General features: G+C 65.0%; 49 protein-coding genes and 4 pseudogenes (1 of these 53 cut by a window edge). 19 read left to right on the top strand and 34 right to left on the bottom strand.

What is annotated here, in order from left to right:
* Positions 1-91: 91 nt before the first annotated feature.
* The 3 genes and pseudogenes from FHU13_RS19020 to FHU13_RS19010 all read right to left on the bottom strand — a co-directional run.
* Positions 92-359 (bottom strand): annotated as a pseudogene (locus FHU13_RS19020) (IS630 family transposase); the annotation flags it as partial.
* A 71-nt stretch (positions 360-430) separates the two neighbouring features.
* Positions 431-1,231, bottom strand: coding sequence for a DUF4339 domain-containing protein (locus tag FHU13_RS19015; protein ID WP_183437404.1), 801 nt, complete (start codon positions 1,229-1,231; stop codon positions 431-433).
* 31 nt (positions 1,232-1,262) lie between these two features.
* A complete protein-coding gene (locus FHU13_RS19010; protein WP_183437403.1) occupies positions 1,263-2,405 on the bottom strand; it encodes a hypothetical protein in 1,143 nt (380 codons plus the stop codon).
* Positions 2,406-2,617: 212 nt separating this feature from the next.
* On the opposite strand from FHU13_RS19010, the gene FHU13_RS19005 reads away from it, so the two are divergent.
* Positions 2,618-2,896: a helix-turn-helix domain-containing protein gene (locus FHU13_RS19005; protein WP_183437402.1), complete on the top strand. Its 279-nt coding sequence runs from the start codon at positions 2,618-2,620 to the stop codon at positions 2,894-2,896.
* Between the two features lie 29 nt (positions 2,897-2,925).
* Here the strand turns inward: FHU13_RS19005 and FHU13_RS19000 are convergent, their stop codons facing one another.
* From FHU13_RS19000 to FHU13_RS18965, 8 genes are all read right to left on the bottom strand, one after another.
* The gene (locus FHU13_RS19000; protein WP_183437401.1) at positions 2,926-3,309 is read right to left on the bottom strand and encodes a hypothetical protein; all 384 of its coding nucleotides are present in this window, start codon (positions 3,307-3,309) and stop codon (positions 2,926-2,928) included.
* 2 nt (positions 3,310-3,311) lie between these two features.
* Positions 3,312-3,656: a DUF3768 domain-containing protein gene (locus FHU13_RS18995; protein ID WP_312889616.1), complete on the bottom strand. Its 345-nt coding sequence runs from the start codon at positions 3,654-3,656 to the stop codon at positions 3,312-3,314.
* 4 nt (positions 3,657-3,660) lie between these two features.
* The gene (locus FHU13_RS18990; RefSeq protein WP_246714743.1) at positions 3,661-4,353 is read right to left on the bottom strand and encodes a hypothetical protein; all 693 of its coding nucleotides are present in this window, start codon (positions 4,351-4,353) and stop codon (positions 3,661-3,663) included.
* A 398-nt stretch (positions 4,354-4,751) separates the two neighbouring features.
* Positions 4,752-6,446, bottom strand: a complete 1,695-nt coding sequence (locus tag FHU13_RS18985) for a DUF927 domain-containing protein (protein ID WP_183437400.1) — start codon at positions 6,444-6,446, stop codon at positions 4,752-4,754.
* 197 nt (positions 6,447-6,643) lie between these two features.
* Positions 6,644-7,462: a hypothetical protein gene (locus FHU13_RS18980; protein WP_183437399.1), complete on the bottom strand. Its 819-nt coding sequence runs from the start codon at positions 7,460-7,462 to the stop codon at positions 6,644-6,646.
* Positions 7,463-7,465: 3 nt separating this feature from the next.
* Positions 7,466-7,678 carry an AlpA family transcriptional regulator gene (locus tag FHU13_RS27895; protein WP_183437398.1) on the bottom strand — a complete coding sequence of 71 codons (213 nt, stop codon included), beginning with the start codon at positions 7,676-7,678 and terminating at the stop codon, positions 7,466-7,468.
* Between the two features lie 182 nt (positions 7,679-7,860).
* Entirely contained in the window at positions 7,861-8,622 is a 762-nt protein-coding gene (locus FHU13_RS18970) for a hypothetical protein (RefSeq protein ID WP_183437397.1), read from the bottom strand.
* Positions 8,552-9,808, bottom strand: coding sequence for a tyrosine-type recombinase/integrase (locus FHU13_RS18965; RefSeq protein ID WP_183437396.1), 1,257 nt, complete (start codon positions 9,806-9,808; stop codon positions 8,552-8,554). The genes FHU13_RS18970 and FHU13_RS18965 overlap by 71 nt, the downstream gene beginning before the upstream one ends.
* A 356-nt stretch (positions 9,809-10,164) precedes the next feature.
* On the opposite strand from FHU13_RS18965, the gene FHU13_RS18960 reads away from it, so the two are divergent.
* Positions 10,165-10,362, top strand: a complete 198-nt coding sequence (locus tag FHU13_RS18960; protein WP_246714742.1) for a hypothetical protein — start codon at positions 10,165-10,167, stop codon at positions 10,360-10,362.
* 38 nt (positions 10,363-10,400) lie between these two features.
* Here FHU13_RS18960 and FHU13_RS18955 read toward each other — a convergent pair whose 3' ends face one another.
* Genes FHU13_RS18955 through FHU13_RS18945 form a run of 3 tightly spaced genes read right to left on the bottom strand, consistent with a single transcriptional unit; the run spans position 10,401 to position 11,348 of the window.
* Entirely contained in the window at positions 10,401-10,820 is a 420-nt protein-coding gene (locus FHU13_RS18955; protein WP_183437395.1) for a hypothetical protein, read from the bottom strand.
* Between the two features lie 2 nt (positions 10,821-10,822).
* The gene (locus FHU13_RS18950) at positions 10,823-11,077 is read right to left on the bottom strand and encodes a hypothetical protein (protein ID WP_183437394.1); all 255 of its coding nucleotides are present in this window, start codon (positions 11,075-11,077) and stop codon (positions 10,823-10,825) included.
* 10 nt (positions 11,078-11,087) lie between these two features.
* Complete coding sequence (locus FHU13_RS18945) at positions 11,088-11,348, bottom strand: DUF6894 family protein (RefSeq protein ID WP_183437393.1); 261 nt, start codon at positions 11,346-11,348, stop codon at positions 11,088-11,090.
* A 193-nt stretch (positions 11,349-11,541) separates the two neighbouring features.
* Here FHU13_RS18945 and FHU13_RS27890 point away from each other — a divergent pair, with 193 nt between their 5' ends.
* On the top strand, positions 11,542-11,988 hold the full coding sequence (locus FHU13_RS27890; RefSeq protein ID WP_246714741.1) for a LexA family protein: 447 nt from the start codon (positions 11,542-11,544) through the stop codon (positions 11,986-11,988).
* Here the strand turns inward: FHU13_RS27890 and FHU13_RS27885 are convergent.
* Positions 11,988-12,569 (bottom strand): annotated as a pseudogene (locus FHU13_RS27885) (Hint domain-containing protein); the annotation flags it as partial. The gene FHU13_RS27890 and the pseudogene FHU13_RS27885 overlap by 1 nt on opposite strands.
* A gap of 1,147 nt (positions 12,570-13,716) precedes the next feature.
* Entirely contained in the window at positions 13,717-14,691 is a 975-nt protein-coding gene (locus FHU13_RS18930) for a Hint domain-containing protein (protein WP_183437391.1), read from the bottom strand.
* 509 nt (positions 14,692-15,200) lie between these two features.
* Here FHU13_RS18930 and FHU13_RS27880 point away from each other — a divergent pair.
* Both FHU13_RS27880 and FHU13_RS27875 read left to right on the top strand, forming a co-directional pair.
* Positions 15,201-15,740: a glycosyltransferase gene (locus FHU13_RS27880; protein WP_312889615.1), complete on the top strand. Its 540-nt coding sequence runs from the start codon at positions 15,201-15,203 to the stop codon at positions 15,738-15,740.
* Between the two features lie 76 nt (positions 15,741-15,816).
* Positions 15,817-16,614 carry a glycosyltransferase gene (locus FHU13_RS27875; RefSeq protein WP_246714739.1) on the top strand — a complete coding sequence of 266 codons (798 nt, stop codon included), beginning with the start codon at positions 15,817-15,819 and terminating at the stop codon, positions 16,612-16,614.
* Positions 16,615-16,864: 250 nt separating this feature from the next.
* Here FHU13_RS27875 and FHU13_RS18920 read toward each other — a convergent pair whose 3' ends face one another.
* From FHU13_RS18920 to FHU13_RS28260, 7 genes are all read right to left on the bottom strand, one after another.
* A complete protein-coding gene (locus FHU13_RS18920; protein ID WP_183437390.1) occupies positions 16,865-17,134 on the bottom strand; it encodes a hypothetical protein in 270 nt (89 codons plus the stop codon).
* A 112-nt stretch (positions 17,135-17,246) separates the two neighbouring features.
* Positions 17,247-17,762 (bottom strand): hypothetical protein, encoded by a 516-nt coding sequence (locus FHU13_RS18915; protein WP_183437389.1) that lies wholly within the window; start codon positions 17,760-17,762, stop codon positions 17,247-17,249.
* 9 nt (positions 17,763-17,771) lie between these two features.
* Positions 17,772-17,981: an abortive infection family protein gene (locus FHU13_RS27870; protein WP_246714738.1), complete on the bottom strand. Its 210-nt coding sequence runs from the start codon at positions 17,979-17,981 to the stop codon at positions 17,772-17,774.
* Between the two features lie 366 nt (positions 17,982-18,347).
* Positions 18,348-18,974: a 2-dehydro-3-deoxy-6-phosphogalactonate aldolase gene (locus FHU13_RS18905; protein ID WP_183437388.1), complete on the bottom strand. Its 627-nt coding sequence runs from the start codon at positions 18,972-18,974 to the stop codon at positions 18,348-18,350.
* The gene (locus FHU13_RS18900) at positions 18,971-19,879 is read right to left on the bottom strand and encodes a 2-dehydro-3-deoxygalactonokinase (protein WP_183437387.1); all 909 of its coding nucleotides are present in this window, start codon (positions 19,877-19,879) and stop codon (positions 18,971-18,973) included. Before FHU13_RS18900 ends, FHU13_RS18905 begins: the two co-directional genes overlap by 4 nt.
* A 4-nt stretch (positions 19,880-19,883) precedes the next feature.
* The gene (locus FHU13_RS18895; protein WP_246714737.1) at positions 19,884-20,762 is read right to left on the bottom strand and encodes an SMP-30/gluconolactonase/LRE family protein; all 879 of its coding nucleotides are present in this window, start codon (positions 20,760-20,762) and stop codon (positions 19,884-19,886) included.
* 35 nt (positions 20,763-20,797) lie between these two features.
* Complete coding sequence (locus FHU13_RS28260; RefSeq protein ID WP_281411625.1) at positions 20,798-20,929, bottom strand: hypothetical protein; 132 nt, start codon at positions 20,927-20,929, stop codon at positions 20,798-20,800.
* A gap of 157 nt (positions 20,930-21,086) precedes the next feature.
* On the opposite strand from FHU13_RS28260, the pseudogene FHU13_RS28420 reads away from it, so the two are divergent.
* A pseudogene (locus tag FHU13_RS28420) lies at positions 21,087-21,557 on the top strand (HAMP domain-containing protein); the annotation flags it as partial.
* A gap of 38 nt (positions 21,558-21,595) precedes the next feature.
* Positions 21,596-21,844, top strand: a pseudogene (locus FHU13_RS18885) (hypothetical protein); the annotation flags it as partial.
* A gap of 31 nt (positions 21,845-21,875) precedes the next feature.
* Here the strand turns inward: FHU13_RS18885 and FHU13_RS18880 are convergent.
* Complete coding sequence (locus FHU13_RS18880) at positions 21,876-22,151, bottom strand: hypothetical protein (RefSeq protein WP_183437384.1); 276 nt, start codon at positions 22,149-22,151, stop codon at positions 21,876-21,878.
* Between the two features lie 258 nt (positions 22,152-22,409).
* On the bottom strand, positions 22,410-23,615 hold the full coding sequence (locus tag FHU13_RS18875) for a LuxR C-terminal-related transcriptional regulator (RefSeq protein WP_312889614.1): 1,206 nt from the start codon (positions 23,613-23,615) through the stop codon (positions 22,410-22,412).
* 421 nt (positions 23,616-24,036) lie between these two features.
* Between FHU13_RS18875 and FHU13_RS18870 the strand changes: the two genes are divergently transcribed.
* The 12 genes from FHU13_RS18870 (at position 24,037) to FHU13_RS18815 (ending at position 38,903) form a co-directional block, all read left to right on the top strand.
* The gene (locus FHU13_RS18870) at positions 24,037-25,395 is read left to right on the top strand and encodes an NAD(P)-binding domain-containing protein (protein ID WP_183437419.1); all 1,359 of its coding nucleotides are present in this window, start codon (positions 24,037-24,039) and stop codon (positions 25,393-25,395) included.
* Between the two features lie 60 nt (positions 25,396-25,455).
* Positions 25,456-27,843: a DUF1989 domain-containing protein gene (locus FHU13_RS18865; RefSeq protein WP_183437383.1), complete on the top strand. Its 2,388-nt coding sequence runs from the start codon at positions 25,456-25,458 to the stop codon at positions 27,841-27,843.
* A 348-nt stretch (positions 27,844-28,191) separates the two neighbouring features.
* On the top strand, positions 28,192-29,940 hold the full coding sequence (locus tag FHU13_RS18860; RefSeq protein WP_183437382.1) for an APC family permease: 1,749 nt from the start codon (positions 28,192-28,194) through the stop codon (positions 29,938-29,940).
* 323 nt (positions 29,941-30,263) lie between these two features.
* Positions 30,264-31,397 (top strand): aminomethyltransferase family protein, encoded by a 1,134-nt coding sequence (locus FHU13_RS18855; protein ID WP_183437381.1) that lies wholly within the window; start codon positions 30,264-30,266, stop codon positions 31,395-31,397.
* A gap of 96 nt (positions 31,398-31,493) precedes the next feature.
* Positions 31,494-32,075, top strand: coding sequence for a dimethylamine monooxygenase subunit DmmA family protein (locus FHU13_RS18850; protein WP_183437380.1), 582 nt, complete (start codon positions 31,494-31,496; stop codon positions 32,073-32,075).
* Positions 32,072-33,019 (top strand): PDR/VanB family oxidoreductase, encoded by a 948-nt coding sequence (locus tag FHU13_RS18845; protein WP_183437379.1) that lies wholly within the window; start codon positions 32,072-32,074, stop codon positions 33,017-33,019. The genes FHU13_RS18850 and FHU13_RS18845 overlap by 4 nt, the downstream gene beginning before the upstream one ends.
* Positions 33,020-33,029: 10 nt before the next feature.
* Positions 33,030-34,100 carry a DUF3445 domain-containing protein gene (locus tag FHU13_RS18840; RefSeq protein WP_183437378.1) on the top strand — a complete coding sequence of 357 codons (1,071 nt, stop codon included), beginning with the start codon at positions 33,030-33,032 and terminating at the stop codon, positions 34,098-34,100.
* Between the two features lie 229 nt (positions 34,101-34,329).
* Complete coding sequence (locus FHU13_RS18835; RefSeq protein ID WP_246714736.1) at positions 34,330-35,289, top strand: TorF family putative porin; 960 nt, start codon at positions 34,330-34,332, stop codon at positions 35,287-35,289.
* A 484-nt stretch (positions 35,290-35,773) separates the two neighbouring features.
* A complete protein-coding gene (locus FHU13_RS18830; RefSeq protein WP_210287724.1) occupies positions 35,774-36,832 on the top strand; it encodes a glycoside hydrolase family 43 protein in 1,059 nt (352 codons plus the stop codon).
* A gap of 63 nt (positions 36,833-36,895) precedes the next feature.
* On the top strand, positions 36,896-37,219 hold the full coding sequence (locus FHU13_RS18825; protein ID WP_246714735.1) for a Hint domain-containing protein: 324 nt from the start codon (positions 36,896-36,898) through the stop codon (positions 37,217-37,219).
* 36 nt (positions 37,220-37,255) lie between these two features.
* Positions 37,256-38,149, top strand: coding sequence for a hypothetical protein (locus tag FHU13_RS18820; RefSeq protein ID WP_183437377.1), 894 nt, complete (start codon positions 37,256-37,258; stop codon positions 38,147-38,149).
* A gap of 520 nt (positions 38,150-38,669) precedes the next feature.
* Positions 38,670-38,903, top strand: coding sequence for a hypothetical protein (locus tag FHU13_RS18815; RefSeq protein ID WP_183437376.1), 234 nt, complete (start codon positions 38,670-38,672; stop codon positions 38,901-38,903).
* 202 nt (positions 38,904-39,105) lie between these two features.
* Here the strand turns inward: FHU13_RS18815 and FHU13_RS18810 are convergent, their stop codons facing one another.
* The 9 genes from FHU13_RS18810 to kdpA form a co-directional block, all read right to left on the bottom strand.
* Entirely contained in the window at positions 39,106-39,525 is a 420-nt protein-coding gene (locus FHU13_RS18810; RefSeq protein ID WP_183437375.1) for a TerB family tellurite resistance protein, read from the bottom strand.
* Positions 39,526-39,834: 309 nt separating this feature from the next.
* Entirely contained in the window at positions 39,835-40,332 is a 498-nt protein-coding gene (locus FHU13_RS18805) for a PTS sugar transporter subunit IIA (RefSeq protein ID WP_183437374.1), read from the bottom strand.
* Positions 40,332-41,060, bottom strand: a complete 729-nt coding sequence (locus FHU13_RS18800) for a response regulator (protein WP_183437373.1) — start codon at positions 41,058-41,060, stop codon at positions 40,332-40,334. The genes FHU13_RS18805 and FHU13_RS18800 overlap by 1 nt, the downstream gene beginning before the upstream one ends.
* A gap of 24 nt (positions 41,061-41,084) precedes the next feature.
* Positions 41,085-43,811: a sensor histidine kinase KdpD gene (locus tag FHU13_RS18795; protein ID WP_183437372.1), complete on the bottom strand. Its 2,727-nt coding sequence runs from the start codon at positions 43,809-43,811 to the stop codon at positions 41,085-41,087.
* A complete protein-coding gene (locus FHU13_RS18790) occupies positions 43,801-44,751 on the bottom strand; it encodes a hypothetical protein (protein WP_183437371.1) in 951 nt (316 codons plus the stop codon). The genes FHU13_RS18795 and FHU13_RS18790 overlap by 11 nt, the downstream gene beginning before the upstream one ends.
* 19 nt (positions 44,752-44,770) lie before the next feature.
* Positions 44,771-45,376, bottom strand: coding sequence for a K(+)-transporting ATPase subunit C (locus FHU13_RS18785; protein ID WP_183437370.1), 606 nt, complete (start codon positions 45,374-45,376; stop codon positions 44,771-44,773).
* Between the two features lie 13 nt (positions 45,377-45,389).
* Positions 45,390-47,477, bottom strand: a complete 2,088-nt coding sequence (gene kdpB / locus FHU13_RS18780) for a potassium-transporting ATPase subunit KdpB (protein WP_183437369.1) — start codon at positions 47,475-47,477, stop codon at positions 45,390-45,392.
* A 60-nt stretch (positions 47,478-47,537) separates the two neighbouring features.
* Positions 47,538-47,738 carry a hypothetical protein gene (locus FHU13_RS18775; protein WP_183437368.1) on the bottom strand — a complete coding sequence of 67 codons (201 nt, stop codon included), beginning with the start codon at positions 47,736-47,738 and terminating at the stop codon, positions 47,538-47,540.
* Between the two features lie 2 nt (positions 47,739-47,740).
* On the bottom strand, positions 47,741-49,334 hold the 3' portion of the coding sequence (kdpA, locus tag FHU13_RS18770) for a potassium-transporting ATPase subunit KdpA (protein WP_183437367.1). 122 nt of this gene lie beyond the right edge of the window; only the last 1,594 of its 1,716 coding nucleotides appear in the window; the start codon falls outside the window, past its right edge; the stop codon is at positions 47,741-47,743.

Below are 49,334 nucleotides of genomic sequence, written 5' to 3'. Positions count from 1 at the left end.
CCAACGGCGCTGTCGGAAGGCCGGATACGTTTATGCAGACTGCACAGACCAGCGGATCCGAGCCACTTGCGGACGGGGCGGGCCATACGTTTTTGCGGGTAATGCCGTGCCGAGCGAAGAAGCGGGAGAGGCTGCTCGTGCTGGTCTGCACGCCGTGCTCGGCCAGGGCGTCGCGCAACTCGTCGAGGCAAGATCGCCGGCCGCGCCTCGTAAGTCGTCAGGATCAACTCGGCCTGCGCCTCGATCAGGTGCGAGGTGTGATCGCCCCCAGACGGCTTGGGTGCGAGTTGCTCTTCCTCGCAGAACTGCTCCGACCAGCGACTGGCACTGGACACGCAGACACCGAACCGGGCTGCCGCCAGATCTCAGGGCGCAGCGGCTAAGTAGGCCGTATCGAGAATTATGCTAACGGATTATCGCAAAACAGTGCCTACCGGATCTGCATGTTGGTCAGGATCTGGTCGTCGCGGCGATCGACTGTATAAACCACCGTGTAGGATTGCGCGTTCGTGGCGATGATCTGTGCGGCGCACGTGCGCAGGTCACCTGAAGCACCGAGCTCGCGCGCGTTCGTCACGCCGCTCGACGCAATGCCCGCAGCCTTCACCGTATCAAGTCCGTCGAAGAGCTGCCGCACCTGCCGGATCTGGTATCGGCTATCGCAGGCCGGGACGCCCGTGCCGAGGTACGTCTCGCCGTTGAGTAACGAGCCCGCTTCGCCGCCAACAACCAACGAGGCCGCGAATGAGGCAAGCCATGCCCAGACGTAGTACCGCGGCCCTCTCAGAGCACGGGCGCGCTGGTAGAGATAGACTGGAACCAGCCAGACCCAGGCGCCGAGTCGGATCGAACGGTCGCTGACCCCGCTGCGGAGGACCCTTCGCTCATCGAGAACGCTGACGGCGAGGTTGACCAGGAAGATCGCCAGCGGCCAACCCCACAACGAGATGCTCGTCCTTCCCACCGCCTGCTCCAGGATCGCCGACCCGAGCGGGATTGCCACGAGCACCCAAACGAGCGAATCGTCCACCGCACCGGCGGGCAGCGGCGGCGGTTCGGTCGCCGCGGGAGCCAGTGCCGTGTCCCCAAGCGGCACGAAATCACGCCCGATGCCCGAGCTCCAGACCAGGGTGTCTCGGGTGATCGTGCCCGCGGCGAGAAGCTGGTGCATCTCAGCCTCCTCGACCGGCCCGGCCCGCGTACCAGTGCGTTCATAGTACCAATCAGCCACTCGGGTGGTCCCTTCTATCGCGGCGGGCAGCTCAGCAGCCCTGTTCGAGGATGATTTCGCGCAACTCGGTCGAGAGTTGGTTGTGCGGGATCGCTTCCAGCGGCTCGCAGCGGGCGGCCGAGGCCCGCATGCGCTCGGTCGAGGTGAACGCCTTACGAGCCGCCGCACAGGCCTCGCCTCGCATCCCGGCGGTCAACTTCAGTGCGATATCGGCCACCGAGATGCCGGCCTTCTGCAAGGCGCTGGTCTCCTCGCCGACAACACGGTCGGCCTCGCGGCATTCCGGCCGCTTCGCCCGTTCGGCGGCCTGCACCGAGGCTTGCCGCTCGGCTTCGAGTTGGTCGATTTCCCGGGTGAGCTTGCGCGACTGCTCTGCGGCAACGTAGCGGGCCTGTGCGTCGGCGTGAGCCTTGGCCAGCGTCGCATGTTGCTCACGGATCTGCCGGGCTTGGCGCTCGCGCTCGACCGCCACTTCCCGCTCGGCCACCTCGCGCCGGGCTGCAGCTTCGGCCTGGAGCGCGTCGGAGCGGGCGTGCGCGGCAGCGAGGTCAGCCTGCCGCTCGCGCTCCTGCTCCGCCCGGGCCTGCTGCTGACTGGCGAGCTCCCGCGCCCGCTCCTCGCGCTCGCGCGCCGCAAGCTCGGCCTGCTGTTGCCGCGCAACCTCGGCATGGGACGCGACCCTGGCGTTGATCGCTTCTTCTCGCGCTTGCAACTCGGCCGCGCGTGCCTGGGCCGCCTCGGTATTTGCGCGGTGACGCTCGGCCATCTCGGCCCGTTGCGCTTCGTAACGCTGCGTACCGGCATTCGGAACCGACGGGGCGGAGAGCGGCGCAGGCTCGCGCGCTCCCACCAGGACCTTGGCAAGCTGCGGCCAGCAGGCGGCAACTGTCGGACTGTCGAGGCGGGCCAGCGTGTCACGGCTTGCCGCATAGGCTGCCCCCGGCAGCTCCAGGCGGGCATAGGCATTCAGGTCACGGCTGACGAGTGCCAGGGCCGCGCGGGCATCGAAGCTCGTCACCTGTCCGGTTAGCTTGCGACCGACGCGCTCGGCAATCCGTGCCAGCGCCGGGCTCGCCAGCGGCGGCGGGCAGATCCCTGCCGCCTCGCCAGCCTCGACTTGAGTCGCTGCCGCAGGTCCATTCTGCGCCTGTGCAGGCCCGGCCGCACCGGACATGACGACACTGCCGAGAACGGCGGCGATGCTTTGGTGCGTCCTGGTTGGCATTCTTCCGGGAGCAGGCCGTGGTTCAGGTCGAAATGTGCGGTTCCGTCCTAGAATCCCCCTCATCGTGCTCGCGCCTTTCGTCATCGGCCTCATCCGGCCTTGGATAATTTGGGACTGTCAGTCCGTCGATTGTCAAGCCGCGGATCGGGCCTGCTCGCGCGATGGATGCGCGGGCGATCATCGGCTGGAACCTGCGGCGGCTGCGGGTCGAACGCGATCTGTCGCAAGAGCGTCTTGCCCTCGCGGCCGGCATCGACCGGGCCTATGTCGGGCGGGTCGAGCGCGGCTCGGAGAACGTGACCATCTCGACGCTCGAAGCGATGGCAGAAGTGTTGGCCGTGCCCATCGCCGTCCTGCTCACCGCGCCTGAACCGGGAGCTCCTCGGCCCAAGCCGCTGCGGTCGGGCCGTAGGGCCAAGCGCGAGCCACCGCCGCCATGAGGTGCGAGCGCCGCGTGTGATCCCGGCGCTCATATTTCAAGGTGCGGGGTCACCCGCACCAAGAGGTTCCAGGCAGCGACGACCACCTTCTGCGTCTCGTGATCGAGGACAGACGACCGCAGTTCGCGCACGATCAGCACGTTGAGGAGCATCGACGCGAGGTCGGGCGCGGCGGCCATCAGCCGAGCGTCGGCGAGCCTCTGGATGCCGACCGCGAGATGCAGCGGGCACTCGCCCGACGTGAACGGCCGATCCTGGCGGACGAGGTACGGAAAGCTGCCCGGTCGATCCTTGGCCGCCGGCTCGATACCGAGCAGGCGAACTTTGGCGGGTGCGTCCGCTTCGGCCTCGCGACGCACGAGCCAAGGGCCGGGCGTTGGCATCTGCGCGGCGGTGAGCTGGCGCCCACCCACGGTTAGTACTCCTCGGCGAGCATGACGGTCAGCACCCGCACGGTGACCGCCGAGTCAGTCGGATCGGGCGAGGCGACGGTGAGCGCCCGGTCATATGCGTCGATCTTCCAGAGGCAGCGAGCCTTACCGACCTGAACCTCGCCGAAGTCGTGCTCGCCGTGGGGGTCGTTGTCGGCGTCGAAGCACTCAAATCCTCGCACCGCCGCCAAGAGCGCAGTGCGACAGGGCTCAGGTACAGCCGCGATGCCGGCGGTTAGCACGACCCGCCCGGCGGAGAAGCTCCGGCGGAAGGCATCATTCAGGTCGCGCGCTCGGTGCAGATACTTGGTGGCGGACGAGGCGGCCACGCTCCTAGCCCAACCCCTCGCGCGAGCCGGGCGGCATCAGTGCTAGGTCCCTGCGTGCCCGCGTAAATTCGCCGTCATCGGGGAAGTCGCGCCAGCGGAGCACGAACGAATCGTTGGCCTTGGTGTAGAGCACTACGGCCTCCCACCAGCCCTCCATTGGCCCCTGGCAGGCGAGCACAGTGCTGCCGATGCCGATAGCAGACCAGTCACTCGGCGCCTTGGGCGCACCGCCAGGGGCATCCGGGCTGCCCTTGCCGCCCGAGCTTGCGCCGGCGGGCGGAGGGGCGCCAGCGGCCTTGCCTGCGGCCCTGACAGGCGTTGGCGTATCAGGTAGGCCGGCGGCGGCGAGCATGTCAGCGAAGGCTTTGGCTGAGCAGAAGGGTACGAACGCCTTCCCGCTGGCGAAGAGGCGCCCCCTGGGCAAGTCGTCGGCAAGCGAGCGAAGTGCCTCCGTGACCATTAGGGTACGCAAGCCCATCAGCTCGGCGGCACGGCTGGCGGCCTCGGCATCGTCGGCGGTGAAGGAACTCGCGTGCGGGCGGCTACGCTCGTCGCGGCCTATCAGGATCAAGCTGGGGGCGACCAGCGGTGCCTTCTCTTGTGCCGTATTGGCCGCCATGGGCGGCGGGGCGCTGCCGGAGTTGATGGCGATGGACGGCACGGCAAGGGGGGCGAGCGGGAGGGGCTCTGGGGTCATCAAGGGGCTCCAGAAACGACGAAGGCGGCCCGAAAGCCGCCTTGCATAAGGGTGAATGCTGTTTGCCGACGCTGCATCGGCCGCGGTCGGTAAGGTGGTTCATGGTGGTGCCGAAGTAGCATCATCGTAGGCATCCGAGGCGTCGCGAACGAGGGCGACACGCATCATTTTATAAGATAAAAGTCTTATTTGTCAAGTTTAGGCTGCGGCAATGGGCGGTCGGGTCTTTAAGCCGTGTATTTCAATAGCAAGTTTTCCAGTCGAATGAAGATGTATCGCAATGCCCTGCAATCCCAAAGAGCAAACTAGCAGGGCAGTTCAGATTGCTCGACTGGTCACCGAGCTGCAGGGGCAGCGCATGCGCCGTCCCCGTGCATTGGCGCAACGCGAGGGTTCGCTCAGGTAGCACCGCTATCGAGGTCGGAGAGGCCGTTCGGCAAATAAAGGCAAAACGAGCGGACCCGCGTGCCGTTCGGCCACAGCGGCTGCTTCTCCGCCCATTCAAGCGAACGCTTGTGGGTCCGACCACCACGAGGATCGAGGAAGCCTTCGTCGTCGAGCCATTCCAGCACTCGCCGGGCCCGCAATGGGGTGGCAAACCACTTTACGAAGACCTGAGCGCGAAACACATACTCCCTGCCTTTGGTTCTGCCGTCACCCTTCGATCGATGAAAACCATCGGCATCCTGGATCAAGCGCAGTCTGCTGGGAGGACAGTCATCCAGATCAACGACGGCCCCGCTCGCCAACCGCTCTGCCAGCGCCGCAAGATCGACCCGCAGTTCACCCCGTGGATCAGGCAGTTCGGAGAGAGCAGCGAGGCATCCCCGCTTGATAGCTTGAGCCGCCGCCTTCTCGTCGAACGGGAGCACCCTTGCATCGATCCCGGAAAGCACCCCCGCGTAGAGACCCCCAAACTTCGCCACGACATCGCGTGCGACTGGCGCCATCTCAGGCTTTCCGACGGCCTTCTCGAACTCCGCGACCCGTGATCGAGCTTGTTCCGTCCGGGCTTCGACATCCTCGATAAGCCAATCGATGTAGTCGCAGAACGCGAAGCCGCGTTGCGCGGGCAGTTCCTGCCGCAATCGCTGGAACTGCTCCTTCTCCCAGGCCGAAAGTGCGGCGCCGGCTAGGTCGGCCGGCGGGCGGTCGAAGATTGTACTGTGGCCGGCAACCAGAACCGGCAGGCCGATTAGCCGAGCCATCTCACCATCATCACGCGTCTCCCCGTTGCGGGCCGCCCAGGCGTCAGGCGAGATCTCCGAGGAGAACAGGCAGATCACCCGAAAGATACTCGCCACCCCGCTGCCGCCACCCGACCAAGAGGGATGACGAAGCTTGTCCTGACCGTTCATCAATCCGTAGGTTGCATCCCGCAAGGTGACGTAGATTTCCTTTTTGGGTCCTTGCGCCGTCCCGACCTCGTTGATGGGCAGCATGTGGTCGTTGAATCCGAGCGCTGCGGCCAGCAATCCCGGCTGTGAGGCGTTGAGGCTGGGGAGATCTTCCTCCCGGCCGAAACCAAGTGCCGAGGCGGCGACCAGTTGCGCGAAGGACTTCCCGATCCTGCTCGGACCAAACAACACCAGCGCGAAGCTCGGCCGGTTCAGTAACGCCAGGAGCGGTGCGGCGAAGACCGCCGCAAGCGCCACGGTCATCGCTGTGGAGTGCTGTGCTACGCGCACGAGATCACCCCAACCCTCCGTCGCACCTGCCGTCGTCAACTGCCCAGATGCCCCAACCAGCCGGCATTCAGGCGGGATGATCGAGCCCTCCACCGTCTCCGGCGCGACGAAGCGGTGTGAGACAAAGTTGGTATTGCCATCGCGCCAACCGGTGTTGGCGGCCCGACGCACAACCGGTGCATTGGTCGCGATGGCAGCAGTCAACTTAGTCCGGTCCTCCACGGCCGCCGTCGCGGCCCCCTTGCTGAGGAGGTAAGCGCGGACCGCGTTCGGCTGCTGGACCTCGCGTGGAACCTCGACCGTGATTGGCCGCCCCTCGATGCCAGGGGATTCGTATACGTCGTACCAAATCTGCTTGCCCTCATCATAGAGTTGATAGATTTTGCGCACACTTTCGGTCGTCATTTCTGATTTCCTATCGCGAGTGAATGACTGGGTTGCTTGAAAGCCCAAGCGGCAGCGCCCGCACGGGCTGCACGGGTTGCACGGGCTTTCAGTGCATGGGGTGGGGTGGTTAGGCTGGCGCTGCAGCGTCAGAACGGCGGTAGGCATGGTGGAGCAGGGGTGCAGTTGCCCAGTTGCCCAACACCCCTTTGACCCCGCTACGGACCGTCCCGAAGCCATCCCAGGCCCCCTAGATGCCTGCGGATGGCCTCTTCCTCGATCCCGTGGATCAGCAGTCTCCTGTTGAAGCCCAGCCGGTGTTCAACCAGGGCCAAGCGCACCGCTTGGTCGGGGCGTAAGGGTCGGTAGATCGTGTCCCGGTAAGGCCGGCGCGTCGGGTGATCCGTGACGAGCACCGTCACCCGCCGAAAGCGTTCCACCTTGAAGGGGTAGAGCTGCGCCGCGATCCGTTGGTCGAGGGGGTCGATGCGGACAGGGCCTCTCACCCACGGCGACGGTGGAAACCTGTCCTTCAGATCACGTTCCTGCGCGGCACCGACCCAGTCGCGCCCATAACCGTGGGAATGGACGCACCAGTGCGGTGGCAGCCTTCCCGTTGTGTCCTCGTTGAAGGTTGCTTCCAGGCTGATGAGCGCCGGTGGGAAACCAAGTTGCTCGAGGGCAGCGAGCGTCTCGGCCCCGACCCGTTCGAACACCTCAACCGACAACTCATCGGGGCCGACGCAGCCGATGTCAGGCACGAGGGTCAGCAGATGCGTTCGGTTACGGATCTCCCGGGCCGGGATACGAATGAAGTGCTCGCCGAGGTCGAAGGCCGCCCCTTGGAACACCAGCCCGCAGATCGGGCATGCTACACTGTGGCAGGGCGTTGCCGGTCCGCAGGTTTCGAGGTGGGCGGCGACCGCCGCCGCCCCCTCGGTTTCGCTTCGAAGCAGTTGGCCGATGAGTCGCTGCTGGGCCAACGATGCTTTCGCATGGGAGATGTTCGGCATGACACCGATCCGATGGATCGCCATGCCTCAGCCCTCCTTGCCTGCCGAGAGCAGCTTCGCTTCAAATTCTCTGATATCTTCGACGCGGAACCGAACGGCGCGGGGACCCACGCGGTAAGTTTTTGGCAGATAATCCTGGGCCAACCAGGAATACATCGTCGAATTGCTAATTGAATAGCGACGCTTGACCCATTGCGGTGTTACGAAGCCGGAAGCTGGAAGTTCGGGGTGGTAGTTCACGGGACCTCCTCGGATAAAAAGGGAGGTCGCTCATCTATCATCACCTTCGGCTGCCGCGAGCGAAGTCGCAGTCAGAATGACGGGCTGCCAATGCCGCCCGATTTTGACCTGAGCTTGGCCGTTTGCGGATGGGAAGACGAAATCGTCATGCCCCCCAACCGTCGAGGAGTTCGTAAGCGTGATCAACGAGCGCCTGCCCGGCGTGATTTACTCGCCGCCGCTCGCTTTTTCGCTACACTTTTGAGTCTCGTCCTTATATCGGAGAACTCTGCCGTTGGATCGATTGCCTTAATTACGAATTGCACAAACAAAGCATCTGTACGAACGAATGATTCTGAGCCGAGACGATCAACCATGGACAACCGTGTCTCGCACTCCTCCCAATTCCGTCGGAATGGCTTACCCCTTATCGTTTCCCAATAATTCCATAGGGGCTCAGCCAAGCTAACAACGCCACGGGTACCGGTTTTTTTGTTTTGTTGTTCGATCAATGCATTGCAGATGCGAATTAGGGAACTGCTCATCTCGTGCGCGATAGCCAAACGGTCCTCTCCGGGAGCGGCTTCACCATAGCTGCGAGCCAAAGACATACGCAGCGCCGCCTTCATCGGCGATGATAAATCTTGGATCGATTTATCGAACCGCACTACCCTTTCCCTAAATTGCCGAGCCTGTATCTTTAGATCGGAAAACTTAACTCTGGTGTCGCAATCATTGTCTGCCCAATATTTTCTGATGGGCTCCCGCAAGGCTGCATGGGCTACGGCTTCGTCGAATGGCTGAGTCAACTTGCTTTCGCTGTCGGGCAGGCTCGCAATGTATTCCGCAATCGCACCCATCGCGCGACTGATGCTGCCGGGAACGCGCTCATCATCAATCCAACCCGGACCGAGCCTGGGGTGGAGATCCGTGTGCTGTTGTCGGGGCGTCAGCGGGGCGGTCATCTGCACTCAGAGTGTGATCGAGGTATGCCGACCATTCCTCCATCAACTCCCTACGCTTGGCCAGTAGGTCGCCACGCCGGTAGGCTGCTTCGACCCGGTTCTCGACCGCATGCGCCAGCGCCATCTCCGCAACCTCACGCGGCAGATTCGTCGTTTCCGCTGCCCAGTCGCGGAATGACGAGCGGAAGCCATGGGCGGTGATCGGCACGCTCATCCGTCGTAGCGCCATCAGGAACACCATGTTCGAGAGCGGCTTTTCACCCGACCGCCCTGGGAAGACGAGCGCGCTGCCGCCCCCCAGGGTCTTTGCCCGAGCCAGCACTTCACCTGCCCGTGAGCTCAACGGTACGCGGTGTTCGCGCCCGGCCTTCATGCGCGCTGCCGGCACCGTCCACAACGCTTCGGCTTCATCGATCTCGCTCCAACGGGCATCAAGCACCTCGCCTGTGCGCGCCGCCGTCAGAATGAGGAACTCGAAGGCGAGGCGTCCGATCTCGCCCGGGCCGGATATGCCTCGTAGCCGTGCGACGAAGGCGGGGACCTCGGCGTACGGCAGCGCCGCGTGGTGCTCGTCTCGCTCCCCCTGCTTGGGCAGGCCCTTCGCTACACCCTCAACCGGGTTGTCGCCGCTGCGATGCCCGGCCGCCTTCGCCCAGTCGAGCACCGTCCCGATCCGCTGGCGCACGCGCCGCGCGGTCTCCGGCTTCGTCAGCCAGATCGGCGACAGAGCGCGTAGCACGTCGGGGGTCTCGATTTGGTCGATCCGCTTCGCGCCGAGGTGTGGGTTGGCGTAAGTGCGGAGCGTGGTGATCCATTGCGCAGCGTGCTTCGGGTTCCTCCACGTCGCCCTGTGCTCGGCATGCACGGTCTCAGCCGCCTCGGCGAAGGTTGGGATCGTTACCTGCGCCCGGCGCCGCTCGGCCAGTGGGTCACCGCCATCGCGGGCAATTTTGCGGTAGGCGAGCGCCTTCTCGCGGGCCTCGGCCAACGGCACGAGACTGAGCCCACCAAGCCCGATGTCACGCCTCCGCCCTTGCACCACCGTGCGCAGGAGCCAGCGCTTCGACCCGGAGGGCTCGACAACGAGGTAGAGGCCGTTACCGTCAGCATACCGGCCCGGCTCTTTGAGACTGCGCACCTGCACCGCTGTTAGCGCTTTCTCGGGGTGCCGCCCCTTGCCACCCATGGCATGATCCTTCGAACTCGCCTAACCCACATTATGCCCCACAACGAATGTGGGCTGCAAACGGATTGTAGCGGATCTCGCTGGACGATCCTGTCGCCTAGCGTGGGGTCGTATATCGCTATTTTCGCTACGGTTTTCGGCTGCTGTCGGCCCTTTCTGCATCTTCCTGGACATTCGACGAGGGCGGCCACCCCTTCCGCCAGAATTCCTTGTTTTTGTTAATGAGTTTCTTTCTCTCGGCGCCTTACCCCACCATCCACGCCACCAGCGTGAGATCGCAGGCTTGAGATGGCGGACTGAGCCACGCCGTCGGCGAACTCTTCGAGGCCAAGGTCGTCACCCATGACGATGTGAACGTGCTGGTCGATGCCGTGCTCGACGGCCGGATGGAGGAGCAGGCGGAACTCGCCGAGGGCTACACGCTCGACGTGGCAGCCGCCGTGAAGGCAAGCGCCTTCGCCACCGCTGTTCTGCGCGACAAGACGAGCACGAATGGCGCTAGGTGCAACGCCGTCCGCAGCGCGATCCTGCGAGCGCGGGCGCAGACGGCGTGATGACGACTGGGCGGCAAGCCTGGAGCAACCTGGCACCCCTATGCCGTCGGCCCCGCCATCAACCGGCAGCCGTGATGCTCCTTCCCGAATTCGCGTCCGATCCGTTTCCGTCCCAAGCAGCCGAGTGGCGCACAGCCTTCGGCGTTCATCCGGAGCACGTCACGTTGCGAGTGGACTGGTGCGAAGTGATGATCACAGGCGGCCACAAGCCTGCGCGCCTCGCGCCATAGAAAATGCTCGGCGGGCAACTCCAGCACCTTGCCCGCGATCGTCTGGCCTTTGATCGGTGCGCAGATGAGCGTCCGGAGATCGAGCGGCTCCAAGTCCACGGCACCGCTGATCGCGATCCTCTCGTCGGCCTCTTCGATGTGCAGACGCACCACCTCGCGCGACGGCGGATCGTCGGGCAGGGCCAGGAGCAGGTAGGGATGGGTTGGAACGCCCATGCTCCCCGCCATCGTCAGGCCGCCTGCAGACTCTCGGCAAAATCGTCCGGCACCTCGCCGTACTGGCCGAGGATCGTCGCGCCCTCCAACTCGCCGGCCTCGTCGTCGGTGACGATCTGGAGGGCGGCCGTTCCAGGCATGCGTGCTGCCATCGCCTCGGCCCGCTTCAGCGCACCGCTGCTCGTCGGCGAAACCTGCCGATCGCCCAGGCACAGGCGCTTCCGCTTCAGTACGATGGCCTGCACGGGGTAGGTCGTCTTCATGGCCATGGTGCTCTCCTCAGGCTGCCAGCGCAGTGAGGGCGTCGAACTCGTTCGCGACTTCGGCGAAGCTGAACGTCATCACGTGCTGACCGTAGGCGTCGTGCACGTCGACGATCCAAGCGGACCAGTCGACCGGAGCGGCGCAGCCCTGCATCAGCTCGGCCGCAACACTCACGCAAACTGGGCGCAGATACTCCTCGGCCACGGCTCTCCCCTGCAGGTCGAAGACGACGTCGAGGCCGTCCGTGCAGTGGAAGTGGCAGCGCTCCTGCGACATTATCATCACCCCTCCGTCCCCGTGAACCACAGGCGCACACAGCCGTTTGCGCTTGGCGCGACGAGCCGATTGAACCGGCTGCGCGCCTGCTGTTCGTTCTGCATCTGTTCTAGAGCAGATGGGGCTCGGGTGAGGCTGCACACGGTCGCGGAGCTATCATCGGACGGATTTTTCCACAGTTCGTGTGCCGCTGATGGGGCCGTCGCTCTGCGCCGGCTTTCCCTCACCGGCTGACGACTTCGTTGAGAATGCCCTTGAGCTGCCGCGCTGGCTCGTACCGAACCCACCGGCCACCTTTCTCTGGCGCATCGCAGGCGACAGCATGCGCGATGCAGGCATCTTCGACGGCAATCTCGCCTGCGTCGATCGTAGCCTCAAGCCCACACACGGCAGTGTGATCGTGGCAGCCCGCTCGTTACTTCACGCCGTCTTCCAGGCGCTTGCAGCATCCCACTCGCACTGCTCGCTCAGAGCGCTGGCGAACACCGTGTCGAGCCGCAGTCGCTCGGCCTCGACGACCGGACCGTCCACGGCGACCGGCCGGCAGCGGCCGTTCCAGCCCGTAGGCACGAAGTCCGGATTGTGCAGAGCATGGTCGGAGGCTTCGACGAAGAAGGCGCGGTCGCCGCCATCGATGTAACTCTCCGCCGGCATGCCCTCGGCTAGCAGGATGTCGTGGGCGTCGAGTTCGATGTGCCAGTAGGTGACGCTGGCGCGGGGCTCGCGGGTGATCGAGGTGCCGTTGATCAGGCACATGACGGGCACGAGCACGCCGCCCTCGTAATCGGCATCCGCGCCGACCAGCACCGGGTGACCGGGCGAGAGGCTGAGGTCGCGCGCCGGCAGACCCTGGCCGAAGGCGCCCGCGCGAACGCGCACCGGCTGCTGGTGGAAGGGAAGGACCGCACCCGCGGCCATCATCTCGCGGTGGCCGATCCAGGTGATCGGACGCAAGGTGCCGGAGGCGGTCACTGCGATGTCGCCGACTTGGAGATCCTCGACGGCCACGTCGCTGCGGCTCGTGCGGATCCGCGTACCAGACACGAAGCAGAGAGCAGTTGAACCCGTCGTAAGTGTTACAACTGTACCGTTGGGATAGTTGTTATTTGAAAGCAGAGAGGTTTGACCACCGGAGAGGGCGAAGACATCGCCTTCATTTACAGTCCGCCCGAGATAGGTTGCTGGACCGCTTCCATCGCCGGTTCCGCTCGTGAGCTGCATGGTGTCCCTGCCGCTCGCTTCGAGGACGGCCGTGTTGTCACTGGCGCCATCTGAGATATCCGTGATGGTATAAGGGAAATTAAAGCCATCGGTGATGGTGTATTGTGCTGTCCCAGGTGTCTGTTGGATGACATAAAATCTGGATGTTGCAATCGACGGCGCCGGACCTGAAGACATCGACAAGCCTCTCTTAATTAAGAATGAGCGAAATATCGGGATGCAGCTTCGAGCGTACGTAATCGCTACAAGCGCTCAGCACTCACATTAATCGCACAAAGCCATGTTCGTCTGCGCTAAATCTGCCACATGGCATTTTGATTTGCACTGATTTCTCAAGAGGAATGCCTAGATATGGGCCGATGAAAATTTTAGCCTCAGGAGCACAGTCAAAAAATCGCAGAACTTGTCTTTCTGAATGGTTTTGAAATAATTCGTACCACGCTCTGATTTTGTTTATACATTTAAATTCTTGAGCTGGAACGCTCATTCTCTCGGTTGTGACTACCGAGGTTCGGCCGAGCAACGTTCATCCGTGCGGCGCTCTACCATGCTCCGAAGGCTTGGCCGATGGTGAAGACCGGGAGCCTCACGAGGACGCGGAATTCACCAGTTGCTGCGCGAAGTGCCGCCAGCGTGCCGACTCCGGCTTGTGCCACGGGCGTATGCTCCAGGCTGTAGGGCTTAGGCTCCCCGCCTCGTAGCGAACTCCGAGATCGGCACTCCGACCTGCGCACCGGCCACGTTCCGATCGCCGCTCACGTTGCCGAACAGGATCCGGTTTTGCTCGATGCCGACAGGCTGACCGGGGTGTGGGCTGAGTTCGATGTAGCCTTACGACCGCATGGCCGAGGTGCGGAAGCGGATCCTCGCAGCGGCGCAGGGCCTGAAACGAAAAACCCCGCCGCGGCTGAGCCGGGCGGGGTGAGTGCGCGCCATTGAACGGAAAGTCCGTGGGAGAGGAACGCCGGTCGGATGGCGCGGTTCAGGCTGGGTATGAAACCGCACGAAAAACCCCGCCGCGGCGGGCCGGGCGGGGTTGAAGAGGCGCCCGTTGGTGAGGACGGGCATGATGTCGACGGGTGGCTGCAGGCAGATGGTCCGAGCAGCGTTCAGGCAATGCCTCTGCCGCTCGGACTTGCCCGCGATCCTACACAGCGACCCAGGTGTCGGCCATGTTCCAACCGCAGTCCGCGCTAAGCAAGCCCGCGAACACGGCATCGAGCCGAAGCCGCTCGGCCTCGACGACCGGACCGTCCACGGCGACCGGCCGGCAACGCCCGTTCCAGCCCGGAACCACGAAGTCCGGGTTGTGCAGGGCATGATCGGACGCTTCCAAGAAGAAGGCCCGGTCGCCGCCGTCGATGTAGCTCTCTGCCGGCAGGCCTTCAGCGAGCAGGATGTCGTGGCTGTCGAGTTCGACGTGCCAGTAGGTGACGCTGGCGACCGGCTCACGGGTGACGGTGGTGCCGTTGATCAGGCACATCACGGGCACGAGCACGCCGCCCTCGTTGTCGGCATCCGCGCCGACCAGCACCGGGTGTCCGGGCGAGAGTAAGAGATCACGCGACGGCAGTCCGTGACCGGAAGCCCCAGCCCGGACGCGAACCGGCTGCTGGTTGAAGGCGAGCGAGCCGCTCTTGGCGGTGATTTCGCGATGCCCGATCCAGACGACGGGCCGCAGCGCACCGGCGGCGGTGACGGCGAGGTCGCCGGCCCTCAGGTCTTCGACGGCGATATCACCACGGGCCGTGCGGATCTTCGTTCCAGTCGTAAAGCAGACAGGAGTGAAATCACCAAGGTTGTTTTCGGAGAACGCCTCCGTTTCCCCCTCAACAACGGGTGTGTTCGAAACGAGGATGGCGAAGCCAGTTCCGTTGCCATTTTGCGAGAAAACAATTTGATTTGGGTTGTCTAAATTTGTTGCGTATGCCGTGAACTGATCACCACCGCCGCTGGCCGTGAAGGTAACAGGGTCTCCGACAGCGTTGACGGTGCCATTGAGGATGTACGGCTGCGGATTGTTGTCGTCGTTTTCGAAAACGTTACTCTGAACGCCATCATTGTCTTGAGACAAGAAATTAGTGTCGTAGGTCTGATTATTAAAAACGATCGGAAGTGCCATGGCTGCCTCCAGGGTGAATAGGCTCTATTTTCCTATATTTCCTAACGGCCCCGCAGATTGAACTGCGATGATATGTTCAGGGCCGCAATCATCGTGCGCATATAACATGAAGGCCATTCATGAGAGCTGTAAATCATACATGAGCGAATCAACATGATTTTGTTTTACGCCGTGCCATGAAGGCAACAAGTTTCCAAGATGTCATCATTTGTTAAAAAAAATGACGAGCTTGTCGATTCGCGCAGGGATCCTGAGGGACTCGCCTTGAATCTCGCTCGCTTGGGCAATGAATATTGCGATACCTCGAAATCGTGCTCGACATGACCTATTGATCAGTGGTGAGGAATGCTCGGCGATAATGGGTGCCGCGTCATCCCGGCACCCGTCCCCTACCAATCCTCAATGGAGGGAGGGCCGCATCCGCTCAGCGCCAGGCCGCTGTCCGGTCGGGTGGCGACAATTTCACCGACGACTATCACGGCCCCTCCGACGCACAGTTCCAAGGCACGATGCAGCTGCGCAGCGGCGTGTACCGTCCGCCTAGCTGCGAGGCGCATTCACCGCTCAGCAACTGTCATTGCAATACGCGAAAACTTCGCCACAGTCTAAGTTATTATCTGCATATACATAAGCCATCAAGGCACTCCATTTCGTCTATCTTCGCCGATGACGCAATGAATATCGTCTTTACAGCGATCGATACTTACGGTGACGTCTTGCCGTTCGTCGCAATAGGGCGTCGGCTGGCGCGACGGGGGCATGATGTGTTCCTGTATGCGCCCAAACCATTTCGGCAATCAGCTTCGCGAGCCGGCCTCGATTTCGATGCCATGTGCACGGAGGCGGAGTATGACGAGGCACTTAGCTCGCCCAACCTCTGGCATCCCCAGCGTGGCCTTGCCCCTCTATTCAAGATGATGGTCTCGGTGGCGGGCAGAACCATGCAATGGCTAGAGGAAAGATCTGCCGAGAAGGCTTGTATCGTCATCACTTCGCCAGTGCGTTCGGTGCATGTCTTGGTCAGGATCTGCACGGGATGCCCGTCATAACTGTTTATGAACCCCGTTCCTGATTGAGCGTCGCCATGCTGCGCCTTAGCTCCCCGGAATGCCGCTTCAGAGCTTGATGCCCTCGCGCCTGCGACATTGGCTCGGTCACGGCGCGGACCGCGTCCTGATCGATCCGATCAGTCTCCCACCTCTCAATGCACTGCGCGCCAACCTCGGCCTGCCACCGGTCAAGCGCCTAGGATACTGGTGGAACAGTCCGTTGCGGATGATCCTGATGTGTCCGCCCTGGTACGTGCCGCGGCAGCCGGATGGGCCGAGACAGGCGACCCAGGTGGGCTTCCCAATGGCCGACCACCTCGGCGATGTCGGCGAACTCGCGCCTACGCTCGACGCCTATCTCGACGCCGGGTCAGCGCGGCTGGTTTTCACCTACGGATCGGGGATGCGCCAGGGGGCGAAGTTCTTCAGGGTCGCCGTGGAAATTTGCAGGCGCATGCGCCTACGCGGTATCCTGCTCGCTCGCGAAGCGGAGCAGGTGCCGGCCTCGCTTCCTGCAAAAGTAATTCACGTCCGCTCCGCACCCCTCAGCCTGCTACTGCCTCGCTGCGCAGCCTTGGTCCATCATGGCGGCATCGGAACCGTCGCGCAGGCCCGAGCCGCGGGCATGCCGCAGATGGGGGCGCCGGTCGCATTCAGCCACTTCGATGACGCCCAGCGCCTGCCTCGACTAGACCTCGGAGCTGTGCTTGGGCCGCACGCCTTCCGACCGCGGCGCGCCTGCCGCGAGGTTGAGAAGATGCTCGCCTCTCCAGCTATGATCCAGGCTCGAACCGCCGCCCGGACTCGCATGGCAGCGCAGGATGGCGTTGCGTCAGCCTGCGATGAAATCAAGCGCGTAGCCGGAAGGCTGTGACTGCTCGCTGAGGCCGCGGCGGCAGGCTTCTAAGTCTAAGTTCCGGCGCCCAACCTCCACGCACGGCGCCCACACCATTGCCTCCGGCGTCTCACACGCACGAAAAAAGCCCCGAGGCCGAAGCCCCGGGGCAAATCACACAGCTGCCGCACTGTGCCGATGGCTGCCAGATGGCCTGCGGCCCGGCCCGCGGCTGCAACTTCGCCCGCCGCGGCTCCCGCCGCAACGAGCTTTCTGCTCAAGGTTACGGCTACTGTATTGCCTTCGACATAGCCTCACTGACCGACGCCTTTAGGTTCGCCTTGCAGTAGGCACGTACCTTGTTATCGAGATCCGCTGCGTGCGGGTCGGACTGCATCGCCGCTCTGTCGGCAGGACTCATGGCCGCCTGCATCTGAGCATCCGCTTTCAGGTAGTCAGCGCACGACATGTCGGCCTGTGCGGACACAGCGGCCGGCAGGAGCGTTAAGCCAAGAGCGAGGACAGCAAGGTAGATCTGAGTAACACGGCGTAATGGCATGAATTCCTCAATCCTCATAATTTCACATGATGTTGGCGCCCTTAGTGACACCAACGATTTGAGCATCAATTATCAGCCGAATGTGAAGTAGACACATCACCTGTGCACTTTGCTACTGGCCGAGCGGCTGTATGCTCTTCAGAATTCCATCCAGCTGTGCTGCATACTTCTTTTCAGCAGATGGCGAGCCCCAGTACGTCAAAAGGCCGATCTTTGTCGGAGATAGAACAGCGATGGTCAGGCTAACTTTTGCAACGCTGCCACTGTAGACGCCAGTCCAGTTGATATCGATCATGTCGATACCATTTACCTTGCCTTCACCGCGTTTCTCGGATGCAGGATCGATTTTGACACCGCTTTCAGCCAGGAACTTGACGCCGTCCAATACAACTCTATCGGTATTTTTGATGTTGTCGATTTCGAATGAAACGTAAATTCCTGTATCGGGCGAATTAGCTTGCACGCCCTTAGGGATTTCTTCGGGCTCCCAGGCATCAGGGAGCGAAATCGTTACGATCGGCTTGGCTTCGGGGAGTTCGAACGGCTTTGCGGCGGCTAAACTCGTCAATAATCCCAGCACGATAACGGCTGCAGCTGTAGATCGCAGAACTTTCAAGATACCCCCCATTGCAGAGCCTTATCCGGCCTGCACTTCCCTCCTCGCGGTTCGACTCGCAAGAGTCGAGTGGGAATTTATGCGTATGCCGTTCGGCTCAGCCGAGTTCACAGCGAGGCTCGCGTGTCGCGGCGATGGCCTGACGGGCAGTTTGATCTCCTTCGACGGCACACCGGCGTGAGCATCGGAGAAGCGATTCCGAAGGTCGCCAAGTCCGTTCGCGAGGTTCATCGTCCGCTAAGGATGGCCTTGATAAGCTCCTTTCGGTGCTGGTCGGGGGCGAGTTTCAGTTCTCGTGCAACCATCCCGTACAGCTTCGGCAAATCGTCTTAGTCGGCGTAGGTAACATCAAGATCGGTCAGGATGTGCTTACAGACTGGCTCAGGAAGCGTTCGCGCGACGGTCATCGCTCCCTCCGGATCTGCGGCTCGGCGTGCAAGGGCCTTCGGCCTCATGGCCCCGCTTGTAGGAAATGGTGAGCTCTTCCCGGATCAGGATGTCTGCCACGCTTCTGTCGAGCTCGAAGACGGACGCGAGGACGTGGTCGTAGCGGTCGATCCGGCCAAATCGCGCGATGCTGACGGGTCCTGTGAGGAGCTAGGTTCGCACCGCTCGCATGACCTCGGTCATCGCTGCGGCACGATCACGGATCTCCGCCGCCGATCGGCCCGGGTTGTAGAGGCTCGAGCCGAGGCCGAATCCGGCCGCACCGGCCGCCCAATAGGGCGCGATCTCGGCGGGGCCGATGCCGCCAACCGGCAGGATGGCGGTGCCCTCCGGCAGGACGGCCCGCATCGCCTTCAAAACGGCCGGACTGGCGGCCTCGGCCGGGAAGAGCTTCAGCCCGTCGGCACCGGCCGCCAGGGCCCGGAATGCCTCGCTCGGCGTGAGGATGCCGGGCAGGGCGATCAGGCCGGCGGCCTTGGCTGCTGCGATCGTCGCCGGATTGCAATCGGGCGACACCGCGAGGCGACCGCCGGCCTCGACGATTCGACTCACTTCGGCAGGATCGAGGACGGTTCCGGCGCCGATCAGCGCGCGATGTCCGAATCGCGCCGCCATGCGCCGGATGCTCTCGAAGGGATCCGGTGAGTTCAGCGGCACCTCGATGCAGCCGATCCCAGCCCCCACCAGGACTTCGGCGACCGCTTCGGCCTCGGACGGTCCGATCCCGCGCAGGATCGCGACGAGCGGCATCTCCGCCAGAACTTGGTCGAACGTCACGAGAGACCTCCTCTGCCGTCGGGCCCGCGCAGCGCGGCGATATCGCGACCGATCCGCCAGAGGCCGCGCGCGACTGCCGTCTCGCCATCCAGGATCTGCGCCGACGGGAAATCCGCCAGCGCCAGCGCCGCCGCGTAGCGCGTGCAGAGGGCTGGCGCTCCGATCAGAGTGGGCGGACCGTCGAGGAGGCCGCGCAGGGCGGCGACCTCGCCGCCGATCAGCAGGCCCGAAAGGAAGCTCTCGACCGCCTCCGGCTCCAGCGTGCCGAGCAGCACCTCGGCGCGGGCCGAGAACAGGACGCGCTCGATACCCCCGGCGGCCAGGGCACGCCGGGCGCCCACGGTGAAGGCGTCCGGCCGGTCGCAGGGCTCCCGCGTCGCGACCTGACCGATCGACGAGTGGTCGAGCAGCAGGGCGTAGAGCTCACCGGTCATCGCGGTCGCGAAGTCGGTGATCCTCCCCTCGGTCCGTCGCACCCACTTGCTGTGCGTGCCGGGTAGGACGACGGTGCCGGCAGTGAGCCCGGCCCCGAGGATCTGGGTTTCCTCCCCCCGCATCACGCCCGCGACGCCGTCGCTCCTGCGGGTGCTGACACCCGGCACCAGGAAACAGGGGCCGATTGCCGAGGGGATCGCGACCGCGGCGGCGGCGAGATGCGCGGGGTCGGCCGGACAGGGCAGGTAGGGGGCCTCGCGCCAGCCGCCGCGCCGGCCCGCCATGCCGGCCAGCACGATCGGAACGCGTCCGTCGGTCCAGCCCGTGAGGATCGCGGCCAGGGCCGGCTCGAAGGCGTCCGGACCGAGCATGGCGGCGCCGGGACCGCCGCAGCGGCGTTCCAGCACCGTCCCGTCCGGCCCGTACCGGTAGGCGCGCAGGTTCGAGGAGCCCCAATCGACGCCGATCATGCCCTCACCCCGCGAAGGCGCGCGGCGGCAGACCGGGAATGCCGGGATCGAGGACGAACAGCGCCCCGGCCGCCGGCTCGTGCTGGCAGCCCAGCGCGGCGGAGGTGACGTAGAGCCGGTCGAGATCGGGCCCGGCGAAGGCACAACTCGTGATGTTCGTGGCCGGCAGCGCGATCGATCGCAGAAGCGTCCCGTCCGGGCCGAACCGGCTGATCCGGCCCCCGCCCCAGTGGGCGATCCAAAGACAGCCCGCCGCATCAGTGGTCATCCCGTCGGGATAGCCCCACTCGTCCGGAAAGCGCAGGAAGGTCCGCTTGCGCGAGAGCGCCCCGTCCTCGCCGAGGTCGAAGGCGAAGACCGTCCGGGCCGCGCTGTCGGTGTGATAGAGGATCCGCCCGTCCAGGCTGAAGGTCGGGCCGTTGGCGACGCCGTAACCGCGGTCGTAGCAGTGCCAAGTCAGATCGGGATCGAGCCGATGCAGGGCGCCCGACACTGCCGCGTCGGTGCAGTGCTTGCTCCCGGCCCAGATTCGTCCGGCGAAGTCCACCTTGGCGTCGTTCAGCCGGTTGTCCGGATGCTCGGGTTCCGGATCGCCGAAAGGGTCCAGGCTGCCGGCCTCCGGATCGAAGAAGGCGAAGCCGCTCTTCAGGCCGACCACGAAGTCGGAGCGGCCCGCGCGCGGGATGACCCAGCCGATCGGCTCCGCGAAGACATGGCTGCCGGTCCGGCCGCTGGCGGGGTCGAGCCAGCGGATCGCCGGCGCCTCGATATCAACCCAGAGCAGTTGCCCCCGCTCCGGCAGCCAGACCGGTCCCTCGCCGAGCCGGTCCCGTTCCGGGCGGGCCACGATCTCCACCGGCACCGTTTCCGTCCGCATCGCCATCGCTCCGATCTCCTCTCCGCCCGAGTCGGGCGGCGTCACGACACGGCAGGCCGAACCGCGGGCGGAACGGCCGTGTCGGCGGCCGGCACCTTCGCCCGGCAGCCCCACAGGGCGTAGAAGAGGACGTAGAGCTCGCAGCCCGCGGTCAGCAGGAAGGAGTGCTGCATCATTGGCGATGCGCACGGCCTCGCCCTCGTCCGTGTAAGGGATGATCGCGAGGACCGAGCCGAAGATTTCCTCGCGGTCGGCGTCGATATCGATCTCGGTGCGCTGGGCACATCGCTGGCAGCGGTTCGGCCGCTCGATACGGGTTACATCACCATCATGTCGTCCAGCGGCATCACGGTGTCCCATCCGAACGCCAATGCGGCCGGCAAACGTTTGGATACGATCGATCCGACAGCAGCGCGTGCGGCGCGCCAATCCATCGGAGCGGGAACGCGGATGGTTGTCGCTGCCGCGGGCTCGGACGGTCAGATCTGGCACTACATCGCCTCGCCCATCCGGGCCAGTGAAACGGCCGATCGTTGGGCCATGGTCGTCGCAGTTCCGTCGGCGACGCTGTCGGCAGCCGCCGATCACGCGCGGACGATCCTGATCATCAGCGCCATCCTGTGCATCCTTGCGAGTTGCGGGGCTCTCGTGGTCCTCGTCCGGAGGCTCGTCGGAACGCCGGCACGCGCGCTCGCCTCGTCCATCAACGGTATGGCAAACGGCGATTACGGTGCGGCGGTCCCGGAGGCCAAGCGCCGGGACGAGCTCGGACTCGTGGGTCAGGCAGTCATCCGTCTGCGCGACAGTCTTCGTCGCTCCGTCGAGACCGAGGCCGAACAGAGGGCGCTGCGACTCAGGAGATCGCCGGCAACGTGAGCCACGCCGCAGCAGGCACCAGCGAGGTGATGGAAGGGATTGTCGGTGTGGCCGACGCGGCGGAGGCCACCGGTGCGGCAGCAAGCCAGGTGCTGAGTTCGGCCTCGGGCCTCTCGCAGCAATCCGAGATCCTCACGACGGGGGTCGGACGATTCCTTGCGGTCGTGCGGGCAGCGTGGCGAACCTGCCTCGAACCTTGCCGCGGCCCCTGACCCGGCTCGACCGAGGAGAACAGCTGGGCTGTCAGCGGACGGAGGGCGACGGGTTGCCCGGCCGCACGCGGCCGATCCGTTGATCATGAATGGGACCGCGCACCTGATCGCTTGCCGGTCCCGTCAGACCGAGCGAGTCGGTGACGTCCGGATCGACGAACCGCCGTCCTCGTGGATCAACACGGTGCAGACCGTCCACTTGCCTGTTCTTTCCGAAGGACGGCTGTGCATGGGCACCGCAGATAAAGAACAGGCTCAGCAACGCTGTTGCGGTCAAGACGGAAAATGTGGGTTTCACGGCCGCCAACTTGGTCTCCCAGGATTGTGGAACTCACAATCACGAACGCTCGGGAGTATGCGCTCAGTCCGCCGTTCCGCGGCCGGATGTGCTCGGTAGCCTCAGCAAGGTGCCCTTTCTCACGCCGCGCGTCGGGTGACACATGGCGTCGAGGCTCGCGCGACGGCCGGCGTCAGCGACCCGGCGGTACCGACTCCGAACACAGCGGAGCGGCCAAGATGGCCCGACGGGGATCCATTCGCCTTCCCCGAGCAGGACAGGCCCGGCTCACGGGATGAAGAGCTTTCCGAACATCCGGATGAGGTCGCGTTCTGCGCTCACGCCCGCCTTGCGATAGAGGCGCAGCTTGCAATTCTTGACAGTTCCCTTGCTGATCTCGAGGTGCTGGGCGATCTGGCCCGTGCTTCGGCCATTCATCGTCAGGCTGAGGATGTCCCGCTCGCGCCGCGTCAGCGTCGCGAGGATTTCGGCGGCACGATGTTGGTCGACCTCTTCCTCTTGGCGCGAGCCGCGCGGCTGCAGCATGAAGATCCGTCCGCCCGGCGCCAATGAGAAGCCGCGATCGAACGCGTCCGAGGTCAGGATATAGTCGCGGGAATAGAGGCTCTGCACGCCCCTGATTGGATCGAACGCTTCGAGAAGTGGCAGGATGGTCTCATCCTCCTCCAAAGCCTGCTTCCAAGAATTATTGGAGAAGACGTCGAATTTTCGGTGATCGCGTATCAAGGTGGGCCTGCTCGTCAGATCGCCAGCCTCGCTGTCTTCCGTATATTGCAGCGAATTGAACAAGACACCGAGGTGGCTGCGGTGCAGACCTTCAAGTGCTGGAAAAATCAGTTCCGCACGCCGGATATCGGACCGGGAGAAGAAGCCGCGCTCACGCTCGAGGAAGAGACCGAAGCAGCAATGCCCCACAGTCGGAAAAAACATGCCGAGTTCGTCCATGACATTCGCTCCCGGACGAAAGACATCGCTATATATCACGGATTCCGCATTTGTCTTATTGAGCTCCGAGAGAGTGAGGACACCTGTTTGCGCCGTATTCTTCCAGAGCAGGGAAAACGGGTCGATATGTAGGCACTTGTCGTTATAAAATTCTACGACTGACTGCGGAACACCAAACGTATGGAAAACGTCTGGGGGAGATACGCGGGAATACCTGATAATCCAACCAGCATCATTGCTGACAGACTTCATGAAAAGAGAGAGAAGATGCTGGTGAAAACGCGGGGTGCCGATTGAGGCCGCCACCTCACCAAGCGCCTGGTACCACCTTTCGTCCGTCAGCTTGATCGACGCACTGTGCGTATATTCAATACTCATCGCAACACCTGCTCTGGCCATGCGACCGCGATTCGGCTCAAGACTTGAACTCAGCCGACAACCCCCAGCTGCCGCATGCTGCATGCCCGATTTTGAAGTCAATGCAACGGCATTCGCAGCTTTGCGACAGATCCGGCGATCTGTCGCCACCGGGCGATGCTTAAATGACGAGCAGCCCGGGGGCACGGCTGCGCCAGGCCAGAGCAGGCCGGCTGCCCATCAAAACGGCACACATTGGATAGTGCCAACAGTCACCATTGCGTCGCTGTTTCCCCCGAGTTTAGAAATTTACTTATCAAGATAGGCGGGGAAAGGGAAGGATGTTGCATCATAATGCGGCGTCGCGGACGCCATCCAATGCCGCGCCGACAGGGCGATCCAGCATGGCGTGATGCATCGCTCCGACGGCGACGAGAAGCCTGAGGCGCTTGGCTCAGGGCGAGGTCGTTCCCAGACCGTCAAACCTTCCGATCCGCGATGAGCTGTCAATCCAGAGACGCGGCACGTCCAGACGTTTGTATCAGTCGAGACATGCGCCGGTTTCGGATCAAGACCAAAGGTGGGGTTTGAAATGACCAGGACGCGTATCGCCATTATCGGTGCCGGTCCCAGCGGCTTGGCCCAGTTGCGAGCTTTCGAGACGGCAAGGCAGGCGGGCGCCGACATCCCCGAGATCGTCTGCTTCGAAAAGCAGGCGAATTGGGGAGGGCTGTGGAACTACACCTGGCGGACCGGTCTCGATGAGAGCGGCGAACCGGTCCACGGCAGCATGTACCGGTATCTGTGGTCGAACGGTCCGAAGGAATGTCTGGAATTCGCCGACTATCCCTTCGAGCGGCACTTCGGTCGACCCATTCCGTCCTATCCGCCGCGCGCCGTCCTGCACGACTACATCGCTGGGCGCGTCGAGCGCAGCGACGTACGCAAGTACATCCGTTTCAAGACGCCGGTCCGCTGGGTCAGCTACTCCGAGGAAAGTCGCAAGTTCACAGTCACCGCGAAAGACCTCATTACTGATACGCATCAGGTCGAGGAGTTCGATTTCGTGGTCGTCGCGAACGGCCATTTCTCGGTTCCCAACGTTCCACATTTCGAGGGCATCGAACATTTCCCAGGGCGCGTGATGCATGCCCATGATTTTCGCGTCGCCGACGAGTTCGCCGGGAAACGGCTTCTCATGATCGGCTCGAGCTATTCGGCCGAGGACATCGGCACGCAATGCATCAAGTACGGCGCTCAATCGATCACGTTCAGCTATCGAACGAAGCCGATGGGCTTCGACTGGCCCGAGGGCTTCGTCGAGAAGCCCCTCGTGACCGAGTTCCGAGGCCGGACGGCCTTCTTCAAGGATGGCACGCAGGCCGAGTTCGATGCCGTCATCCTCTGTACGGGATACCAGCACGCCTACCCATTCCTGCCGGATGATCTGCGTCTCAAGACGCATAACTGCCTTTACCCGGCAAATTTGTACAAGGGCATATTCTGGCTGCCCAACCCGAAGCTGATCTATCTCGGGATGCAGGACCAGTATTACACTTACAACATGTTCGATGCTCAGGCGTGGTACGCCCGGGACGTCATCATGGGTCGTATCTCCCTCCCGAGCCGCGAGGATCAGGCGGCCGACATCGCCAAGTGGCTCGCTGATCAAGACACGATCACCAATCCTTTCGAGGCAATCGATTTCCAGACCGAGTATGTTCGCGAGCTTCTCCAAGCCACCGACTACCCGCACCTCGACGTCGACAAAGTTGCAGCCCTCTTCAAGGAGTGGGAGCACCACAAGATGGAGGGCATCCTGACCTATCGGGATCGGTCTTACCGTTCGACGATTACGGGAACGCTGTCGCCGCCCCATCACACGACTTGGATGAAGGCGATGGACGACTCGCTGGAAGCCTTCATGGACCTGCCCCAGGCGGCGGAATGACGTGGCACGGGGGCGCCGGAGCTCCCGCGTCATCCGGCACCCTACGCTTGAGGACAAGCAATGAACCACATCTGGCTGCAACCATCGTCCGCGGCGCCCAACGATCTGCCTTCAACCGGCAAGATGGTCCTCGCCGCTCGTGGCGGCTCGCATTGCTTCTTCGAGCTCCAGGCGGGCGACCGCCTGCGGATCATCGATCCCGAAGGGCTTCAGCCGGCCCTCCTCTATGTCCAGCCCGGAGCGATCGGCGCGCCGTCGTTCCCGTCACGCGATAAAGGGCCAGCGACGGGGCAGGGCCCTGCGGACGCAGCGAATGCTGCAATGGTCGAGGCGACTCTGGCGGCGCGCGGTCTCAGGCTGTCGGACCTCGAGCGGCACGTAATTTTCGCCGAAGGCTCGGCGCCGGGAGGTTCGTTCGATGCGACAAGCTCGGCCGAAACCGTCTGCGTCCTCGTCGTCCCCGGCTCCGCGATGCAGCCGAGCGCACAGGATGCGCCGACCGATCTGCGCGTGGAAATCGAACCCGCCGCGGACCTCAAGGGTCGTGCCCCGCCGCCGCTCGTGCCGCCGGTTCTCGACCTGAGGGTCAAGGCGGCGACCGCGGCGGCCTACACGGTCAAGGCAGGACAATACATTCAGATCATCGACGTCGATGGCCGACAATGCGCGGATTTCCTGGCCTTCGACGCGAAGGAGCTCGCCGAGGGCCGCGAATACGGTCTCGACGCAACGACGACCCGGACCCTCATGGGCTCGTCCGCGCCCAAGCCCGGCCTGCATTCGAAGTATTTCGACGCGCGGATGCATCCCCTCGTCGAGGTGATTCAGGACACGGTCGGCCGGCACGACACCTTCATGCTCGCCTGTTCCGCGAAGTATTACGAGGATATGGGCTACCCAGGACATTCCAACTGCACCGACAACTTTAATGACGTACTGGATGCCTATGGCGTGCAGCCGCGCAAGGGCTGGCCTGCGATCAATTTCTTCTACAACACCATTCCGGGGGCCGACGACCGGATCACTCTCGACGAGCCGTGGTCGCGGCCCGGCGACTATGTGCTGCTGCGCGCGCTGACGGACCTGGTCTGCGCCACATCATCGTGCGCCGACGACATCGACCCTGCCAACGGGTGGGAACCGACGGACATCCATGTCCGCGTCTACGATGCCGCGGCCGCTTTCCCCAAGGGTATGAGCCACCGCATGACCCCCGACGCCGAGCCGCGCCTGACCCGCGAGTCGGGCTTCCACCCGCGCACCTCAGCCCTGACACGAAAGTTCGAGGACTACCGCGGGTTCTGGGTTCCAACCTGCTTCAATACGGCCGGACCGATCGAGGAATACTGGGCCTGCCGGGAGTGGGCGACGCTGATGGACCTGTCGGCGTTGCGCAAGTTCGAGGTGATCGGCCCGGATGCCGAGGCGTTGATGCAACTTGCGTTGCCACGCAACGTCCGGAAGCTCGCCGTCAACCAGATCGTCTACACCGCCATGTGCAATCCGCACGGCGGCATGATCGATGACGGGACACTGTTCCGCTTGGGGCAGCACAATTTCCGCTGGGTTTGCGGCGATGACTATTCGGGGATCTGGCTGCGCAAGCTCGCCGAGGAACACGGTCTCAAGGTGTGGATCAAGAGCTCCACGGACCAGTTGCACAACGTTGCCGTCCAGGGCCCGAAATCGCGCGCGATCCTGTCCTCTCTGGTCGTGACGCCCCTGCAGGAGCCGACGATCGACGAACTGAAGTGGTTCCGCTTCACCGTAGGGCGGATCGACGGCATCCCGGTCGTGGTCTCGCGAACCGGCTATACCGGCGAACTCGGCTTCGAGGTGTGGTGTCATCCGAGTCGGGCCCCGAAGGTATGGGATGCCATCATGGCGGCCGGGCAGCCGCATGGATTGCTGCCGATGGGACTGGCCGCCCTCGACATGCTGCGCATCGAGGCCGGGCTGGTGTTCGCCGGCTACGACTTCTGCGACCAGACCGATCCGTTCGAGGCGGGCATCGGCTTCACCGTGCCCAAGGACAAGCCGGATCCCTTCGTCGGCTCCGAGGCGATCTACCGTCGGCGCGACAATCCCCATCGTCGGCTCGTCGGCCTCGACATCTCCGGCAACGAGGATATCGGGCACGGCGATCCCGTCTACGACGGCCGCATACAGGTCGGCGTGATCACCAGTGCCACCCGATCCCCCGTCCTCGGAAAGACGATCGCGCTCGCCCGTCTGGAGGTCACCGCGGCCGACGAGGGCCGACAGGTTGAGATCGGCAAGCTCGACGGCCATCGCAAGCGTATCGCCGCGACGATCGTGAGCTTCCCGCATTTCGACCCCAAGAAGACGCGGGTCCGCGCGGAGGAACCTCCTGTGATCCCAGCCGGGACGACGCTCGGCGAGGCGGCGGCACCGGACAGGACCGCGACCGCGGGCGTACCCGCGTAACGCGCCCCAAGTTTTCCAAGTCGTACCGCGCACCTGAGATGCTCCAATTCTGAATTTTAACTGTAATTATCAGTTAGAAAATGCAATATTATGCACATCTTTGCGGAAATCAAAGAAATTTGAAGATAGTACCTACAGCCCGATTGACAGCAAAGCTTGGGAGACGCAATAATTTCCTGACAGAATAAAATATTTCCAACAAAGATCGGCCGTTGGCCTCAAAGAGAGGTCGCGACAGGGACTGGATAGCCCGCACATGTCGGCTTCTCAGTTCCGATCCGGCCGACACCAAGACATTCGGGCTTCGCTATTTGGGAATGCTTTTAGCGCAACTGGGGGAGGCTCATAATGAGCACAGGTTTGACATCCGTAGCCAAACCGCTGGTTGATTACCCGGCCGGCGCAGCCCCAGTGGAGGACGGCCGGCTGCACCGAAGCATCAACTGGACGGGCGCGTTCTGGGTTGCCAGCGGCGTCCCGGCCCTTGTCCTGTTCTCGGTGGGCGGCATCGCGGGCAACACCGGAAAGCTCGCATTCCTGATCTGGACCCTGTCCATGATCATGGGCCTCATCCAGTCCTTCACCTACGCCGAGATCGCGGGCCTCTTCCCCAACAAGTCAGGCGGTGCCTCGATCTACGGCGCGGCGGCCTGGGTGCGCTATTCCAAGCTCATCGCCCCACTCTCGGTCTGGTGCAACTGGTTCGCCTGGACCCCGGTTCTGTCGCTCGGCTGCTCGATCGCGGCCTCCTACATCCTGAATGCCCTGGCCCCGCAGCCCACCGCGACCTCCCCGGCGGTCGTGCAGTGGCTGGCGGAACACGGGGCGAGCCTGCAGATGGCCGATGCCGACAAGACGGCCGCAGCGATCGCGGCTCTGACGCCGGCCATCCGGAGCTGGACCCTGTTCCAGACGACGCTCGGGTCCGTATCCCTCTCCTTCAACACGGCATTCTTCATCGGCGCCGCGCTGATGCTGGCCACCTTCGCGGTGCAGCACCGCGGCATCCTCGGCACGGCCAGCGTGCAGAAGTATATCGGGCTGTTGGTCATCATCCCCATGTTCATCGTCGGCGTGGTGCCGCTCGTCATCCACGGTGTGAACTGGGCCAACTTCACGCCGCTCGTTCCCCTGGCGGCCCCGAACACGCCGGCCCCGGGGGCATGGAACATCGCGGGCTGGACGCTTGTGCTCGGCGGCATGTTCATCGCCGCGTGGTCGACCTACGGCTTCGAGACGGCCGTCTGCTACACCAGCGAGTTCCGCGATCCGGCCAAGGACACGTTCAAGGCGATCTTCTACTCCGGCCTGCTCTGCCTCGTCCTGTTCACGCTCGTGCCGTTCACCTTCCAGAGCATGCTCGGCGTCGAGGGCATGCTGGAGCCGTCGGTGGTCGACGGTTCGGGGGTCGCGGCGGCGCTCGCCCACATGGTCGGTGGCGGACCGATCATCGAGAACGCCCTCGTGATGCTGATGATCCTCGCCCTGATCCTGTGCATCATGACGGCGATGGCGGGCTCCTCGCGCACGCTCTACCAGGGCTCGGTCGACGGCTGGCTGCCGCGCTACCTCAGCCACGTCAACGAGCACGGCGCGCCGACCCGGGCCATGTGGACCGATCTCGTCTTCAACCTCGTGATCCTGTCGATCGCCTGCGCGGATGCGACGAGCTTCTTCTTCATCCTGGCCGTGTCGAATTGCGGCTATATCATCTTCAACTTCCTCAATCTGAATTCGGCCTGGATCCACCGGATCGACTCGCCTCACGTTCCGCGGCCCTATCGGGCGCCCACCCTGGTGCTGGTGCTCGGAGGCGTGTTCGCGTTCGTCAACGTCGTCTTCATGGGCGCCGGCGCGAAGGTCTGGAACCCCGTGGCGCTCTGGGCCGGTCTGATCACGGCTGCGATGATCATCCCGGTCTTCTGCTTCCGCCATTACATCCAGGACGGCGGCAAGTTTCCCGAGACGATGTTCGCGGATCTCCACGTCGGCCCCGACGGTGCGGCATCGAAACGGCGGGCCGGCCTCCTTCCCTACCTGACGCTTCTCGCGGGCGTCGTCGTGCTGCTCGTCTCGAACTGGCTGTTCCAGCTCTGAGCCGACGCGGCAGGACAGGCCGGACGAGCCGGCCCGTCCTTCTGAAGGATGGTCGCCTTCCCGATCCCTAGGCCCGGGACTCGCGGGGCCCCGCTCACGCCGATCCGGAGCCGGGGAAGGGCGGGCATCGGCCAGAAGAGCCGGCAGGTTTCGGCGAGGATCGCCCCCTGCCACTCAGGAAATCGGATTTCGGCCCTAGAGCATCGTCCCGAAAGGTGGCTGCCGGCTTTCGGAAAAAATGATGCAACATCAAAGACCTAGGGCATCGTCCTGGATCCAATATCCAGGACGATGCCCTAAGGACCACGCCAAAGGACCATGCCATGAGCTACAAAGATCTCCCCCGCCAGTCGGCCCTCAACGAGCGTCACCTGGCGCTCGGATCGAAACTGGACGCCGAATGGAACGGGATGCCGATCCCGCAATCCTACAGCACCGACCGCTATGAGGAGACGACGATCGTGCGCTCGCGCGCAGGGTTGTTCGACGTGACGGGTCTGCGCCTCATCAACGTGTCCGGGCCGGACGCCGAGGCGATGCTCAACGCGATGCTCACGAGCGATGTGAGCAAGATCGCACCCGGGCACTCGGCGATCAGCAACATCGTCGATGACGAGGGATCCCTGATCGACGACGTGCTCGTCTACCGCGACGGCCCGCAGGATTTCCGCCTGTCGCACGGGGGCGGCAGCCTGGAGGAAGCCCTTCCGCTCTTCACCGAGGGGCGCGACGTCACGGCCGCCAAGGACGACGACGTCCACATCCTCTCGCTGCAGGGCCCGATGGCCCTCGACATCTTGACGCCCCACACTCCCCTCGATCTCGCGGGCCTGAAATATTTCCGCCACGCGCGCACGACCCTGTTCGGCTTCGACGTGTCGCTGGCCCGCGGCGGCTACTCGGCCGAGCGCGGCTACGAGGTGTTCTGCACCGCCAAGGACGCCGTGGCGATTTGGGACGCCATCATGGAGGCGGGCAAGCCGTTCGGCATCGTGGCGGCCTCCTGGGATTGTCTCGACATCGTGCGGGTGGAGGGCGGTTTGCTGTTCTTCCCCTTCGACATGCCGAAGCCCGACACGACGCCCTGGGAGGTCGGTGCCGATTGGACGGTCGACCTCAGCAAGCCGGACTTCCGCGGCAAGGCGGCCTTGCAGGCCAAGCGCGGCAAGGAGCGTTTCCGGCAGGTCGGCTTGGAGATCATGACCGATGAAGCGGTGGCGCCGGGCGCCAAGATCTTCCATGGCGGCCGTGAGGTCGGCACCGTCAACAGCACGACCTACAGCCGCCACCTCATGAAATCGATCGGGCTCGCCCACCTGCCTCCAGACCTCGCCGGCCTGGGCACCGAGGTCGAGGTCGAGACCGACAAGGGGCGCAAGGTCGCCAACGTCGTGCGGACTCCCTTCTACGATCCGATGCGCCTCCGGACCCATCCGACCGACGAGCGGATGGCCTGAGCGGAGCCGGCCCCCTGGCAAGGCCGAGCACGGGGTCGGCTCCGGCGTCACCGCCTGCCTTCAAAGGACAACCGATCCACGACGAGGATCCGAGGGATGATCGATCAGGGCATCAAGAGCCGCCCCCAGTACGAGCCGCTCCGACCCGACCCGGCAGGCAAGCGCCACCTCCTGCTCGTGGCCGAGCCGACCGAGCGGCCCGACGCGCTCCTGGCGGCGGAACTCGATGTCGAGACCTGGATCGTCGTCCCGCGGGACGCCGAGGGGGTCGCCGGCATCCCACTGCCCGGCCAGGGCGGACCGCGCCGGTTCCGCTCCCCGCGGCAGATGCTCGATTGCCTCGCCCCACGGCTCGCGCAGGAGCGGATGGGGCTGCGCCTCTACGCGACCGGCCGCGAGGATTTCCTCTGGGAGATCGACGGCATCGCGCGCCGCGCCGGCATGGGCAAGGGCGAAATCCAGCTCGCGCATGCCGGATCCCACGCCCGCCGGATCTTCTGCGTCCACTGCCGGACCTACAACGAGGGCGTGACCACGACGATCGTGCGCTGCGGGGGCTGCGGCGCGCACCTGTTCGTGCGCGATCACTTCTCGCGCCGTCTCTCCGCCTTCATGGGCGTCAAGGTCGATGCCGAGACGCCCGGAGACGTTCCCCCTGCCGAGCAGGCCTATCGATGATCATCACAGGCAGCCTGCCGGCTCGCGTCGCCGGCATCGACAGCATCAGCCCGACCCTGAAGCGCTTCCGCTTCGAGCCGGACGGCCCGGCCGAATTCCCGACCGCCGCCCCCGGGGCGCACGTGCTCGTGACCCTGAGCGGCCCGGAGCGCGTCTGGAAGAACGCCTATTCCCTCGTGACCCCGCCGGAGGAACGCGGCCATTACGCGATCATCGTCCGGCGCGTGGAGCAATCCCGCGGCGGCTCGCACTTCCTGCACGACGTGCTGCGCAGTGGCGATCGCGTCGAGCTGAGCGCGCCCGCGAGCCTGTTCCCGATCGCCTCGCTCGCCCGCAAGCACATCCTGATCGGAGGCGGGATCGGGATCACGCCCTTCCTGTCCTACCTGCCCGTGCTCAAGGCGCGCGGCGCGGTGTTCGAGCTGCACCAGTTCTGCGCGATCTCCGAGGCCGAGACCTTCCGCGGGCTTCTGGGAACCGACGACCCGCGCGTCCACGTGCACGGCACGGGGGGGCGGCCCGTGCTCGAACCGATCCTCGCCGACCAGCCACTCGGCACGCACGTCTACACCTGCGGGCCCGAGGGGCTGATGCGCGCGGTCGCCGAGACGGCCAAGGGGCTCGGCTGGCCCGCCAACGCCGTCCATCAGGAGAGCTTCGCCGGCGCGGCCGGCGGGCGGCCCTTCATCGTGCATCTCGCCCGATCTGGGCAGACGATCCTTGTCGAGGAGAGCCAGACGCTCCTCGAAGCCCTGGAGGGTGCCGGCATCGAGGCACCGTGCCTGTGCCGGGGCGGCGCCTGCGGCGTCTGCCTCCTGCCGGTGCTCGACGGCGAGCCCGAGCACAGGGACCACGTCCTCTCCGAGCAGGAGCGGGCCGAGGGGAAGATCATCGCAACGTGTCTGTCCCGGGCGAAGTCTGATCGCCTGACCCTGGACTATTGAGGAGACCCCGATGGGCATCCCATTCAAGACCGACGAGACGTTTCGAGGGGATTTCTCCTACCGCAACAGCGACGCGGGCGTGCTGCGATTTCCCTTCCCCTTCGGGGAGGACACCTACATGTACTCGGTCAATATCGAGCCGCATGTCCGGGGCGGGCCGAGCCCGGTTTTCGAGCATCCCTTCGACGTAGACGAGCACTACGTCGCCGAGTGCCGCGAGCGGGCGCTGGTGCTTCAGAACGATCCCAAGCGCTGCCAGGTCCTGCCGCACATGATGCCGGCGCAGTGGGACACGCTCGAGCTCATCATGGAAAGTCTCGCGGGTGATTACCCCGAGCATTTCAGCCTGACGCGGAACGGTGCGAACTGGCACTGGATCAATCGTCCCCTGAACATCGACCAGAGGTTCGTCTTCGGTGATGCCGCCACGCTGCCCTGCGAGCCGTTCGAGTACATCACCCGACAGGCACAGGGCGACTTCACTCTTCAGGATCAGCGGGACGACAACCTCTACGTCGATGGCGGCATGGTCACGACACAGGCTGATTGGTCGCTCGAGTTCGATATCGGCATGACTTTCCACGAGTGGCACGGGCCGGTGCCGCTGGCGCATAACCTCGGGGTCTTCGATCGCGCGCTGCGCTATCTGCTTCGCCTGCAATACGGGCATCCGGTTCGCCGCCTGAACTGGACGATGACGATCAACCCGCGGCTCGACACCTCGCCGGAGAACTATCCCGATTGGGGTCCTGACCGCACCACCGTGACACCGGACAACGTCGCCCAGAAAGTACATCTGCGCGTCGAGCTGCAGACGCTGTTCCGGCTGCCGCGTTCGAACGCGATCCTCTTCGGCATCCGCTGCTACCTGATCAGTCTGCAGGACATCGAGCGGGTCGAGAAGTGGCGCAAGCGCCTGCACCGCGTCCTCAAGACATTGCCGCCCGAACTCGCGGATTACAAAGGTCTGACCCGGTATCGGGATACGATCATCCAACGACTAGCGCCGATGGACGACGGTACGCCGCTTTCGCCCGGAATCGGTCCGGACCAGACCACGCTCGGAACCGGCGCCCGCTGACGGCCGAACAGTGAAGGACGGATTTATGCAAATCGGCCTTGGAACATATTCTTCACTTTCGGCGACTTATATGTTGTATATTTGCTACTTCAGCACATAAATCAAATGAAACCATAGAGGTTTGGACAATTCCATTTGATCGACACTGTTGTTTATGGCGAAATCACTTCACGGCTCGACCCTCTCTCCGAGTTACGTCGCCCAAGCGGCAGCACTAGGAAGTCCAATCATGGCAAAATCGAAATCTTGGGGGCGTTACCTTGCCGCATCACTGTTTCTGTCCGGATCTGCAGTCAAAGCGGCCGACCTGCAGGAAGCTCCGAAGGTGATGCCGGCTGAAGCCAAGGCGAGCGACTCGATCATCGGCTTCTCTTTCTATTCGCAATATGCATCGGACTACAACTTCCGAGGCATATCGAATTCGAATCGCCAAGGCAGCTACCAGAGCTTCTTTGAGGTTCAATACTTCAACAATTTGGCTTATACGGCATTCTATACGTGGCAAACTCGCCTGCCGACGCGGCCGGATTTCGAGTTTGATCTCACCGCCGGCATACGGCCGGTCTTCGGCAACTTGTCGCTCGATCTCGGATTCCTGTACTACTTCTATCCCAACGAGCAGCGCTTGGTTGATCCTGTCACGGGAGCCTTTCTGACGACAGCCAACAGCGATTTCTACGAGATCAGTGGCAAGGCCCTGTACCAAGTGGCGCCCGAATTGATTCTGGGCGCAAATCTATTCTATTCCCCAAATTGGTTTGGGCAGCATGCGACAGGCACCTACGCGTCGGGGACAGTTGCCTACACGCTCCCCTCAAGCTGGTTCTCGTTCTTACCCGAAGCGTATTCAGGTGGGTTCTCTGCTTCTGCCGAAATCGGACACTACTTTCTTGGGGCTGCGAAGACGTCTGCTACCGGATTTGTCGCCCTTGATCTGCCGAGCTACATTTACGGCAACGTTGGGCTATCCTATACATACAAGAACCTGCTGCTGGATCTGCGATTCCACAAAACGGACCTCGATACGCGCCAGTGTTTCACGCTGACCGGAGATTACAGGGGGTACTTCAATGGTGGCCGCTCCGGTTGGTGCGGCGACGCCATCATCGGCTCGATACGCTGGCAGGCGTCGACGACGACGCCGGGCGTGTATGCCGAATCGGATTGGCTCTCGGCATTCTTCAAATAGACGGCCTGAGACCCTGATCGTATCGGGGTTCGGGCCGCGCGACACCGATCAGTTCAGTAGAGCGCTCGGGCTTGAGCCGGTGCTCTCCACTGAAGTCATTCTTGGCGCAGCCGCCGACGGTCGCACGCTTCGGCGCTGAGGCCCCCGCGCAGCTGCCGGCACGGCCGATCCTGCTGCCGCCAGCGCCACAACCTCGGCCGTACGTGCTGGCCAAATCATCGTATCCGCTGAACCCTGTTGTTCGGCTCGGACCATCCCACTTCATCTTCCAAATTTCCCGGTGTCACCCGCGGCGGCAATGCAACGCAACCGGTCACCGCAGCCGCATTCTCAAGCTGCATCTGATCCGGCATTGTCAGGGCAGGCAGCCGGAACGACTAGTCTTTCCTGCACAGGCCCTGATAAGCATTGCCTTAGCCGGCCAAATTACCACGACATCGGAAAGACATCCAGACAGTCTTTTTAGTATGCTATAGCGAACGGCATGAACCTCACGGTCCTGCTGGCGATTCGAAGTGCGATCGCTTTGTCCGCGCTGGTCTATCCTTCCGCGATGCTGGCCGCACCACCGGCCGCCATGAGCGAGGGGCAGACCGCTCCGCTGCACATGCCTCAGATGCCGCTGCACGATCCATGGATCGTCGCCGATCGCGACAGCGGCACCTATTATCTGTTCACCCGCAACGAGCCTGCGATGACGGGGGATCGGCGCGTGGGAATCATGGTCTATACCAGCCGAGACCTGAAGAACTGGCAGAAGCCGCGCCTCGTCTTCGCGCTGCCGCCGGATGTCTGGGCCAATGACGGCGGCTGGGCGCCGGAGGTGCATCGCTGGAAGGGGCGCTGGTACCTGTTCTCGACGTTCTTCAACGAGGCCGACAAGCTGCCCGCCGCCGGTCCGCGGCATCCGGTCCGGCGCAGCACGCTGCTCGCGGTGGCCGACCGGATCGACGGACCCTACGCCTTCGTGCGCGAGGGCGCGCCGATCGTCGACCCTTCGATCATGACGCTCGACGGCACACTCTATGTCGATCCCAAAGGCCGGCCGTGGATCGTCTACGCGCACGAATGGGTGCAGATCGGCGACGGCTCGATCGAGGCGATGCCGCTGGATGACAACCTCGCCGCCTCCGGTCCGCGGCAGCTTCTCTTCCGTGCCTCGGACGTGCCGTGGGTGGCCGGCGCGCGCCATTCCGACGGCAGCACGACCTATGTGACCGACGGTCCTGAACTGTTCCGGACGGCATCGGGGACGCTGCTGATGCTGTGGTCGAGCTACGACCGGAACGGCTACGTGCAGGGGATCGCACGCTCTCGATCGGGCGAGATCGGCGGTCCCTGGGAGCAACTGGCGCCGCTGGTCCGCGACGACAGCGGACACGGAATGCTGTTCCGCCGGTTCGACGGCACGCTGATGATGGTGCTGCATCATCCCTTCCGCCAAGCGCGCGGCCGGCTCTACGAGATGCGAGACGCCGGCGACCACCTGGCGGTGGTCCGCGAGGCGAAGGAACTCGACCTCGGGGGCTCGCCGCTGCCGTGACGATCGAGGCGCGACCATTGTGGGCGCCGAGGCCGGTCACGAAGGTGGCGTGCTCGTCCCGCGATGTGCCTGATCAATGACACCTCCGTCGTCCGTACCGAACGCGACAGCGTCACCTGTTGGCACATCGAACTCGACGCTCGTGACATCCTGCTTGCGGAAGGCCTGCCCGCAGAGAGCGACATCGATCTCGGCAGCCGTCCCTGGTTCAGCGGCGCCGACGGCGTCCTGTTCGATCCGGATTTCGTCGCCCGAGAGATGAAGGATCGCTGCCGTCCGGTCGCCGTCGACGGCCCCTCGCCGAGGCCGAACGCACGCGCCTTGGTGCCACCTTCGCGCGGTCCCTTGCCGACGATTGCGCTTGGGCGGGCGAGACGAACTCTGTAGGATTTTCCTTTGGCTGAGACGTGAGGTGTCCGCGGCATGCATTCCGGTTCCCTGTCGCTGGACGCATTTCTGGGGCGCCGGTCCGCCGACCGGCGCCTCGCCCGTCTCACGCACGATGTTCCACTGCCCGTGGCACAGGGTCTCGAATTCGGGCCGGCGGACAACCCGACGGCCCTGCCCGAGGGGATTCGCGTCGCCTATGTCGATCATGCCGTCGATGCGCAGGCCAGCTTGGCCGGGGCCGTGCCGATCGATCACGCCTGGACGGGCTCCGGCTCGCTGGCGGCCGTGCTCGGGAGAGAGGGCCTCGACTTCGCCATCGCCGCGCAAGTCGCGCAGTACGTGCCTAATCTGCTCGGCTGGTTTCGCGGCATCCACGCCGTGCTGCGCCCGGGCGGCGTTCTCAACCTCTCGCTCCCCGACCGGCGCTTCATGTTCGATGCGGGGCGGGCCGACAGCACCATCGCCGAACTGACCGAGGCCGATCTCCTGAACTACGATCGGCCGAGCCCACGCCAGATCTTCGCCCATACCTATCAGGCGCTCGCCATCGAACCCAAGGAGATCTGGGCGGGTGAGGACCCGGGACGGGCACCGCGACGATGCGGCGAGGCGGCCCTGGCACTGGCCTACGAGCAGGCCAGCGAAGCCCTCGCCTCGGGCCGCTATCAGGATTGTCATTGCTGGGTGTTCACGCCCCTGTCCTTCCTCGACGCCGTCGAGGCGGCGGCGCGACTCGGTCTGTTCCCGTTCGTGCTGAACCGGATCGCCGCGACCGAGCCGGACCAATTCGAGTTCTACGTTTCGATGCGGCGGGACGGTGAAACGGATCCGCAGGCGCTGCGCAGCATGCAGGAGGGCGCCATCGCCCATTTGCGCCAGATCCTGGAGCGGCAGCAGCGGACGGCAACGCTGCTCGCAACCCGATGAGAGGGTCGGTTCGGCCTGAGCCAAACCTGTCTCGTCAGCCCCATCGCGACGCCTGATACGACCTGCGCTTGATCGCTCCGGCTCCGCCTCGCGATGCCGGAGTGAGACAAAATCCGAGGCAAGCAGCCGAATTTCGCATGAGACGTATCACCGTCGACGATCAGAGCCTCGAGCCGCCTCCAGTCCGTGAAGGATCGAGCGAAGGGAAATCCTCGGCGCATCCGCGTAGGCCGCCACCGTGAGAGTGGGCGGCGCAAGACCCGAGCAGCACTTCGAAGGCGGTGACCGCGACAAGGTCAAGGACGAGCACCTCGAGGATGGCCAAGCCCGTGCGGTCGCGCCCGAGCGCAGCCCCCGATCAGGGACGCCGGGCCGGTTTTCGACGGGATGGCCCTCCCTCGGCCCGACATCCTAACGGGACACCTACGGGATCGGCGGCGCCTCCCGCTCGAACCCTAACGCGTCCCGGCACAGCTTAGGGGCGCGGTCCCCGAAGGATCGCGTGAACCTCGGACACACGATGACTCCCACCGTTCAGGGCACCGCCATCCATGCCGACGCTTCCACCGCGACCGCGGTCCGGTTCGTCGTCGGTCAGGACCCGGAGGGCCGCTGGGTGGCCGTCGAGATCCATGGGCGCGCCGGCGGCTTGTTCCGGAGCCAGGAGGCGGCGATCGATTTTGCCGAGGACGAGACCGGCCACCGGCCCGACGCCGTGCGCCTGTCCGGCGAGCGCATCGCGTTGCGCATCTAGAGCCGTATCCGACCTGAAAGCATCAGGTCGGCGTCTCTGGGCCTCGATTCCGGCGCGCTTTCTTTCGCCGAACCCGCATCCACTTCGTCGGACAGCGCTCTAGGAGGCCGGCTCGCCGGGTTCGGCGGCCTCGGCTTGGTCTCCGCACGACCTGCGCCGAGCCCCCGGGCCGCCGGGCTCCCGGTGGGTCTGGTGAGTTCGGTCAGCGGTCCAACACGGAACGGTCGTTCTTGGCCACGAGCGTGCGGAAATGCGGCGTCAATTCGCTCTCCGACAGCGCGAAGGCCTGCGCGAATTGCAGGATCAACCGCTCCTCGCCGGGCTCAGCCTCGCCGTCCGACATCGCGCTGTCGATCATGTTCAAAACGATGCAGAGCTTCTGCTCCGGCCGCAGCCTGGGTGCCGCATCGGCGAGGAACTGGGCCGGCTGGGTGACGCGGGTGTAGTGCAGGATCGCGTCGAGTTGCTGCCGCGTCGCGCCGCGTCCCAGGACCGAGATGAGGTGGCCGATCTCCTCGGGGTCGATCTCGCCATCGGCGGCCATGCAGTAGATCAGGGAGGCGGTCAGGCAGTTCCGCGGTGTGAGGTCGAGGGAGCCTTGTGACTTGAACATGTTGAACATCGATGGGTCTCTCCGGGCGGCGCGACGCGCGACCGCCGACGTTGCGGGCTCCTCGGCGAGGCGGCGCTTCCGGCCCGCCGCGACGCCTTTCCGCCCCGGGCAATCCTGCATGCGCGACGGCGAGGTTGACGGCACCGCTCCCTACGCGCTCCGTGCATCGAATTGACGACAGCGCCAGGCGCCGGGGCCGATTCCAGCCGTCCGGAGGCGAAAGCCCGGACTCAGGGTTCGTGTCTCTCACGAAAGTCCCGCCGCGCTGTCGTCGGCAGAGCGAGAACGGTCAGGGACCGGGAGTTCTGTGAGGCACTCTTACACCTTGCCGAGGGGCCGGCCGCTCACCAGCGCATAGAGGCCGGCCGCGTCGCGCGCGCCGCGCAGGGCCGTCGCGGTGTCCGGGTCCCGCAGCCGGCGGGCGACGCAGGCCAGGGCGTTCAGGGGCTCGCCGCCGTTCGCCGCGGGCAGCAGCAGGAGGAACACGAGGTTGACCGGCCGCTCGTCGATCGCCTCGAAGTCGAGGGGATCGCGCAGGCGCGCCAGCAGGCCGTAGGGCCGCCGGAGGGCGTCCAGACGCGCGTGCGGCAGGGCCACGCCCCCACCGATTCCGGTCGAGCCGAGCCCCTCGCGCCGGACGAGGGCCGCGAGGATCGCGCCTGCGTCGAGATCGAGCGCCCGCGCCGCGCGCCGGGCCAGGTCTTCGAGGAGGGCGGCCTTGCCGGAGACCCGCAGGCCGTGGATCACGCGTCCCGGCGCGAGGATGCTGTCGAGGGTCACGGCCTCGTCCAGCACCGGGCCTATGGGAGCCCGCATCAGGGATGCGTCCCCGTCACGGCCGGGGGCGGCTTGAGGGCTGGTTCGTCATCCGGAGCCCGCAAGCGGTAGCCGACGCCGGTCTCGGTGAGGAGGATGCGCGGGCGCTCGGGGTCGACCTCCAGCTTCTGCCGCAACTGACGGATGTAGACGCGCAGGTATTGCGGCTCCGACGAGACTGAGACCGCCTGCATGAGCTGGGCGTGGGTCAGCACCTTGCCGGCATGCATCACCATGACCCGCAGGAAATCGTACTCGCGCGGGGTGAGCTTCACCTCGACGTCGTCGACCCGCACGATGCGCCGGACGAGATCGACCGAGAGGCCGTCGACCCGGAAGACCGGGCGCTCGCCCCGGATCGCAAGCTGGTGCCGCAGGGCCGCCCGCAGGCGGGCGAGCAGCTCCGCCATGCCGAAGGGCTTGGTGACGTAGTCGTCCGCGCCGAGGTCGAGCGCCTCGACCTTGCCGCCCTCGTCGTCCCGGCTCGACAGCACCACCACGGGCAGGCCGGGATGATCCGCGCGGATCGCACGAAGCAGGTCGTGGCCGCGCATGTCGGGCAGGCCGAGATCGAGGATGACCAGATCGACCCTATCCCGCCCCAGCACCGCCAGGGCGGCGGCGGCGTTGCCGGCCTCCAGGATGGCGTAGCCCTGCGTGGACAGCCCCATACGCAGGAGCTTGCGGATCGGCGGCTCGTCGTCGATGACCAGAATGGTCGGGCTCATGGGGTTGGGCTCATGGGGTCGGACTCATGCGGCGATATCCTTCGCGGCGTCCTTCGCGGTCCCGGACGGAACCGGCAGGGTGACGGTGAAGCAGGCCCCGCTCCGGTCCTGGCGGTTGGCGGCGGTGACGCTCCCGCCCATCGCCTCGACGAAGCCGCGGGCGATGGCGAGGCCGAGGCCCGTGCCGGCGCGGACCCGGTCGCTCTTGCGCACCCGGTAGAACTTGTCGAACACGCGCTCGGCCTCCGCCTCGGGAAGACCGTCGCCCTCGTCCAGCACCTCGATGCGGACGGACCCGCCGTCCCTTCGGGCGCGCACGGTCACCCGTGTGCCCTCGGGGGCGTATTTGGCGGCGTTGTCGAGGAGGTTGACGAGCACCTGCTCGAACAGGACCGGGTCGAGCCTCAGGGTCGGCAGGTCGGACGCGACATCCACCGCGACCCGGTGGCCCGCCAGCACCTTGTCCACCCGGCGCAGGGCCGTGTCGACGGTCTCGGACACGTCCTGAGGCGCGAGGTTCGGCGCCACGGCGCCGGCCTCCAGGCGGGTCATGTCGAGGAGGTTGGCGATGAAGCGGTTGAGCCGCTCCGATTCCTCGATGATGGTCGCCAGCAGGTCCGCCTTGGCCTCGGGTGGGAGCGCCGCGTCGAGATCGCGCAACGTACTGGCCGCGCCGAGCACGGAGGCGAGCGGCGTCCTCAGGTCGTGGCTGATCGAGGTGAGGAGCGCTCTCGCCAGCCGGTCCGTCTCGGCGGCGCGCTCGGCCCGGTCTAGATCCTCCACCAGCCGCACGCGCTCGAGGGCGAGCGCGCCCATGTCGGCGAGCGCGTCGAGCAGGCGGCGTCCCTCCGGCGTCAGGAGCGGCCCGGTACCGTCGGCGTCGAGGCCGATCACGCCGAGGGTGCCGCGGCCCGTGCGCATCGGCAGGAACAGGCGGCGGGCGCCGGGCAGCGTGTCGGCGCCGCGCCCGGCCGGGCGGTCGTTGTCGAAGGCCCATTGGGCGGCGGCGCGGTCGGCCTCGTCCAGCTGGTCCTCGGGCGGGTAGCCGGCCCGCACGGTGACGGCTCCAGCCTCGGGCAGCAGCAGCACGACCCGGACCTTCAGCATGGCCGCGACCTGCGCGGAGGTGGCCCAGAGCACGTCGTCGAGGGTGCCGCAGCCGGACAGCTTGCGGGAGAAGCCGTAGAGCCGCTCGGTCGCCCGCGCCCGACCCTGGCTGACGAGGGCCGAGCGGCTCACCCGCGCCGCGAGGTTCGAGACGATGACCGCCACCACGGTGAAGAGGAGGAAGGCGGCGACGTTGGTCGGATCGGCGATGGTGAGCGTATAGACCGGAGGCAGGAAGAAGAAGTTGTAGGCGAGCGAGGCCGTCACCACCGCCGCCAGCGACGGTCCCAGGCCAAGGCGCACCGCCACAGCCACCACGGCCGTCAGCAGGATGAGGTCGGCGTTCTCGACGCCGGTATAGGGCTGAAGCAGGAGCGCGAGGCCGAGCCCGGCCGCCGTCACGATGAGCGCGAGGGCGTAGGACGGGAGATCGATCCCCGCGGGCGGCGCAGCGGTGGCCACAGGACGGCGGGCCGCCGGCTCGGCCGGCACGGCCGCGCCCGGAACCACGTGCACGCTGATGTCGCCGCATCGCCGCACGAGGTCGTGCACCACCGAGCCGTTCAGGAGCTCGAAGCCCCAGGAGCGCGTCGCCTTGCCGACGATGATGTGGTTCACGTTGGCCGATCGCGCATAGGCCAGGACGTCGTCGGCGACCCGCCGCCCGCCCGGCAGGGTGACGGCGTCGCCCCCGAGCCGATCGGCGAGCCGCAGCGCCTCGGCGATCCGGTCGCGCTGCGTCTCGCTGAGCGAAGCCGCCCGCGGTCCCTCGATCCAGAGCGCCGTCCAGGGCGCGTGCAGACGGTCGGCGAGCCGCTTGGCGTAGCGCACCAGGCCGGCCGCTCGCGGGTCCTCGCTGACGCAGACCAGCACGCGCTCGCCCGCGGCCCAGGGGCCGGGGATCGCGTTGGCCCGCATGTGGCTCAGCAGTTCATCGTCGACCCGGTCGGCGGTGCGCCGCAGTGCCAGTTCGCGAAGCGCCGTGAGGTTGCCGCGGGAGAAGTAGTGCTTGAGCGCCCGCTCGGCGTTCGACGGAACGTAGACCTTGCCCGCCTTCAGGCGCTCGATCAGGTCGTCCGGATTGAGATCGACCACCTCGATGTCGTCGGCCCGGTCGAGGACGCTGTCCGGCACCGTCTCGCGCACCCGGATGCGGGTGATCGAGGCCACCACGTCGTTGAGGCTCTCGACGTGCTGGATGTTCAGGGTCGTCAGCACGTCGATGCCGGCGTCGAGCAGCTCCTCGACGTCCTGGTAGCGCTTCGGGTGGCGCGAGCCCGGTGCATTGGTGTGGGCGAGCTCATCCACGAGCGCGAGTTCGGGCCGCCGGGCGAGCAGCGCGTCGAGGTCCATCTCCTCCAGCACCGTGCCGTGGAAGGGGACGGCGCGGCGCGGGATGATCGCGAAGCCGTCGAGCAGCGCCTCGGTCTCGGCCCGGCCGTGGGTCTCGACCACGCCGACCACGACGTCGGCGCCGGCCTTGAGCCGGGCCCGCCCGACGGTGAGCATCTCGTAGGTCTTGCCGACACCGGGCGCGGCCCCGAGGAAGACCTTGAGCCGGCCGCGCGTCCGCTCCTCCCGGCGCGCCGCTTCGAGCAGGGCGTCGGGCGAGGGACGGTTCGGGTCGCGAGAGTTAGAATTCACTTGTCTCGAAACCGCTATCAGCAGCACATATTCCTACGCTGCTCATCAGTTTATAGGCGTCCTCAAATGCTTCGGCGACGTACTCGACCTGTGATGGCAGCACTTTGATAGGAAGTGGATTGCGGGCGCTTGGATTGTGGACTATCGCCGTAGGCTGCGGCCGTCCAACAAGTATTGACTCGTCTAGATCAACCGCCCAAATTGCACTTATTTGCGAAAAATGCTGATCGAGAAAAGTGTCTGCAGGAACACCAATTCCGTTTGGTTTTATTATTTCTGCCCTATATTGATAGTCGCTATCGACGATTTTCAGAGAATTTCTGTCAATTTTGACCTGCATGGGGCCGAGACAAAAAACTGCCTCCGCTGCAAAGGGAAACTGGCTTATACCATTGATCTGTCCCCACATTCCACTAAACCCTCTTAGCAGTCGTGCATTGACTGCTATGACATAGACATCATCTGGCCCCACGATTCCCTTTTCGAGATAACCCTTTGTGCTACCATCCCTCTTTCCTAGAAGTTTTTCGGCCTTCTCTTTAATTGCAGCGGTCCAGCGAAGGAGGATTTCTTCGTGCGGAAAAGATACAGCGGTACCAGGGACATGATTGATCCAATACGAAGGGATACCCTCAGGCTTTGGCGTGATCACTTCAACATGGATCGTTGTATCGTCATACTTTATCTTAAAGTCCGGACCACTCGGTGGATGAGAGAAATCGAAACCGTATCGCTTCAAATAATAATGAATTAGAATTTCGGAGAATTGCTGCCAAAATTCCGAGTCAATCGATGAAGAAATCCTGTCTTTTATTTCCTTTTTATCGAGACTAGCAGAAATAAAATCTGCGCATTCCGCGATAATGGCCTCTTTCAGCTCCAAGTTCGGCATCGCCTGATAGCGGCGTCTCAAACTTGAGACATGATCCATCTGAGGCATCTTGAACGTTCCTAGCCGATTATCTTCGACTTAAATCATCCAAAGCGAGGTTCAGCGCCAGCACGTTGACGCGCGGCTCGCCGAGAAGGCCGAGGGTGCGACCCTGGACCTGCGCGGTGACGAGGCCGCGAACCGTGTCCTCCGGCAGGTTGCGGGCCCTGGCGACCCGCGGCACCTGGAACAGGGCGGCCTCGGGCGAGATGTCGGGATCGAGCCCCGAGCCGCTCGTCGTGACGAGATCGACCGGCACCGGCTGGCCCGGATTCTCGGCCTTGAGCCGCTCAACGTCACCCCGCAGGCGCTCGGCCAGCGCCACGCTGGTGGGACCGAGATTGGAGCCCATGGAATTGGCCGCGTTGTAGGGTGCCGGCACGGTCTTGGCCGCGTCGGCCGGGTCCGGCGCGGTCGTGGCGGAGGGCCGGCCGTGGAAGTTGCCGGCGTCCGTGAAGGATTGCCCGATCAGGGCGGAGCCGACGACCCGGCCGTCGCGCTGGATCAGGCTGCCGGCGGCCTCGGCCGGGAAGATGATCCCGGCGAGGCCGGTGACGGCAAGCGGGTAGGCCAGCCCCGTGACCGCCGTCAGGGCGACGAGGAGGACGAGGGCGGGGCGAAGCAGGTTCGACATGGGCGGTCTCTCTTCAAGCGAGGTGGAGGGCGGAGACGGCCATGTCGATGGCCTTGATGCCGATGAAGGGCACCAGCACGCCGCCGAGGCCGTAGACGAGGAGGTTGCGCCGCAGGAGCGCGGCCGCGCCGACCGCGCGGTAGGTGACGCCCCGCAAAGCCAGCGGGATCAGCGCCACGATGACGAGCGCGTTGAAGATGATGGCCGAGAGGATCGCGCTTTGGGGCGAGGCGAGCCCCATGACGTTGAGCGCCTGAAGCTGCGGGTAGAGCGTCAGGAACATCGCCGGGATAATGGCAAAGTACTTCGCCACGTCGTTGGCGATGGAGAAGGTGGTGAGCGCCCCGCGCGTCATCAGCAACTGCTTGCCGATGCCGACGATCTCGATGAGCTTGGTCGGGTCGGAATCGAGGTCGACCATGTTGCCGGCCTCGCGGGCGGCCATCGTGCCGGTGTTCATGGCGACGCCGACATCGGCCTGGGCGAGGGCGGGCGCGTCGTTTGTGCCGTCGCCGCACATCGCCACCAGCTTGCCCTCGGCCTGCTCCCTGCGGATCAGGGCCAGCTTGTCCTCCGGGGTGGCCTGGGCGAGGAAGTCGTCGACGCCGGCCTCCGCCGCGATGGCGGCCGCGGTGACGGGGTTGTCGCCGGTGATCATCACCGTGCGGATGCCCATCCGGCGGAGTTCCGCGAAGCGCTCGCGGATGCCGCCCTTCACGATGTCCTTCAGGTGGACGACGCCCAGCAACCGGCCGTCCTTGGACACCGCCAGCGGCGTTCCGCCGGCCCGGGCGATGTCGTCCGCGATCGCCCGCACCTCGGCCACGGCCTCCGTCTCGGCGGGATGGTAGGCGAGCGCCGCGCCCGAGCCGCGGGTCGCCATCGGCAAGCCGGAGACCGCCGCGATCACGGCCTCGACCGCGCCCTTGCGGATCGCGCTGCCGTCGAGGTCCACGCCCGACATGCGCGACTGCGCGGTGAAGGGCACGAAGGTGGCGTTGAGCCCGGCCATGTCGCGGGCGCGAATGCCAGCCTGCTCCTTGGCGAGCACGACGATGGAGCGGCCCTCCGGCGTCTCGTCGGCCAGCGAGGCGAGTTGCGCCGCGTCGGCCAGTTCCTGCTCGGAGACGCCGCGGACGGGCCGGAACGCGGTTGCCTGCCGGTTGCCGAGGGTAATCGTGCCGGTCTTGTCGAGGAGCAGCGTGTCGACATCGCCCGCCGCCTCGACGGCGCGGCCGGACATGGCGAGCACGTTGAAGCGCACGAGCCGATCCATACCGGCGATGCCGATGGCGGAGAGCAGCGCGCCGATGGTGGTCGGGATCAGCGTGACGAACAAAGCCACCAGCACGATGACGGGAATCGACCCGCCCGCATAGGCCGCGAAGCTCGGGATCGAGGCCACCGCGAAGACGAACACGATGGTCAGCCCTGCGAGCAGGATGTTGAGCGCGATCTCGTTGGGCGTCTTCTGGCGCGCCGCGCCCTCGACGAGGCCGATCATGCGATCGACGAAGGTCGAGCCGGCCGCCGCCGTGATGCGCACCTTGATCGCGTCGGATAGCACCTGAGTGCCCCCGGTCACCGCCGAGCGGTCGCCGCCGGATTCGCGGATGACCGGCGCCGACTCGCCGGTGATCGCGGCCTCGTTGACGGAGGCGACGCCCTCGATGACCTCGCCGTCCGAGGGGATCAGGTCGCCGGCCTCGACCAGCACCACGTCGCCGACCCTGAGCGACGTGCCGGGCACGGTCTCGTGGCGGCCGCCGGGGCCTGTAAGGCGCTTGGCCGTCATCTCGGTGCGGGTGCGGCGCAGGCTTTCGGCCTGGGCCTTGCCGCGCCCCTCGGCGAGAGCCTCGGCGAAGTTGGCGAACAGCAGGGTGAACCAGAGCCACAGCACGATCTGGCCGGAGAAGAACAGGTCGCTCCCGCCCATGGTGAGGTCGCGCAGGAAGAGCAGCGTCGTCAGAGCGGCCACCACTTCGACCACGAACATCACCGGGTTGCGGATCATGGCGCGCGGATCGAGCTTGGTCAGCGCGCCGAGGAGCGCCGGCCCGACCAGGGCAGCGCTGAACAGGGATTTTTTCTCACGGGACATGGATCGTTGCGTCCGGAAGGGGGAGGGGGCCCGGCGCGTCCGGCCAGACCTTGGATGGGGTCAGGGCGCCGCCGTGCCGGCGGCCAGGGCGAAGGCCGCCAGCAGGGCGAGACCGCCGAGCAGGGCCACGCCGAGGAGCGCCAGCACGAGGTCGGACGAGCGGGCCGGCCGGAGCGGGCCGCCGTGCGCCCGGTGCCGGGGCCGGCGGCGCAGCGCCGGGTGGGGGCGCGGTATGCGCCGGGAGGAGAGGGCGCGCGGCATTCTCAGCCCCCCGCCGGAAAGGTCTGCCCGGCCGCGCCGGCGAAGTGCTCGACGATGGGGCCGAGCGCCAGCGACGGGAAGAAGGTCAGGCCGCCGACGATCAGGATGACGCCGACGAGGAGCCCGACGAACAGGCCGCCATGCGTGGGAAGGGTGCCGGCGGAGGCGGGCAGCGTCTTCTTGGCCGCGAGCGAGCCGGCGATGGCGAGTGCCGGCACGATGACGAAGAAGCGGCCGACCAGCATGCCGATGGCGAGCAGGCTGTTGTAGAACAGCGTGTTGCCGGTCAGCCCGCCGAGCGCCGAGCCGTTGTTGGCCGCGGCCGAGGTGAAGGCGTAGAGGATCTCGGAGAAGCCGTGCGGGCCGGCATTGGCGGGGCCGGCCAGCCCCGCCGGGAGCACCGTGGCGAGCGCGGTGCCGCCCAGCATCATCAGCGGCAGGCAGAGGATGGCCAGCATCGCCATCTTCACCTCCCGCGCCTCGATCTTCTTGCCGAGATATTCGGGCGTGCGCCCGACCATCAGCCCGGCCACGAAGATCGCCACCACGACGAAGACCAGCATCCCGTAGAGGCCCGCGCCGACGCCGCCGACGATGATCTCGCCGAGTTGCATGTTGAGCATCGGGATCAGGCCGCCGAGCGCCGTGAACGAGTCGTGCATGGCGTTGACCGCACCGCAGGAGGCGGCCGTCGTCACCACCGCGAACAGGGCGGAGGCGGGGATACCGAAGCGGATCTCCTTGCCCTCCATGTTGCCGCCGGAGAGACCCAGCCCGTTCAGGACGGAACTGCCCGCCGCCTCGCTGCCGTAGGTGACCGCGACGCCCGCGAGGAACAGCACGCCCATGGCGGCGAGGATCGCCCAGCCCTGGCGCTCGTCCCCGACCATGCGGCCGAAGACGTTGGTGAAGGCGGCGCCCAGCGCGAAGATCGAGACGATCTGGACGAAGTTCGCCAATGCGGTGGGATTCTCGAACGGGTGGGCGGCATTGGCGTTGAAGAAGCCGCCGCCGTTGGTGCCCAGCATCTTGATCGCGACCTGGCTCGCCACGGGACCGAGCGCGATGGTCTGCTTCGTCCCCTCCAGCGTCGTCGCCTCGACGGAGGGCGACAGCGTCTGCGGTATCCCCTGCGCCACGTAGAACAGAGCCAGCCCGGCGCAGAGCGGCAGCAGCACGTAGAGGGTGCAGCGGGTGAGATCGACCCAGAACGATCCGACAGTGCGGGCCGAGGCGCGGGAGAACCCGCGGATCAGCGCGACGGCGACCGCCATGCCGGTGGCCGCCGAGAGGAAGTTCTGGTGTGTCAGCCCCAGCATCTGGCTGAGATACGACAGCGTGCTCTCGCCGCCGTAGTTCTGCCAGTTCGTGTTGGTGACGAAGCTCGCCGCGGTGTTGAAGGCGAGATCCGGCGCCACTGCCGCCTGACCCATCGGGTTCAGCGGCAGCCCGTCCTGCAGGCGCAGCACCGCGTAGAGCAACAGGAAGCCGAGCCCGTGGAAGACGAGCATGGCGAGGCCGTAGCCGAGCCAGGTCTGCTCGTGGCGCGCGTCGATTCCGGCGGCGCGGTAGAGCCCGCGCTCGATCGGAGCGAGC

Source organism: Methylobacterium sp. R2-1 (assembly GCF_014191355.1).
In the GTDB taxonomy this organism is placed as follows: domain Bacteria; phylum Pseudomonadota; class Alphaproteobacteria; order Rhizobiales; family Beijerinckiaceae; genus Methylobacterium.
The sequence above is the reverse complement of the archived record's forward strand: the minus strand, read 5'-3'. Positions and strand labels throughout refer to the sequence as shown.

What these genes read in the sequence shown, in the direction of transcription:
- FHU13_RS19005 (WP_183437402.1), top strand. Translation starts at nt 2,618, where the DNA reads ATGGATGCGCGGGCGATCATCGGCTGGAACCTGCGGCGGCTGCGGGTC.
- kdpB (WP_183437369.1), bottom strand. Translation starts at nt 47,477, where the DNA reads ATGTCCCGTGAGAAAAAATCCCTGTTCAGCGCTGCCCTGGTCGGGCCG.
- FHU13_RS18800 (WP_183437373.1), bottom strand. Translation starts at nt 41,060, where the DNA reads ATGAGCCCGACCATTCTGGTCATCGACGACGAGCCGCCGATCCGCAAG.
- FHU13_RS18840 (WP_183437378.1), top strand. Translation starts at nt 33,030, where the DNA reads ATGGGCATCCCATTCAAGACCGACGAGACGTTTCGAGGGGATTTCTCC.
- FHU13_RS18835 (WP_246714736.1), top strand. Translation starts at nt 34,330, where the DNA reads ATGGCAAAATCGAAATCTTGGGGGCGTTACCTTGCCGCATCACTGTTT.
- FHU13_RS18965 (WP_183437396.1), bottom strand. Translation starts at nt 9,808, where the DNA reads ATGGGTGGCAAGGGGCGGCACCCCGAGAAAGCGCTAACAGCGGTGCAG.
- FHU13_RS18790 (WP_183437371.1), bottom strand. Translation starts at nt 44,751, where the DNA reads ATGCCTCAGATGGATCATGTCTCAAGTTTGAGACGCCGCTATCAGGCG.
- FHU13_RS18985 (WP_183437400.1), bottom strand. Translation starts at nt 6,446, where the DNA reads ATGACGACCGAAAGTGTGCGCAAAATCTATCAACTCTATGATGAGGGC.
- FHU13_RS18865 (WP_183437383.1), top strand. Translation starts at nt 25,456, where the DNA reads ATGAACCACATCTGGCTGCAACCATCGTCCGCGGCGCCCAACGATCTG.
- FHU13_RS18860 (WP_183437382.1), top strand. Translation starts at nt 28,192, where the DNA reads ATGAGCACAGGTTTGACATCCGTAGCCAAACCGCTGGTTGATTACCCG.
- FHU13_RS18950 (WP_183437394.1), bottom strand. Translation starts at nt 11,077, where the DNA reads ATGGCCATGAAGACGACCTACCCCGTGCAGGCCATCGTACTGAAGCGG.
- FHU13_RS19010 (WP_183437403.1), bottom strand. Translation starts at nt 2,405, where the DNA reads ATGTCCGGTGCGGCCGGGCCTGCACAGGCGCAGAATGGACCTGCGGCA.
- FHU13_RS18955 (WP_183437395.1), bottom strand. Translation starts at nt 10,820, where the DNA reads ATGGCGGGGAGCATGGGCGTTCCAACCCATCCCTACCTGCTCCTGGCC.
- FHU13_RS18830 (WP_210287724.1), top strand. Translation starts at nt 35,774, where the DNA reads ATGAACCTCACGGTCCTGCTGGCGATTCGAAGTGCGATCGCTTTGTCC.
- FHU13_RS18920 (WP_183437390.1), bottom strand. Translation starts at nt 17,134, where the DNA reads ATGCCATTACGCCGTGTTACTCAGATCTACCTTGCTGTCCTCGCTCTT.
- FHU13_RS18945 (WP_183437393.1), bottom strand. Translation starts at nt 11,348, where the DNA reads ATGTCGCAGGAGCGCTGCCACTTCCACTGCACGGACGGCCTCGACGTC.
- FHU13_RS18775 (WP_183437368.1), bottom strand. Translation starts at nt 47,738, where the DNA reads ATGCCGCGCGCCCTCTCCTCCCGGCGCATACCGCGCCCCCACCCGGCG.
- FHU13_RS18915 (WP_183437389.1), bottom strand. Translation starts at nt 17,762, where the DNA reads ATGGGGGGTATCTTGAAAGTTCTGCGATCTACAGCTGCAGCCGTTATC.
- FHU13_RS18825 (WP_246714735.1), top strand. Translation starts at nt 36,896, where the DNA reads ATGTGCCTGATCAATGACACCTCCGTCGTCCGTACCGAACGCGACAGC.
- FHU13_RS27890 (WP_246714741.1), top strand. Translation starts at nt 11,542, where the DNA reads ATGGGGCCGTCGCTCTGCGCCGGCTTTCCCTCACCGGCTGACGACTTC.
- FHU13_RS18810 (WP_183437375.1), bottom strand. Translation starts at nt 39,525, where the DNA reads ATGTTCAACATGTTCAAGTCACAAGGCTCCCTCGACCTCACACCGCGG.
- FHU13_RS28260 (WP_281411625.1), bottom strand. Translation starts at nt 20,929, where the DNA reads ATGCAGCACTCCTTCCTGCTGACCGCGGGCTGCGAGCTCTACGTCCTC.
- FHU13_RS18895 (WP_246714737.1), bottom strand. Translation starts at nt 20,762, where the DNA reads ATGGCGATGCGGACGGAAACGGTGCCGGTGGAGATCGTGGCCCGCCCG.
- FHU13_RS18870 (WP_183437419.1), top strand. Translation starts at nt 24,037, where the DNA reads ATGACCAGGACGCGTATCGCCATTATCGGTGCCGGTCCCAGCGGCTTG.
- FHU13_RS18980 (WP_183437399.1), bottom strand. Translation starts at nt 7,462, where the DNA reads ATGGCGATCCATCGGATCGGTGTCATGCCGAACATCTCCCATGCGAAA.
- FHU13_RS18845 (WP_183437379.1), top strand. Translation starts at nt 32,072, where the DNA reads ATGATCATCACAGGCAGCCTGCCGGCTCGCGTCGCCGGCATCGACAGC.
- FHU13_RS18815 (WP_183437376.1), top strand. Translation starts at nt 38,670, where the DNA reads ATGACTCCCACCGTTCAGGGCACCGCCATCCATGCCGACGCTTCCACC.
- FHU13_RS27875 (WP_246714739.1), top strand. Translation starts at nt 15,817, where the DNA reads ATGCCCTCGCGCCTGCGACATTGGCTCGGTCACGGCGCGGACCGCGTC.
- FHU13_RS18900 (WP_183437387.1), bottom strand. Translation starts at nt 19,879, where the DNA reads ATGATCGGCGTCGATTGGGGCTCCTCGAACCTGCGCGCCTACCGGTAC.
- FHU13_RS18785 (WP_183437370.1), bottom strand. Translation starts at nt 45,376, where the DNA reads ATGTCGAACCTGCTTCGCCCCGCCCTCGTCCTCCTCGTCGCCCTGACG.
- FHU13_RS18820 (WP_183437377.1), top strand. Translation starts at nt 37,256, where the DNA reads ATGCATTCCGGTTCCCTGTCGCTGGACGCATTTCTGGGGCGCCGGTCC.
- FHU13_RS18805 (WP_183437374.1), bottom strand. Translation starts at nt 40,332, where the DNA reads ATGCGGGCTCCCATAGGCCCGGTGCTGGACGAGGCCGTGACCCTCGAC.
- FHU13_RS18990 (WP_246714743.1), bottom strand. Translation starts at nt 4,353, where the DNA reads ATGACCCCAGAGCCCCTCCCGCTCGCCCCCCTTGCCGTGCCGTCCATC.
- FHU13_RS18855 (WP_183437381.1), top strand. Translation starts at nt 30,264, where the DNA reads ATGAGCTACAAAGATCTCCCCCGCCAGTCGGCCCTCAACGAGCGTCAC.
- FHU13_RS27880 (WP_312889615.1), top strand. Translation starts at nt 15,201, where the DNA reads ATGCAGCTGCGCAGCGGCGTGTACCGTCCGCCTAGCTGCGAGGCGCAT.
- FHU13_RS18850 (WP_183437380.1), top strand. Translation starts at nt 31,494, where the DNA reads ATGATCGATCAGGGCATCAAGAGCCGCCCCCAGTACGAGCCGCTCCGA.
- FHU13_RS18970 (WP_183437397.1), bottom strand. Translation starts at nt 8,622, where the DNA reads ATGACCGCCCCGCTGACGCCCCGACAACAGCACACGGATCTCCACCCC.
- FHU13_RS18930 (WP_183437391.1), bottom strand. Translation starts at nt 14,691, where the DNA reads ATGGCACTTCCGATCGTTTTTAATAATCAGACCTACGACACTAATTTC.
- FHU13_RS27870 (WP_246714738.1), bottom strand. Translation starts at nt 17,981, where the DNA reads ATGAACCTCGCGAACGGACTTGGCGACCTTCGGAATCGCTTCTCCGAT.